The sequence below is a fragment of the Mangrovicoccus sp. HB161399 genome (assembly GCF_013184745.1).
Classification (GTDB): domain Bacteria; phylum Pseudomonadota; class Alphaproteobacteria; order Rhodobacterales; family Rhodobacteraceae; genus Mangrovicoccus.
In genome coordinates this window covers 1-49,812 of sequence record NZ_JAATVU010000042.1, presented here as the reverse complement: position 1 = coordinate 49,812, position 49,812 = coordinate 1, and the positions used below count along the sequence as shown (strand labels likewise).

The following is a 49,812-nucleotide window of genomic DNA, read 5'->3' as shown; positions in this document are numbered from 1 at the left end:
GCCGTCGCGGCCGGCGGGCGCGTTCGCCATGGGCCTCGGACCGACGGCGGCTCCATGGCCCGCTTCGCCGCCTGCCGGTTCGTCCGCAGCGGGTGCCGCGCCGGGATGCGCGCCTCCGGATCGGCATGGCTGGACGGCGATCCGCTCGTCTGGTCCGCCCCGCGCATGCCTGTCTCCGCCGCTGGTCCGCAGCGGGCGGACCATGTTCTGCAGCCGGCGTCGGGGCCCGGCTAGGCTGAGGACCCTGCCATGTCGGAAATGACCGGATCAGGCAAAAGAGAGACCGGATCAGGCGGGCAGGTTCAAGCCTGCGCCGCCATCTTCGCAAGTGACGGCGCGCCGCGGCGGGTCCAAGCGAAAGACAGTCGGGACGGCACCCCATGACCGCAACCCCGATGCGCACCGGAGTCATCGGCCTCAATCCCGGAAGACACTGGGCCGCCGCTGCCCTCCAGCCCGCGCTGGCCGTTGCCTGCGAGATCGTCGGCGTCGCCAACAGGACGCCGGAAAGCGCGCAGCGCACCGCCCAGGCGCCGGGGCTGTATCACGCCTTCGCTTCCCCTGCCGAGCTGGCCGCCAGTTCCGAGATCGGCCTCGTCGTGGTGGCCGTGAAGGTGCCGCGTCACCTGGAGCCGGTGGCGCTGGAAGCCGGAAAGCATGTCCATTGCGAATGGCCGCTGGGCAACCGGCTGGCCGAGGCACGGCAGCTGGCGCGGCTGGCGGAGGAGAATGGCGCTGTCGCCGTGTCCGGCACCCAGGCCCGCACCCCGCCGGAGATACTCCACCTGGAGAAGCTCGTGGCGGAGGACAATGTCGGCAGCGTTCTCTCGACCTCGCTGATCGGCTCGGGCGGCAACTGGGCTGGCACGACAAGCGCGGAGCTCTGCTACCTCTTCGACACGTCGAACGGAGAGACGATGCAGGACATCCCGACGGGCCATGCACGCGCCTCGGTGCAGAACGTGCTGGACGGGTTCGGCCCGGCCGGCGCGCGCAGTCTGTCCGATTTCGACACGGTCACGGTCATCGAAACCGGCGAGGACCGCCCCAAGACCGCAGCCGACCAGGTGCTCGTGCAGGGCGCGATGGACAGCGGCGCCGCCTTCTCGCTTCACTACCGCGGCGGCACCGGCCGCGGCACGAACTTCCTGTGGGAGATCGACGGCACCGGGGCCGACCTGCAGGCGACGGCCGGGCTCGGCCATGAGCAGCTGGCCCAGCTCTCGATCCGCGGCGCGCGCGGGGGCGAAAGCGAGATGACCCCGCAGATGCCGGAGGCTTCCGCGCATGGGGGCAGGCCGGACTTCGCCGGGGCGCGCAACATCGCAGGAATGTACGCACTGATGGCCGGGGACATCCGCACCGGCAGCCGCTCGGCACCGAGCTTCGCCGATGCGGTGAAGCTCCACGAGCTGCTCGACCGGATCGGGCGGTCACCGCCGCCAAGGGCCGTGCCCGCGCGCAGCGGCTCTCCGGGGCTTGAAACCCGCGACGCCCCGCGCGAGCATGGGGCGCCGCCCCGGCATGACACCAGAAGAGAGCCCTCATCCCCGTGACCAGACTCCTTGCCCTGCTTGCCGCCGGACTTGCCCTGTCCGCCCTTCCCGCTGCCGCCCAGGACATCCCCTCCGGCCTGCGGGTCCGGTCCCAGGGCGGCCTTCTGGTCATGCCCAAGGCGGATTTCGATCGCGGCGGGGAGATCTCGCTAACCCGATGGGATGCCGGCGCACAGGTCCTGAAGGCGACGCCGGGCGGGCTGAGCTTCGGGATCGGGCTGAGCATCGGCGGCAGCCACTACGATTTCGGCGGCCGCAACGACCTGACCAGCCCGATCGACGTGCGCGAGGTCACGCTCAGCGCGCCGATCCGGATGCGGGTCTCGGAGACGGCGACCGGCTATCTCATGCCGCAGTTCGGCTATGCCGGGGAATCCGGAGCCGATCTCGATGACGCCGCGACCGCGTCGCTGCTTGCCGGCGTCAGCTGGAGGCTGTCGCCGGGACTGTCCATCGGGCCCGGGCTCGGCATCTTCCAATCGCCGGACGACGATACCGACTACCTGCCGATCCTGGTCATCGACTGGCAGATCACCGAGCGGCTGACCCTGTCGAACGGGCCGGGCATCGGCGCGACCCGCGGTCCGGGCCTGTCCTTGAGCTACCAGGCGGCGCCGGCCTGGCGCATCGGACTCGGCGCGCGCACCGAGAAGGTCCAGTTCCGCATGGACGACGGCAGCGACGTGCCCGGCGGGATCGGAACCCACACGTCCACGCCCGTGGTCCTGTCGGCAAGCTGGCAGCCCTCGCCGGCCATGCGGGTCTCGGGCTTTGCCGGCGCCTCCTTCGACGGCAAGATGAAGTTCAAGGACGACAGCGGCCATGTCGTCGGCGAGAGCGGCTATGATACCGCGCCGCTCTTCGGCGTGACGGCCAGCATCGCATTCTAGCCGTCGGCCGCCCCCCATGAGGCGGGCTCATGACCGGCCCGCCCTTGCGGCATTCTGCGGCGCGGCGTCCCCCTGTGGGCTGCGGTCATTGCACGCCCGCAATGCGCCGTTCCTCCGGTGCGGCGGGATTTCTCCGTTCCGCGCACGGGCGTCTGGCCGGCCGCGCCGGCCCCAAGACATCCAGAGATGACTGCAATGACCGACGCACCGGGCGGAACCGCCCCTTCCACGCTGCCGCTTCCCGCCCTCGGGCTGGGTGCCTTCGGCGTCGGCACCGCCGAGCTAGCGCCGATGGGCCTCCTGCCCGCCATCGCCGGAAGTCTCGGCGTTCCGATCCCCGCCGCCGGGCAGATCGTCACCGCCTGTGCCGCCGGCGTCATGGCCGATGCGCCGGTGATGACGCTGCTGCTGCTGATGGCGCTCTTCGTGCTCGGCAACTTCGCCTCGGCGGCGGCCCGGGGCTACTGGACGCTGGTTCTGGCGCGGATCGCGACCAGCTTCGCGCAGGGCGCCTTCTTCGGCTTCGGTGCCGTGGTCGCAACCAGCCTGGTCGCGCCCGCGCGCCGCGCCAACGCCGTCGCGACCATGTTCATGGAGCTGAGCATCGCCAACATCCTCGGCGTGCCCGCCGCGACATGGGCCGGGGACGCGATCGGCTGGCGCGCCGCCTTCGCCGGAACCGCCGGTCTCGGGCTGATGGCGCTTGGCGGGATCGGTGCAACCCTGCCCGCGTCCGGCGGCGGCAGCCGTCCTGACGCGCGCGAGCTTGGCGCCCTGCTGCGCCCGCAGATGCTGCGCACCGTGGCGGCGACGATCCTCTTCGCGGCAGCTTCTTCGCGATCTATACCTATGCCGCGCCGATCCTGCAGGAGATCGCCGGCGCCGGCGCCGGGACGGTCACGCTGATGCTGGTACTGATCGGCATCGGGCTGACCGCGGACAACTGGATCGGCGGCAGGCTTGCCGGCCGGTCGCTCTGGGGCGGTGCGGCCATCGGGATGGGGGCGCTGGCGCTGGCCTCGCTCGCCGTGCCTTTCGCAGTGGCCACGCCCGCGGGCGCAGCGACCGGGCTGGCCGCCTGGGCGGCCGCGGCCTGCGTGGCACGCATCTGCAGCGCGGGAACACAGGTGGAGGCCGCCGCGGCCCAGCATGGAAGCGGCGATCAACATCTTGGACTTCAACCTGGGCAATGCCGCCGGCGCCAGCGCGGGCGTTGCAGCGCTGGGGCCGTGCTCTGGGCCGACCGCCGCGCCGGCCCCGCACCGCTGGCCGCGGAATGATGCAGGACGGCAGCATTGATGACTGGCTCTCATGACCGCCGGTGCCGCGCGCGGACCACTCCGCCGCGGCGGGATGGATAGATCTCCGTTCAGGCAGGGCATCCCATGGCGGGGTGCCCCGGCAGAAGGAGACAGCCGATGGACCGGAGCAGCGGGGAGCTGGCTCAGATCGCGGTCGCGGACGGACGGACGATTGCGCCTTTCCGCGCAGACGGAATCGCCCAAGGCGCGCCGACCTTCATCTGGTCAGCCGGTCTCAAGAGTGCCGTCCATGTGCGGCCCCGTAGCGGGGCGCGGTCCAGCTGGTACAGGGCAGCGCTGGCGCGTAAGGCCGGAAGGATCGTCGGCGGCGGCACGTCCTTCGAGGTGGCCTTCGAACCGGCCGATCCGGCCTTGGCCGGTGCAATCGACGGCGCCTTTCGCGGGAAATACGCCGCCAGCTCCAATCTCGCGCCGATGATTTCGGAGCGCTGCCGCAAGTGCCGCATCCTTCCGGGTGCCGCCTGAGCCGCGCGCAGCGGAAAGACCCCGGCCATGCAGGCTCCGGGCAGGGAAGACAGAAGAGGAAGACACGGAGCACAGGCTTCTCGAAGGAAATACCGCCGTCATCACCGGCGCCAGCAAGGGCATCGGAAAGGCCATCGCCGAGGTCTTCGCCGAGGAAGGCGCCATGTCGTGCTGACCGCGCGCGTCAAGGACGCGCCCGGCAAGGAGGGCGAAGGGCGGCAGGGCGGTCGGCGTGGTTGCCGACAGCGCCGATCCGGACGCCCCGCCGTGGGTCTTCAAGGAGGCGACCGCCGCCTTCGGCCAGGTCGGCATCATGGTCAGCAACGCGGGCGCCGACGAGATGTACGCGATCGAGAAGACCACCAGCGAGCAATCCGGCGAGATCATACAGATCAACCTCGCCGGGCCGTCCCGCTACCGCCGCGAGGCGAACAACCACATGATGCCGCGCAACGAGGGCCGGATCGTCAACGTCCCGTCGGTCAACGGCACCAAGCCGAACCGCAGCGTCGCCTGCACGACCGGCAAGGGCGGCATCAACGCGACGGCGCTGGACATCGCGATCCGGCTCTCGGGGACGAAGATGCGCGGCAACGCCATCGCGCCGGGGGTGACCGATACCGACGCGGCGCGGGGCCGGGCAGCGGGCGAGCAGGAAGGCGGCGGCGAGATGCTGGAAATCTCCGACAAGTGCACCGACACGACCGTGCCCTCGACCGAGCCGATCGACCAGGCCCATGCCGCGCTCTATTTCGCCTCTGACAAGGGCCGCGCGGTGACCGGGCAGGTGATCCAGGTCGACAACGGCCAGCTCCTCCGACACCGGCCCTCCAGCACGCGGAATGGCCCGGCTCTCCCGAGGGCAGCCGGGCCCTTTCCATGAGCAGGGCCCCGCACGGAAAACGCCCGGAGCATGTCTGCACCGGGCGTCCTTCGCTGGGCGCGGATGCCGGTCAGACTTTCTGGTAGACCGGGAAGACGCTGGCGTCGCCGTAGTCCCGGATCGTCTCGATCGCCTTCAGCGCCTCCATGTCGGCGTCGGAAATCTCGAAATCGACCTCGGCATTCGACTTCATGTGCGCCGGATTCGCCGTCTTCGGCAGCGCCGCCAGGCCCAGCTGCAGCACGTAGCGGATGCAGAGCTGCGGCACCGTCACGCCGTATTTCGCCGCCATCTCGCCGATGCCCGCATGGTCGAGGATCTTGCCGTGGGCGATCGGCGAATAGGCCTCGACCGCGATGCCGTTGGCCTTGCAATAGTCGATCAGCGCGAAGGGCGTGTTGGCGACATGCGCCAGAACCTGGTTGATCATCGGCTTCACGCGGGCGTTCGCGATCAGGTTCGCCAGGTCCTCCTCGTCGAAATTCGACACGCCGATGGCGCGGATCTTGCCGGCCTCCATGGCCTCCTCCAGCACGCTCCAGGCCGCGAGATTGCCCTCGAAGAAGCGCTCCCCGCCGGAGAATTCCATCCAGGGTTTCGGGCTGTGGATCACCATCAGGTCGATATGGCCGAGGCCGAGCGTCTCCAGCGAGCCGTCGATGGCGGCCCTGGCGCCGTCGAAGTCCTTGATCTCGGCGGCCAGCTTGGTCTGCACGAAGAGCTGCTCGCGCGCCACGCCGCAGCTGCGGATGCCGATCCCGACGCCGCGCTCGTTGCCATAGGCCTGGGCGGTGTCGATATGGCGGTAGCCGATCTCCACGGCAGCCTTCACGGCCTCGGCGGCCTTGCCGTCTTCGATCATCCAGGTGCCGAGCGCCAGCTTCGGCATCGCGACGCCGTTCGGGAGGGTGAGGGTTTCCTCGAGGATCATCTGGTCGTCCTTTCCGTCTGCGGCCCGGAGGGGCCGCGGTCTCCTGCGGCCCCTGCCCCCATGGCAGCGCCGCGCTGTGTGACCCTGATCTATTGCGGCACTGCCCCCCGGATAATCGCCGCAATATTCAAGCTACTCATGAAAGGGATGCATGAAATGGACGGCCGGCAGGGGGCGCCTGCCGCGTTCAGCCGGACTGCGCCGCCAACGCGGACGGTTCGGAAGCGCGGGCCAGCATGTCCGCAAAGGCGGCGACACGCGGCAGGCGGAACCGCCCCGGCGGATAGACGATGCGGATCCCGCCCTCCTTCAGGCGCCAGTCCGGCAGCAGCCGGACCAGCCGCCCCTCGCCGAGAAAGCCATCCACCAGGAAGCTCGGCAGCACCGCGCCACCCGGCCTGCACAGCGCCCCGGCCAGGACGGCCGGCGTCGTCGAGACCGTCGCGGCGATGTCGCCCCGCACTTTCGCCTGGCAGCCTGCGGCATCGGTGAAGACCCAGCCCGCGGGATCGGCCAGCGCGGCGTTGGCAACCAGCGGGAAGGCGGCAGGGTCGCCGGGCGAGCGCGGCGCGGCCCGCTCCTCCAGCAGCCGGGGCGCGGCGACGAGATACTGGCCGTAGCTGCCGACCCGGCGGGATTTCAGGCTCGGCTCCGCCAGCCGGCCCCACCGACAGGTCCCAGTCGCCGCTCTGCAGGTCGACGATCTCGTCGCGCAGGTCGAGCTCGACCCGGCAGCCGATCCGGAGATCTCGGCGGCGCTGATGGCCAACAGCCCGATGAAGCGCGCCGCGAAGCCCGGGGAGATCGCCGCGGCGGTGCTGTTCCTCGCCTCGCCGGGAGCAAGCTTCGTCAATGGCACGATCTTCGTCGCCGATGGCGGCCGGACCGCCCACTGACCCTTCAGGGTCCGGCGCGAGCCGGGCCCTCAGCCGCGCTCGCGCAGCGCGTCGAGCACGACCTGGAAGGCCGAGGAGGGGCGCTGGCGGCTGGGATAGTAGAGGTGGAAGCCCGGGAAGCGCGGGCAGAACGCGTCGAGGCAGGTCGCCAGCGCCCCGGAGGCCAGGTGCGACTCGGCCAGCCGCTCGGGGATCAGCGCCAGCCCGTGGCCGTCCACCGCCGCCCGCATCACCGGGTTGATCGTGTTGAAGCAGGCCTGGCCCTGCACCCGGACGCGGATCTCGTGGCCATCGGCATCTTCGAACTCCCAGGCATAGAGCGCCCCATGGGTCGAGAGCCGCAGGTTGATGCAGCGATGAGCGCCGAGTTCCTGCGGCGTGCCGGGGACGCCCGCCACCGCGAAATACTCCGGCGCGCCGACGCAGATCATCCGCTCGTCCGGGCCGATCCGCATCGAGATCATGCCCTCGCTGACCTGCTCGCCATAGCGCACCCCGGCATCGCATTGCGACGAGGCCAGGTCGGTATAGCCGTAATCCATCACCAGCTCGACATTGACCGCCGGATGCGCCTTCAGCACCGGCGACAGCTTCGGCCAGAGGATCGTCTCGATCGCGTATTCCACCGCCACGATCCGGACCGTGCCGGTCGGCTGGTCGCGCGCGTCGTTCAGCGCCTGCAGCCGCGCCTCGATCTTCTCGAAGCAGGGGTTCAGCGTCGCCAGCAGGTCCTCGCCCTCCAGCGTCGGCGCGACCGAGCGCGTCGTCCGAGTCAGCAGCCTCAGCCCCAGCCGCGCCTCCAGCCCCTTGATCGTGTGGCTCAGCGCCGATTGCGACACGTTCAGCCGCGCGGCGGCGCGGGTGAAGCTACGCTCTTCCGCGACGGCGGCCAGGGCGATGAGGTCGTTGATGTTCTCGCGCAGCATGAGGGAGGCCCTGATCTGATGGTCCAGGATCATAGTCAGTCTCCCTCAGGATATATGTGGAAGGTTCATCAGTGCCAATGACTATCCTGTCAGGCCGGAGGGCAGCACGGCCGCCCCTGCCCCGCAGCCGAGCGCCAGCCCGGCCGCAATGGCGGCTGCCGGCATCAGCAGCCGGGCAATCCGGCCGTCTTGCCTATTCGCCATGGTAGTCCGCGTCGGAGACATGGTCGCCCCAGTCGACCGCCGACCCATCGACCGCCGCCTGGATCGCGAGATGCGTGACCGGGGTGGTGTCGGTCGCGCCGTGCCAGTGCTCCACGCCCGGCGGGCACCAGACCACGTCGCCGGCCTGCATCACCTGCTTCGGCTGGCCGCGCTCCCGCACCCAGCCGGTGCCTGCGGTGACGATCAGCTTCTGCCCTGCCGGATGGGTGTGCCAGGCCGAGCGCGCGCCGGGCAGGAAGGTCACCTCGCCCGCGCTGACCCCGGCCATGTCCGGACCGAAGACCGGCGCGACATAGGCGGTGCCGGTGAAGGTCCCGGCGGCGCCGATCTGCCCGGCGCGGTCCTCCGCACGGGTGATCTCCATCGACTGCGCGATGGCAGCGGGGGCGGCGAGGGTCAGCGCGAGGATCGCGGCGATGCGTGTCATGGGGTCGTCTCCTTCGGGAAATGAGGCGGCCTCGTGGCCTGCTTCCCGATATGGCCCGGGACAGGCCCGGGATAATGGCCGCGCGCAGGGAGACGGTGATGAGGACAGCTCATGGATCGCGTCCAGCTTGCGGTGCGCCGGGATTGATGAACCCTGCTCATGGCTGGCAGCAATCTGCAGGCGATGATCCCGGTGCCCCGATGCCATAGATCGTCACGGACACCGGAGGGCGGCGCATGCGCACCAGGATGGCAAGGGCACTGGCGCTCGTGACCCTGCTTGCAGGGCCGGCCGCCGCAGACGAGGAAAGGGACCGGGACATGACCCGCATCACCGTGACCGTGGGCGACACGGTCCTTGCCGCCACGCTGGAGGACAGCGCGCCAGCCCGCGACTTCGCGTCGATGCTGCCGCTCGATCTGGTGCTGGAGGACTATCACGGCACCGAGAAGATCGCCGGCCTCGGCCGCCAGCTCGACAACCGCGGGGAGCCCCGCGCCTATGCGCCGAAGGCGGGCGACATCACGCAGTACCGCCCCTGGAGCAACCTGGCGATCTTCTACCGCGACTTCCCCTCCTCGCCCGGCCTGCTGAAGCTCGGCCGCTTCGACGGGCCGCTCGACGCCCTGCTCGGAGCCGGAAACACGCCGGTCCGCATCGAGCTGGCCGACTGACCTGACAAAAGACCGAAAGGACTGCCCCCATGCCCAGGAACGGATATATCTGCGATCTTCCCGCCGGCATCACCCGCACGCCGGTCTCGTATCAAACCCGCTTCGGCCTCCGCATCGCGGCCGATCTCTACGCGCCCGCAGGGCTGGATGCCGCCCGCCGCCACCCGGCGCTGATCGTCGGCGCGCCCTATGGCGGCGTCAAGGAGCAGGGCCCGGCGCTCCATGCCGGCGAACTGGCGAAGCAGGGCTTCGTCGTGCTGGCCTTCGACCCTGCCTGGAACGGCGCCTCCGAAGGTGGCCAGCGGCACCTGTCCTCGCCCGAACAGATGGTCGAGGATTTCATGGCCGCGGTCGATTTTCTCGGCACCCGGCCCTTCGTCGACCGCGCGCGGATCGGCGCCATCGGCATCTGCGGCTCGGGCGGCTTCGCCCTGTCGGCCGCCAAGATCGACCCGCGCATCCGCGCCGTGGCCACCGTGTCGATGTACGACATCAGCCGGATGATGCGGAACGGCTTCGGCGACAGCCTGTCCGATGCCGACCGGCTGGAGATGCTCCGGACATTGGCAGAACAGCGCTGGACCGACGCCGGGACCGGCGATGCGGCCATGACCGATCGCGGCGCGCCGCTTGACTGGGATGCGGAAGCCAACCCTGTCGGGGCCGAGTTCGGGGAGTTCTACTCGCGCCCGCGCGGCTACCACCCGCGCTCGACCACGCAGTTCACCATGACGTCCTCGCCGTCCTGGATGAACTTCGCCCTGCTCGACAATCTCGGCTGGCTGGCCGGGCGGCCGGTGCTTCTGGTAATCGGCGACGAGGCGCATTCGCGCTACTTCTCCGAGGATGTGTTCGAGAACCTGCCCGGCCCGCGCGAACTGCTGGTGATCGAGGACTGCAACCACGTCGATCTCTATGACCGTCCGGAGAAGATCCCCTTCGCCCGGCTCGCCGCCTTCTTCGGCGAGGCATTTGCCGGAGCCGGAGCGCTCGCGGCGGAATGACCAGATAGCCGCCGGCGCAGGCTCATGGCCTCGCAGCAGGCCCACGTGCGGCGCGCCATTCCACGGACCGGGTGCATGTCCGCCCGGTCCGCCATCTCATGAGCAGGATTCATTTCTGGCATGAGGGGACAGCGCATTCCCGTTCTGCCCTGCCGCGCCAGTTTTATCGGCAAAGCATCCCAGGCGAAAACGCCGAACGCAACTCCAGGAGACGCCAGTGCAACTCAAGGTCAACGGAACCCTCCGCGATGTCGATGTCGAGCCGGACACCCCGCTCCTGTGGGTGATCCGCGAGGAGCTGGGCCTGACCGGCACGAAATACGGCTGCGGGATCGCGCAATGCGGCGCCTGCACCGTGCTCGTCGACGGCCAGCCCACCCGCTCCTGCATCACCCCGGCCGAAATGGCCGAGGGCGCCGAGATCCGCACCATCGAGACGGTCGAAGACACGGAAACCGGGCGCAAGGTGGTCGAGGCCTGGGTCGAGCACCAGGTGCCGCAATGCGGCTACTGCCAGTCGGGCCAGGTGCTGGCGGCGACCGCGCTGCTGACCGGCACGTCCGCGCCTGACGACGCCGACATCGAGGCTGCCATGGCCAACCTTTGCCGCTGCGGGACCTACAACAAGATCCGCGCTGCCGTGCGCGCCGCGTCGGAGGCCTGATCCATGACAGAGATGAGCTTCCCGAAATCCCGTCCGCTGAACCTGTCGCGCCGCGGCTTCCTCTCGGGCACTGCCGGGCTGGTGCTGGCCACCGCCCTGCCGCTGCGCCCGGCCCGCGGGCAGGAGGCCGCCCCCGAGGCAGGTCCGCCGGTGCCGCTCTTCCTTCAGATCCGTCCCGACGGCACCGCGGTGCTGCAGAGCCCCTTCATCGAGGGCGGCCAGGGCATCTACACCGCCCTGACCCAGATCGTCGGCGAGGAGCTGGACCTCGACCCTGCCGTCTTCGAGGTCGTCCCCGCCCCGCCCGGCGCGCCCTTCGACGTGATGGGCGGCTTCCGCTTCACCGGCGGCAGCTCGTCGGTGCGCACCAGCTACGACCTGATGCGGCGTCTCGGTGCCACGGGCCGCGCGATGCTGGTCGAGGCCGCCGCCGAGCAGCTGGGCGTGCCGGTCTCCGAGCTGTCCACCCGTCCGGGCGTGGTCGTCCATGAGGCGTCCAGCCGCGAGATCGGCTACGGCGATCTGTCCGGGGCAGCGATGGAGCTTGCCGTTCCGGCCGAGGTCAGCTTGCGCGACCCGTCGGAGTTCCGCTGGATCCGTGCCGGGCTGAAGCGGCTCGACATCCGCGACAAGTCCACCGGCCAGGCGAAATACGCCATCGATGTCGAGGTCGAGGGCATGCTCTCGGCCGCCGTGCAGCACGCCCCGCGTCTGGGGCTGGGCCCGGCCTCCGTGACCAACCTCGCCGAGATCGAAGCGATGCGCGGCGTGCATTCGGTGCATCTTCTGGACGGGGCCGTGGCGGTGGTCGCCGACCGCTTCTGGCAGGCCCGCCGTGCCGTCGAGGCGGCAGAGGTCGAGTGGCAGGAAACCGAAGCCGAATGGCCGCTTCCGGCGGATTTCTCCAGCGCGGGCTATCGCGAGCAGCTTCTCGCCCTTGAAGGTCCGGGGCTGCAGGTCGAGGCCGAGGGCGATGCCGAGGCGGCGCTCGCGGGCGCGGAGACGGTGATCGAGGCGGTCTATGGTGCGCCCTTCCTGGCCCATGGCCAGCTGGAGCCGCCCTCCGCCACCGCGCGCTTCAACGCGGATGGCACGCTGGACCTGTGGCTGCCGAACCAGGCGCCGGAGATGTTCCTCGGCGCTGCCGCCGAGACTGCCGGGATCGCGCCGGACAAGGTGACGATCCATTCGCAGATGCTTGGCGGCTTCTTCGGGCGGCATTTCCTCTACCGCACCGCCAACCCGTTCCCGCAGGCGATCCGCCTGGCGAAGGCCACCGGACGCCCGGTGAAGCTGGTCTGGACCCGCGAGGAGGAATTCCTGCGCGACGCCGTGCGCCCGATGGGCACGGCGCGGTTCCGCGGCGCGGTGCTGGCGGACGGCACGCTGGCGCTCTCGGCCGAAGTGCTGGGCGAAGGGCCGACGGGACGCTGGTACAAGGCGCCGGCGGGCGAGGACAGCTCGGCGCATGAGGGGATCTCGGGCAAGCCCTACGCGATCCCGAACCGCCGGATCGGCCATGTCTATGCCGCCAACCCGGCGGTGATCGGCTACTGGCGCGCTGTCGGGCACTCGATGCACGACTATTTCTACGAGAGCTTCCTCGACGAGCTGGCCGAGGCTGCGGGGCGCGATCCCTACGAGCTGCGCAAGGAGCTGGTCGCGGGCTCGCCGCGCCATGCCACCCTGCTGGCCGAGGTGGAGACGCTCTCGGGCGGCTGGCAGCGCGGCCCCTATCAGGCGGAGGACGGCACCACCCTCGCCCGCGGCGTCGCGATGGCCTCGCCCTTCGGCTCGGAAGTCGCGACCATGGCCGAGGTGTCGGTCGAGGGCGGATCGATCCGCGTCCACCGCATCTGGGTGGCAATCGATCCGGGCAGCATCGTCAACCCGGCGATCATCGAGGCACAGGTGCAATCCGCCGTGGCGCTCGGCCTGTCGCAGACGCTGGTCGAGGAACATGTCTACGAGGATGGCGCGCCGGTGGCGCGGAACTTCGACAGCTACGACATCCTGCGCCCGGACCAGATGCCCGAGGTGAAGGTCGCGATCGTCGAGAGCGGCGCGAAGATGGGCGGGATCGGCGAGCCCGGCCTGCCCGGCGTCGGCCCGGCGGTGGTCAATGCCGCCGCCGCGCTGACCGGACGGCGGTTCCGCACCCTGCCGCTCTCGGGCCATGACCTGAGCGCGGGCTGACGGGAAATGCCCCCGCCGCCCGGAAAGGCAGCGGGGGCATCGCATCCCATCGGGTCAGGCGAACTTGGCCACCCAGCCAGCGAAGGTCTCGGCCGCGGTCTTCAGGAAGCCTTCGGTGGCCTCCGAAGCGATAGACCCGTCCTCGGCGAAGAGCGCCTTGACCCCGCCGACATAGACCTCGGGCTGCTGCATCACCGGCATGTCGAGGAACACCAGCGGCTGGCGCAGGTGGTGGTTCGCGCCGAAGCCGCCGACCCCGCCCAGAGAGCAGGTCGCGACCATGGCGGGCTTGCCCTTCCAGACGCTCGACCCCATCGGCCGCGAGCCGACATCGAGCGCGTTCTTGATCGCCGCCGGGACCGAGCGGTTGTATTCCGGCGAGGAGAACAGCACGCCGTCAGCGCCGCGGATCTCGTCGCGGAACTGCGCCCAGGCCCCGCCGGCTTCCCGGCCGTCGAGATCGGGGTTGTAGAGCGGCAGGTGGCCGATCTCCACCTTGCGGAACGTCATGTTCGCGGGCGACAGGCGGATCAGCGCGTCGGCCAGCATGCCGCTGTAGCTGCCCTTGCGGAGCGAACCCACCAGCACGGCGATATCATAGGTCTCTTTCATCTTCGGTCTTCCTGGGGAGGGGGCCAGGCAGCAGGGGGCCGCCCGGCGGGAAAGGGATGGGTGCGGCCTACCAGGGCAGCGGGCCCGCGTCGTTCGAGAAGGTCCCCGTCGGGCCGTCATCGCCGATGAGCGCCATCTGCACCACGATCACCGCGGCCTCGTCCGGCGTGCGGTCGGGCACGAACCCCGTAGCCTCGGTCGCAGTGAAGCCCGGGCAGATCGCGTTGACCTTGATCCCCTGCTCCGCCAGCGCGGCGGCATGGCTGACGGTCAGCGCGTTCACCGCGGCCTTGGTGGCCGCGTAGGTCGGCAGGATCTTGTCGGCATGTTCCCAGTCCGGATCGTGGCGCAGGCCGAAGCTGGCCAGCTCCGACGACACGTTGACGATGCGCGGATGCGGTGCGGCGGCGAGCAGCGGCACCATCGCCTCGGTCAGGCGCAGCCCGCCGGTGACGTTGATCGCCAGCGTCTGCTCCATCTTCTCCACCGGCGTGAGGCCGGGCACGAAGTCCAGCCCGACCCCGGCATTGTTGACGAGGATGTCGAGGCGGCCGAACCTGGCCCTGATCTCCTCCGCCAGCGCCGCGACGCTGGACGCGTCGGTGACGTCGAGCTGCACCGCCGCCGCCTCCAGCCCCGCGGCCACCAGCGGTGCCGTTGCCGCACGGCCCTTCTCCAGGTCGCGGCAGCCCATCAGCACATGCACGCCCTGCGCCGCCAGCGCCCGGGCCACCGCTTCGCCGATGCCGCGGTTCGCGCCGCTGACCAGCGCGATCTTCTTGGACTCTTCCATGACTTGCGTCACCTCCGTTCATGACGGAGCCGCGCGCCAGGGGGACGGGACGCACGGGCTCCGCAACAGCCCCGGTCCCGCCGGGGCGCCTGCGTCGGACAGGCCGGTGCCCTTGTCCGACCTCAACCTAAGTTCAGGTCAAGCGGATGCTGCATTGCAGAGCTGCGGCAAACCGCCCGCCGGATCAGATGGCCCGGCCCGCGCGGAACCGGGCCGGGGCAAGCCCGGCCCAGCTGCGGAAGGCGCGGGCGAAGGACGAGGTCTCGGCAAACCCGGTCAGGCAGGCGGCCTCGCTGGCCGAGACCGTGCGCGCGCTCAGGCTGTCCTTCGCCATGCGGCAGCGCAGCCCGTCCGCCAGCGCGGCGAAGCTGGTGCCGTCGGCCTTCAGCCGCCGTTAGCGCGTCTGGCGGCTCATCCCCAGAGGGGCCGCCGCCGCCTCGGCAGAGAACGCGCCCTTGTGCAGATCCGGCAGAAGCAGCGCCTCGATCCGGGCCGGCAGGCATTCGGCTGCCGACAGTTCCGCCATCAGCGCCTCGGCCCGCTCCGCGGGGAGCCCGAAGACATAGCCGTTGTGCTCGCCGAATTCCTGCCCCGGCCGGGCCGCGTCGATCAGCATCGCATTGCGCGGCGCGCCGAAGCGCACCGGGCAGCGCAGCACCTCGCCATAGGCTGCGGCCTGGTCCGGCGCCGCATGGGTCACCTCCAGCGCGCGGGCAAACGGCCGGTCCGGGAATTCGCGCCGGAACTCGGCGGCGAAACGGCCGAAGGCCGACTCCGTCAGTTCCGGGAAGGCATCCGGATCGGGGCGGTTGCCGATGATCCGGGCACCCTCGGGGCCGATCTCCGCCGAGAACCGCGCCGCCCCGTCCATCAGGTCGACCTCGACCATCAGCCTGCCGCAGCGGTTCAGCTGCGCCACCGCCTCGGCCATGCTGCGGCAGGCATGGATGATCAGCCCGGCGACGGAGTGATCCTCGATCCGCGTGGCCGCGGCATGGTGCAGGACGAAGGCCGGGTCGCCGGTCGCCGCCTTCGCCGCCAGGATCAGCGCCCGGAACCGGCCGAGCGGCACCCGCGCATCCTGGTCGGCCGGCAGCGCGGCGCGGTCGGCACCCAGCATGGCGGCATGGTCGGCATGGGAACGGGCCAGTCCGGCCGATGCGGACCGCAGTCTCATGGCCCTGCCCGGCCCGCGCCCTCCGGCCGGGGCAAGGATGCGCGGTGCCGCGCCTGCAACCTGCGGCCAAGACTCTGTCCCGGGCGGTCCTGTCGCGGAGGGCCCGGACGGGCTACTCCGCCGCTTTGCCGGACCTGGAAGGACAGTCACCATGACCCCTGTTGCCCTCTCCGCCCTCCTCGCCGCCGCCGCCGTTCCGGCGCTGGCCGATTCCGGCGCCTATGCCGCCCTCTCGCTCGGTGCCGTCGGCGCTGCGGATCACGATGCCGGCGCCACCAGTGCCGAGCCGCAGGCGGATCCCGGCCTGAGCCTCCATCTCGGCCACGATTTCGGACCCGTCGCCCGCTGGGGCGGCATCCGCGCCAAACTGCATTCTTCCGGCCAGGCCGCCGATGTGTCCGGTACCGGCGGCGGCGAATGCCTCGCCGCGGCGACCTGGGCCAATGCCTATGCCGGTTTCGATCCAACCGGCGCCGCCCGCTGGGTGCCCTATGCCGGTCTCGGGATCGGCCATGGCAGCTTCAAGCTCGACGGCTGCCGGACCGCGGCGGGACCACTGGACGATGACAGCGGAAGCGCCTGGGGCGTGCAGGCCGTGCTGGGCGTTTCGCGCCAGGCAGGCGAGCATCTGCGGCGCTTCGCGGATCTGAGCCGCGCCGCCTTCGGGGCGGTCTCGCTGAAGAAGGCGAATGGCCGCCGCCGCGAGGTCTCGCCGCGGGCCACCGCGCCGGGATCGGCCTGGCCTACGGGTTCTGAGCCCTTCAGCCCGCGCGCCCGGCCGCCAGCAGCACCGGGCCGCTGGTGCCCTTCCCCAGCCGGTCGCCGTCATTGCGCAGCGGGCAGTCCCGATGCGAGAGGCAGCCGCAGCCGATGCAGCCGTCGAGCTTGTCGCGAAGTTCGGTCAAGCCGTCGATCCGCGCCTGGATCGCCGCGCGCCAATCCGCAACCATGGCGCCGACTTCCGCGGCGCTGGCCGCGCGGCCCGGCGGAATCGGCCGCAGGAGCTTCGCGATCTCCGCCAGCGGGAATCCCAGATCCTGCGCCACCCGGATGATCGCGATCCGCCGCAGGATGTCGCGCGAATAGCGCCGCTGGTTGCCTTCGCTGCGATCGGCCGAGATCAGCCCCTTCCGCTCGTAGAAATGCAGGGCGGAGACGGCGACCCCGCTGCGCCGCGCGACCTGTCCGACCGTCAGCATCCCGGCCCGTTCCGCCCGCTGTTCCATGCATCTTCCAATCCTTAACCTTCGTCCAGGTTTTACGCGGCGGGTGTTGCGGCAGCAAGGCCGCCCTGGCCCGCCAGGCGCCACCCCGGGCGGCTGCGGTTTCCGGAGGGAGCCTCCGATTTCAAGATCTGGCCCGCCCTAAATAATGTGCTTTTTTGCACATCATTCTGGCCATTTTTTGATCTTTGCTGCGTGAGTTCACAAGTCTAAATCCTGTCTTGTCCAAGGCGGCACAGACACCCGCCACCAGGCGCCGGGTTCCGGCGCACTCAAGGAAAAGAAAAATGAACAGCAAATTTGCAGCCATCGCCGCCCTCGCCATCGCCGCCACGGGCTTCGCCGCAACCGCCAATGCCTCCGACCAGCTGGCCCGGTCGATCGGCGTCCAGCCCGGCCTCTACAGCACGTCCCAGCTGGTCCAGCTGCGCGAGGCAATCGAGGATGGCGACAGTGCCCGCGTGGCCTTCATCGTCGACGGACCGTCTGCCGCCGCCGACCCGAGCGCGCAGCTGGCAACCAGCCTCGGCGTTGCGCCGGGCAGCCTCTCTTCCGCCGATCTCGCAGCGCTGAAATCCGCCGTCGAGCAGAACAAGGCGAACCGGATCGCCGCCCTGACAGCCCCGCGCGAGATCGTCTCCCGCGACGCCGCCGCCGCTTCGGAGAACAGCCAGCTGGCCGCAGCCCTCGGCGTCGCGCCGGGGACCCATGACACGGCAACGCTCGCCGCGCTCTACCTCGAGGCAACCGGCGCAGGCGACGACTGATCCGGCACTATCCCGGCCCCGCACAGGCGCCCCTCGCTGCGCGTGCGCGCGGGCCGGAGGCGCCCGCCCGACAGGGCCGGGGCAGCGGATTTCCCCGAAGGAAGACGTTCCCGCCTCCGGCCGGAACCGGAAGACGGCCCCGCGAGCATCGCCGCGGGGCCGTTTCGTGCGCGTCGCCAGCAGCCGGACCCGCCCGTGACCACGATCGGCCCGGCGCTCTCCGGGACGGCGTGAGCCGGAGAACAGGCCCCGACACGGGATGACAAGAAACAGTCCAGCCGCGACCGCGGCCGGTGGCATGTACCCCGCCCCCGGGCAAGGTCCCCCAATGCAGGATCGCAGGACATCGCCGGAACGCGGACATCCGCACAATTCACGCCTCCGAAGGTGGTCCGGCAAGCCAAAGCCGCCGATCCGGCACGGCGCCTGCGGGACTGCGGCCGCCGCAACTTCCGCGGCGGCGGCTTGGCGGCCTGTCCGGGACTGCCAGCCGGACCGATGCCCGCCCGGCCGGAGACGCAGGCGGGCCGGACCCGCAGGACGCCAAGGCAGTCACCGCGATCCCAAGGGCGCGGCCTATCCGCGCAAGCCGCCTCGTGACGGCAAGCGCGCGGCAGGCCATCCCCTTTGCCGGCGCGGCGCGCGGGCCAGGCCCGATAGGGCGGAATGGCCCCTGCACCGCGATGCGTCCCGGTGGATCGCGCGCCGGCAGCCCGGCCCCGGTTGCCCTTGCAGGGCCCGCCCGGGGGCGGAGATCTCGGCCCGGAAACACGGTATTCGGGACGGAGCGCGGCGGCGACTCGGTCGCCGGCACCACGTCACGGAACGAAGAGAGACAGACATGAACACGCTGAAATTCCTGCGCGTCGCGGGCAACGACCTGCCGCTCCCGGCCTATGCGACCCCGGGCGCGGCAGGAATGGACCTGCGCGCCTGCCTGCCCGGCGGACCGGTCGAAATCCTGCCCGGCGAGGTCGCGCTGATCCCGACGGGCTTCGTCGTCGAGCTGCCGTCCGGAACGGAAATGCAGATCCGGCCGCGCTCGGGGCTGGCCACGCGCCACTCGGTCCTGATCCCGAACAGCCCCGGCACGCTGGACGAGGACTACAGGGGCGAGGCGAAAGTTGCGCTCCTCAACGCCGGCCGCGCTGCCTTCACGGTCAGCCATGGCGACCGGATCGCGCAGGCCGTCATTGCCGACGTGCGACGCCCGGAGATCGTCGAGGTCGACTCGGTTTCCGGTACCGAACGCGGCGCCGGAGGCTTCGGCTCGACCGGCGTGGCCTGAGGCCGGACCGGCAGCGGCCCAGAGCACCGGTCCCCGGGCGCGCTGCCCGCGATGAGCGGCGCGTTCCGGGGGACGGAAAACCCCGGCGCGAACGGACATGCCCGGGTGTCCTGCCCGACCGCAGGTTCCTCTGGCCCGGACCGGAGGCAGACCGGGCACCCCGTCAGCAGGGACCGCTCCCTGCCTGCCTACGCCTCCGGCGGGCCGCACCGCGCGCTTCCGGCCGTCGCGCCGGTGTCCTGAGCGGCAGCAGGGCAGCGCCGGGCCGCTTGCGGAGCGGAGACGCGCGCCTTGGCCCGGAGTCCGTCCATCCCGCAGTGGCGCGGCTTCCCCGGATCTGGCCGGGAGGTCCTGCGGCGCGCTCCCCCCATGCGCAAGCGCAGACAGCGCGCCGCGCGCGGATGCTGCAGCCATCGGACGCGCCGCCCGGGCGCAAGCCCCGCGGAGAATGACGGGCGACCGCGGATGCCCTCCGCAAGGCAAGGTCCGCCACGGCCGCGCCGAAAACCTTCCGCGGAAATGCCGCCGGACCGGCTGAACCCGCATGCCGCATAGCTCTGAGACGCTTCGGCCGCGGAAAGCAGCGCTGCCGCAGGCGCCGCCAGCCGGAAGGTGCGGCGGGCCGCATTGCGGGCAGACAGCCGCGAAGCTAGCCTGGCACCGAGCCATCGGCCGGCATCGGCGTCCACCGGCGGCAATCCATCACGACGCCCAATCCGGGGAAACTTGAAGCCCATGTCGAGCATCCTGGCAGGAGTTTGGCCCGAGATAGCGCCCTGGCTGCCCTTCGCAGCCGCCCTGGCCATCGGCTGGACCGGGCGGAAGCTGGCGGCTTTGCCGTTCCTGGCCGTCGCCGCGATCCTCGCCTGGCAGTCCGGCGCCCTCGGCCTGCCCTCCATCCTGATCTTCGCCGCATGCCTGGCCGCATCGGCGCAAATCCCGCGGTTGCCGCCGGGAGCCAGGCCCTTGGGCCATGGCCTGCTGATCCTGGCCTGCCTCGCCTTCGGATTGGGGCTGGTGCCCGGCGCGGACAGGCTGACCATCGCGGCCGATTTCCGGACGGGACCGGCCAGCCTCCCGTTCAGCTACGGCATCGGACTGGAGAAGCCGTTCGCGTTCTTCCTGCTGCTCTTCGGGCTGCCCGACCTGCTGGCCCGCACGCAGGGGCCCTATGGCAAGCTCATGGGCGCGGCCCTTGCCATTCTCGCGGGCCTGTTCCTGCTCGCCCTTTCGGCGGGCACGCTGCGCTGGGAAGCGTCGTTCCCCGGCTGGCTGCCGATCTTTGCCGTCGGCAACCTCCTGCTGACCTGCCTGCCGGAGGAGGCCTTCTTCCGGGGCTACATCCAGCGGCGGCTCTCCGCGCGCCTGGGCATCTGGCCCGGGCTGGCACTCTCCGGCCTCCTGTTCGGACTGGCCCATCTCGGCGGCGGAGCCGTGCTCGCCGTCTTTGCGGGCCTGGCAGGACTGGCCTACGGGCTGGCCTTCCAGTTCGGCGGCGGCCTGCGGGCTGCGGTGCTCTTCCACTTCGGGTTCAACATGGCGCATCTCCTGCTGTTCACCTACCCGGCGGCGATCGGCTGAGACAGCGCGCGGCCAGCGGCGGCGCAACTCCGGCGAGATCAGGATTTGCCTATCTCCCGCGGACCCGGCATCCTGGGCGGGCCGGCGGTCCCTTCGCTGCCGCCTTGTCGGCCGGAACGGGACCGCCCCGGCGCAGCCTGATCCATGGAGCCCTGCCATGACCGACACCCGCATTCCCATCCGCCGCCTCGGTGGCGCGCTGGCCCTCTTCCTCCTGGCGGCAGTCCAGACGATGGCAGAACCCGCCACCCTCACCGGCACGGTCACCTATCTCGAGCGCATCGTCCTGCCGCCGGACGCGACGGTCGAAGTCAAGCTGCAGGATGTCTCGCGCGCCGACGCGCCCGCGCTGACCATTGCGGAAACCAGCTTCGCACCGGAGACGCAGGTGCCGGTCGCCTTCGCCCTCGGCTATGACAGCAGCGCGATCGACGAGCGGCACCGCTACGCCCTGCGCGCGCGGATCCTGGCCGGAGACCGGGTGCTGTTCCTGACCAAGCGGCATTTCGGAGTCCTCACCGGGGGCGAGGACAGCACCGATATCCTGGTCGAACGGGCCGCGGCCCAGCCCGCCTCGCCTGCCGGGCTCTGGCTGGCGGAGGAAATCGGCGGGGACGGCGTGATCGACCAGCTCCGGACGGTCCTCGAGATCGCCGCCGACGGCACGGTGTCCGGATCGGGCGGCTGCAACAGCATCTCGGGCCAGGCGACGGTTTCGGGCAGCGGCATCGCCTTCGGCCCGGTCGCGGCGACGCGGAAGCTCTGCCCCCCCGCCATCATGGACCAGGAGGAGAAGTTCCTCCGCGCCCTAGGCCTGGCGGCGTCCTGGAGGATCGACCCCGAACTGCATCAGCTCATTTTGATGGACGGCACCGGCCAGCCGATCGCCGTGCTCTCGCGCCTCTGACAGAGGAGGGTCGCCGCGTGGCAGGCGCTGCCCGCGGCCCCGCCATGCGGGCGAAGGCGTCCCGGCCTTCGTCCCCGCGGACCTTGCGGCCCGCAGGCCGCATACCGGGCATGGTCCCCCGGCCCAACCTTCCGCAGCCAGCCTGGACTGGCGCGAGGAGCTTTCGGAACCGTTGCCACGGCCGACGCCGCCTTCCCAAAGGATACCCTGGCGGAATGAGCACGTTGCCGCTGCGGGAGCCGACGAGACCCGTGCCGGCGACGGTCCCCAGAACCTTCGGCGGGGCCGCCCCGGCATGGGCATCTCCGCTGAAACGCGGCGACTGCGCCTCCGCGGCAACCGGCACAGGACCGGTTGCAAGATCGGCAATGCGGGCTGCCTTCGGCATGGCAGGAGCGACATGGCTCGGGCCGCAGCGGCGGAGAACCGGCCCTTGGCCGATGTGCCGGGGCCGGGCGCGGCGGAATTGATGCCCGGCGATCCGCGGACGGCCCCGCCGCTATGGAAGCCGGGCGACAGAGGAACCGGGCTTGCCGTGATCGGGAAGGCAGGCGGTCTGCCGGACCTGCGCCGCGTTGGGTCGGGCACCGATGCAACCGCGGGGCACCGGCAACATCCGGCAACCGGCACCTGGTCCGCGCAGCCGCATGGGCACGAGGGCCGTTTCACCGGCCGCGGAACGGGCTGGTCCGGAAGGATGGACACTGGCGGCACCGTCCTGCCGGCCGCAAGCCCGCACCATCCATATGCATCCCATTCCCGCTGCCCTGCGGAACGGGTTTCGACAATGCCTCGCCCTGCGTAGTGCCGTCCCGCGCCCGGAGCGGGGGATGCAACCTGCGAGCCCGCCGCCGAAGCGCCGTTTGCGCCGGCACGCGGGCGCGCCAGCCAATCCGGACGGCCGCACATGTCGTTGGCCGTCGCCGCGATGGCGGCATTGCCTCGCCGCAACCCGGGTTGTCCCGAGGCAAAAGGCAGAGGTGATATGGCCGGGCTGCCGGTCACCCCGGCCGCCGGAGCCTGCACGGTTCCGGCGGCCGCGCATCCGCTCGATGCCCTGACCCATGCGCCGCGGCATCGGGGCCAATATCCCGGGCCGGGCGGAAGCCTGTCCGGGACGTCCCCATGGCGGGCGTTCCGCCGAAGCGCGCGAGCCCGACACCTTCTGCCAGACCCGTTCCGGCGGGCCGGACAGCGCCCGGCCCCCGCACGGCATTGCGGCACCGGAACGCCGCGGAAACGCGCCTCCGGGCCGACAGGGGGCCGCTGCGGGCACTTCCCGCCAAGGCCTCACGCGGCAGTGACCGTGACATCGCGGGCCCGCTCCGCCCGGAGTTCCTCCGCGTGCCGCTCTGCCGCCCTGAAAATCTGCGGCCCTGCAAGCCGCGCAGCCAGCACGGCCGCGCCTCCGATGACGGCGGCGCCCGCAAGCGCGAGAAGGCCCAGGCCGAGCCCCGCCGCCATCGCCAGCGCAACGAGAAGTCCTGCAATCGCGGTCCTGATCCTGTCCATGTCCGGTCTCCCTTGTTCCATGGTGACGTCGATGAATCCGATCTAGAGGCCGCACCTCACGGGCGCCTCTTGCCGAGTTTGCAAATGTGTAAGCTTTGTCGACCCCGCATCCGGCCCGCAGGGCGGCCGACCGCCGTCCGGCGCGCGCCTGCCGCACGGCACCGCAAGGGACGTCCGGGACAGGCCCGAATTGGAACGTCTCGCTGCCCCGGCTGGTTCCGGCCGTGCGCTGGGTCTGCCGGCCTGAGATGCGCGGGGCGGACGGAACATGTCATCGGCCTGCTGGCGGCAGGGGCCCCGGGGCCAAGCCGTCAGAACAGGTGCAGGCGCCGCATCAGCAGCAGGACCAGAATGCCCACCCCCGCCAGCAGGCCGCTGAAGACCCAGAAGCCGAACGGCCAGCCCGCGCCCGGCATGCCGCCGAGATTGATCCCCATCAGCCCGGTCAGGAAGCCGAGCGGCAGGAACACCGCGGAGATCACTGACAGGATGTAGAGGTTGCGGTTGGTGCGGTCCGCACGCGCCGCCTCCAGCTCGTCGCGCATCGTCTGGAACTGGTCGCGCAGCGCGTCGAGCGTTTCGATCACCCGGCTGAGCTGGTCATGCTGCTCGGCGATCAGCTGCCGGTCGCCGCCGTCGATCCAGTCCAGCCCGGCGCGCAGGATCGCCTGCACCGCGTCGCGCTGCGGCGACAGGAAGCGGCGCAGCTCGATCAGTTCCAGCCGCAGCCCGGACAGCTCGCTGCCGAGTTCGGGCCGCGGATCGGCCACGACCAGCGCCTCCAGCCGCTCGGCGCGGTCCTCGAGATCGGCGACCTGCGTCTCGATCCGGTCGGTCAGCTCCTCCACCAGCTGCGCCAGCAGGTCGCCCGACCGCTCCGGCCCCTGCCCGGAGGCGACGCGATCCGCCACCGCGCGCACGGAGCGCAGGGGCCGCCGCGACAGCGACACGATGCGGTGCGGGTCGATCCACATCCGCACGGAGACCATGTCGCCCGGATCGTCGCCTTCGTTGAAGTTGATGCCGCGCAGGTTCACGAGCAGCCCGCCGCCGATCCTGACGGCGCGCGGCCGGGTCAGCGGCTCGGTCAGCGCGTCGCGCACAGGCGCGTCGAGATAGGCCATGTGGCGGTCGATCCAGGCATCGCTGGCCGGATCCGACGCAGACAGGTGCAGCCAGGCCGGAGCCTCGGCGCCAAGCGCCGCGGCGATCTCCGCATCTGTCGCGATCGGATGGCCGCGTTCCGGACCGGAGAGGCTGTAGGCGAAGAGGATATGCGGGTCCAACGTATCATCCTGGCTGTGCGCGCGCGGCAGGACGGGCCCGGCCGCAGGGAACAATGCATGGCGGCCGCGGCTTGTTCCCGGGGAGGCAGCCAAGGAGGCAGAGCGCGCCATGTTCGACGTCATTGCCGGGATCATGGGGGCGTTGGGCTATGCGGGAACCGCTGTGCTGATGTTCCTGGAGAACCTGTTCCCGCCGATCCCCTCCGAGCTTGTCATGCCGCTGGCCGGGTTCGAGGCCGCGCCCTCCGCCCGCAGGCTCGCCGCCATGATCCTGGCCGGCACCGCAGGATCCCTGGCGGGCGCGGCCTTCTGGTACTGGGTCGGACGGAAGCTCGGCGCACAGCGGCTGAAGGCGCTGGCGGCGCGGCACGGCCGCTGGCTCACGATCGCACCCGGCGACGTCGACCGCGCCTCGGACTGGTTCGCGCGGCATGGCCGGGCAGCGGTGCTGATCGCCCGGCTCGTGCCCGGCGTCCGGACCTTCATCTCGGTGCCGGCCGGCCTCGCGCGGATGCCCTTCGGCGAATTCCTGGCCTGGTCGGCCATCGGCACGCTGGCCTGGACCGGCCTCCTGGCTGCCGCAGGCTGGTGGCTGCAATCCGGCTATTCCCGCGTCCAGGCCTGGCTCGACCCGGTCTCGACCGCCGTGGTGGCGGCGATCGCCGGGCTCTATCTCTACCGCGTCGCGACCTTCGGACGCCGGCTGCGCCGCAGGGAAGGCTGAGCGGCCGCCGCCGCTCCCTCCGGCGCCTGCAACCAGGCTCCGGACCGACCTGCGGCGTGCAGGCAACCGCCCGCAGGATTCCGGGAAAGACCGGCCAACGGAACTCGAGCCCGATCTCTGCGCTCGCGTCGGTCCGGCGAGGCAATGCACGCCGAGCACGCGTGCGCACATGCCTCGAGTCACGCTCTTCCGCCGTGGTGACGGACCATGCCGCGCCGGGCCTCCGCCGATAGCCGCCTTCGGGCGCAGTCTCCGGCACCAGAAATGCTGAGCTACGGCGCCCCTTCACCCCGGAGGCTGCACGCAAGCGTCGGGCAGGCGGGGATGGCGCAGGCAATCTTCACCGCCCGGCTCAGGAAAAGACCAGCAATCGGAACTCCGGACCGGGGCGGATCCTTCCGGTCCCCGCGGACTGGCGAGGGCCTTCACGGCGAGCACGCACGCAACTTCGCTCGATCCGGTCTCTTCCGCAGTGGTGACGGACCATGCCGCTCCCGATATCTGCCGTATTGCCGCCTTACGGTGCCAAGAGTGGGAGCTGCGGGCACTGCGCTCCCCGGCAGCTGCGCCCAGGCGTCGGGCGGGCCAGCGCTGCGGCGGCAAACACTGCCCGCCGGGGTCCGGGAACGCCCTCGCAGCAGCGCACTCGCCCAAGCCCGGCCTCCGGCCGAGCTGGGCAGGCGGAGCCATGCCCGCCGGGCCCATATCCAAGCTGGGTCGACCGGGCATCTTCCGTCGCAGCGACGGGGGCATGCCGCGACCGGTCTCCACCTTCGGGCGCCTGTTGCGTTGCCGGGAAGGCTGAGCCACCGCCGCCCCTGCGCACCGGCGGCTGCGCCTCGGCGTCGGGACGACCTGCGCCGCGCTGGCAAACGCCCTCCGCCGGGGTCCGGAAAGACCCTGCTGCCGACGCGCTGGCCCTGGCCGGTCTGCTCCGGCCGCGGCGGGCCGGTGGCTGGCGTCCGGATGTGTCCCCGCGCGGCTTCCCGCGCCACGGCAACCGGACAGACCGCAATCCGCGGCTGCTACATGGCGACCTTCGGACAGGGACGCCGTCGCGGCGGCTGCGGCCAGGCCTCGAGAAGGCCCGCGCCCAGCACCAGCGCCGCGCCGGCAATCTCCGCAGGCAGGAGCGGCTCGCCCGCGAACAGCGCGGCGCTGGCGGCGGCCACGAGGATTTCCGCCATCAGCAGGATGCCGGTGCGGGCCGGTTCCAGCCGTGCCGCGGCCCAGAGCAGCGCCGAGGCCGAAAGCCCCCACCACAGCCCCCCGGCGGCAAGAGCCCAGGCCAGCGGTTCCGCAAGCCCGCCCGCGCCCTGCGGCAGCGGACCCAGCACCGGCGCCAGCAGCGCCGCCGTGAGTGCCGCGCCCGCAGCCAGCGCGAAGGCAGAGACGGCAGGCGGCAGCGCGGGCCGGACATGCATCGCGGTCGTGGCAACCGACCAGAGCATCCCGGCGGCAAGTGCCATCCATTCCCCGGCACCGCGCGGCCAGGGCGCGCCGCCCCCGGCGCCCAGCATCGCGGCCAGGCCGCAGAACCCCGCCAGCATCGCCGCGATCCGCAGGGGCGGGGTCCGCCAGCCCATGGCCACCTGGCCGATCAGCGTGCTCCAGACCGGCGTCAGGAAATAGAGGAGCACGATGACGGCAACGCGCCCCTCGACCATGCCGACCGAATAGAGGGCGAAAGCCGCGCCGCCGAGCGCCGTGGCCGCCACGGCGGCCGCATCCGCCCGCGCCCCCCGCCGGAGGGCGTTCAATGCCAGGGGGCCGAGCAGCACGGCCGCCGCAGCGGTGATGGCGAGCGTGCCCCAGGCGCCCGGCAGCCCGGCGGCGGCCAGGGCCCGCACCGGGATCCAGTAGAGCCCCCAAAAGGCGCCCGTGACGATGACGACCATGCCCGCCAGGCGCGGTCCTGCCTCTTGTGCCATGCGGCCTCCTGCAGCTCCGTGACGTCGGATGATCTTCCCCCTCTCTCCCGGAACGGCCCTTTTCGCAAATGCTTTGATCTTCCGCCGGAAAACAGATTATCTTCCTTCCCATGTCGGACTGGCTGCCTTCCCTGAATGCCCTGCGCGCCTTCGAGGCGACCGCGCGCCACCTGAGCTTCCTGCACGCGGCCGAAGAGCTGAACGTCACGCCCTCGGCCGTGAAGCAGCTGGTGCGCCGGCTCGAGGCGGCGCTCGGCACGCCGCTGGTGGAGCGCGACGGCCGCGGGCTGCGGCTGACCGCAGCGGGATCGGAGGGGCTGGCGGAACTAGCACAGGGCTTCGGCCTGCTCGCCCGCGGCGTGGCGCGCATCCGTGCGCATGACGGGCGTCGGCGGCTGGTGGTCAGCGCCGAGCCGTCCTTCGCCGCCGCCTGGCTGGTGCCGCGGCTCGAGCGCTTCCGCCGGGACTTCCCGGGCACCGATGTCCTGATCGACACCTCCCTGGCCCTCGCCGACCTGCAGCGCGGAGATGCCGATGTCGCGATCCGCTTCGGCGCCCGGCCGGAGGAAGGGCTGGTAGCACAGCGGCTGTTCCGCGAGGAACTCTCGGCCTTCTGCAGCCCGGCGCTGGCCAGCGGTCCCGATGCGATCCGCGCGCCCGCGGATCTTGCCCGCGTGCCGCTGATACATTGGGACATGGCCGCTCTCGGCCGGGACTCGGCAACGCGGGAACTGATGGCATGGGCGCCCTGGCTGCGGCGGCTCGGCGTCCGCCTTCCGGAGACGGCCGCAGGGCTTGCCTTCCGCGACTACAACCTTGCGCTGCAGGCGGCGATCGCAGGCCAGGGCGTCGTGCTGGGCAGCCGTCCGGTGCTGCAGGATGCAATTGCCGCGGGGCTTCTGGTCGAGCCCTTCCCTGCAACGGTCGCGACCGATCTGGGCTACGACGCGGTCGCGACCCCGGCCGCGATGGCCCGGCCCGACGTTCGCGATTTCCTGTCCTGGATTGCCGCAAGCGCTGCAGCCGCCGCCTAGCCCCGCGCGCGCCTGCGGCAGGCCTGGACGGCGCGGTCCAGGCCCTCCGCCGTGCCTTGGTCCCGCCGCGGGACGCGCCCTCTTCCGGCGGGACCGCTGGACCGGGCTGGCAGGACAGACAGACGGAAGCAGCGTCGTCCGCTTCCTGCCGCCGGGAGCCCGCTGCAAGGGGCGCCGGCCGGTCCGCCGCATTGCGCGACAGGCGCAGCCACCACCCGGAAGGCCTGCGGCTCCATCCCGCCCCGGGTGCCGCTCCAGGGCACGGCGATGGAGGCGGCCCCGGCGAACCTGCCCAGCCGCATCACCGCGCTGGCGGCGAAATCATGCCGCTGGCTGCTGCCTCTGCGCACCGTCCGGCTGGCGGGACTGCGCCCAGGCGAGGCCTTGGGAGGTTCGGCCATGACCGGGGCCTCCCCGGACCGCGGCATGGACCCTGCCGTCCCTGTCGCCGGACGGGGACCGGGCAAGACGGGAAACCGCGCCGCCTCCAAGCCAACTCGTTCCGCGTGCAGGCCCTTGCCCGGCGGTCCGGGCCGGGCAACCTCCGGGAACCGAGGCCAAGGGCGATGCCGTCCCGGCCGAAGTGCCTGCACCGCATCGTTGAAGCCGCGCATCCGGCAGAGGAAATCCCGCGGCGGCCCGCCCGGGCGATGACCGGACGCTCAATGCGCCTTCACGACCTTGGGGGCCGTCCATTCGCCCTTCAGGGCGGCGTCATCGGGCCAGTAGAGCCGCAGCGCCATCCAGAACGGCCCCTCGGGCGCGGGCAGCCAGTTCGACTCCTTTCCGTCTCCGGGCGGCTGGTTCTGGACGTAGATCGTCAGCGACCCGTCATCGTCCATCGCCAGACCCGGCAGCATCGGCGAGTTGATCAGGTAGCGCTTGATCGGGTTCGCCACGAGCAGGCTCTGCGGCAGGTCGTACATCGTCACCGACCAGAAGGCCTTGACCGGGGGCAGCTGGCCCTTGGGAAAGGTCACCGTATAGGCATTGGCGCCCGACAGGCCCTGGCCGCCGGAATCGACCTGCAGCGCCGGATACAGCGCCTCCTCCGGCGAATTGCCGTAGATCCCCAGGATCACCGCGGCCATGCGGTACATCCAGTTCCCGCCGATCTTCGCCCGCGTTCCGAACAGATCGGCCGAAGTCACCTTGCCGGTCTCGATCTGCGTCTTCTTGAAAGTGCCGAAAGCGTCCCAGGCATCGGACATCCCTGCCTTCACTGCCGCGAGGATTTCCGGCGGCAGCTTGGCGGCATCGAAGCCCGCTTCCGTGCCGATGCCGAGCCTGGCCATCTCGGCGCGGATGTCCTTCTCGGCCTCCGGAACCGGCCCCAGCTTGAGCGTCAGGTCGAGGATCTCGAAGAATTTCGGATCGGTGCGCTCTTCCTTCTGGGCGACCGGCACCAATGCCTGCGTCACCGGGTGAGCGACCGTGACCCGGGTCGGCAGGACGTTCGGCTTCTCCAGCGGCGGCGCCTCCGCGCCCGCAGCGGACTGGCCGAGAAACGCCGCGAGCGGCTGGACCCCGTAGCCCGACTGGATCTTCTTCACGTTGTCCAGATCGTCCGGCCCCATCATCTGGGTCCGGTAGATCACGAGCGCGAACTCGGTCTCGGACCGCAGCACCTTGTCGATCCCTGCCGGAGCGTCGCCGGACCAGCCCGGCCCGGCCAGCAGATAGGTTCCGCCGCCGTTGCCGGTGGTCCGGCTGCCGACATAGTCGAAATTGAACGTGTAGGCGTCGATGAACTGCAGGGAATAGTAGCGGCCCTTTTCGATTTCGGGCACCCTCAGCACGAGCGGCCCCGCGCGCAGGTCGGCGCCGAGCATCGAATAGGGCGTGTCGGAATTCGGCGTCTGGATCGCGGTGTCCTCGGGCGTGTAGAGACGCGCGATATTGATCAGCGTGTTCCACGGGCCCTTGTATTCGGCGCCGCTGCCGTCGACGAAATAAGTGTACTGGATGCGGTAGTTCTCGACCAGCGGATAGCCGTAGACATAGGCGTCCCTGGCAATGGCGCGCGCCTCGCCGGGCGTGATGTCCGGGGCCTGGGCCCGGGCGGAAGACGCGGCCAGGGCCAGCCCGGCAGCGGCCGAAGCCAGGCTCCGCAAGAGAAAGGTTCGCTTGTCCATGTGATCCTCCCGTCAATTTTCACGGCATTTTATTTTCCGCACATGATCCGCGGCGCCGGGCCCCTGTCGTTGCGCTGGATCATATGCGGCACCGCCACGCAGATTCGTCCGCGGCCCCGCGCAGCCGCGCAGGGACCGCATGCGGGGCAGCGGCGGCCGGGACCGCCGTCAGGCGCTGCCTTCGCCGCCGTCGGCAGAACCGCCTCGGCGGAAGTCCAGCCGGACAGCCGCGCCGCCGCCCGGGGCATCGCCGATTTCGATCCGTCCGCGATGCGCGGCCATGATCGTCCGGGCGATCGCGAGGCCGAGGCCCGCCCCGCCGCCATCGCCCGGGGCGAGCCGCCGGTGGCGCTGCAGCACCTCGGCGCGCCGCTCCGGCGGAATGCCCGGGCCGGAATCGCGCACGCAGATCTGCGCGCCCGGACCGCAGGACACGGCGACCTCGCTGCCTGGAGGGCCATGCTGGAGCGCATTCTCCACGAGATTCCGCAGGGCGCGGCCGATGGCATCCGCATGGCCGCGGACAGGCAGCGGACCGGGCGCGGGCCGGAAGGCGATGCTGCGCCCGCGCGCGACCGCAAGCGGCGCCAGATCCGCCACCACCCCGGCCGCGATCGCCGCCAGGTCCGCCTCCGCCCCGGCCGGGATCTCCAGAGCGTCGGCATGCGACATGTCCAGCATCTGGCTGATCAGCCTCCGCATCGCCTGAAGATCGTACAGCAAGGCCTCGCGCGCGGGTCCGGGCGGCAGCGCCCCGGCATTGAGCATGGCGATCGACAGCGGCGTGCGCAGCTCGTGCGCCGCGTCGGCCGCGAAATCCTGCAGCGCGCGCACCGACTGCTCGATCCGCGCCAGCATGCGGTTGACCGAGGCGACCAGCGCCTCGACCTCGCGCACCGGCCGGGCGGGCGGCGCGATGCGCTGGCCGACCTGCGCCGGGTCGATGCGGTCGACCGTGGCCATGACCGCCTCCAACGGCTTCAGCGCGCTGCGCACCGCACCGAAATTGAACAGCAGGTAGAGCCCCGAGAGCAGCACCAGCGGAAAGATGACATGGACCCGTATCTCGTCGGCGATGACCGGAACGAAGGGGCGGAACCCCTCGCCGGAGATCGCCAGCCCGATCCAGAGCGGCTGGCCCGCCAGCGCGATCCGCCGCGTGCCCGACAGCAGGAACCGCGCGCCGTGCTGCTCCCGCTGGGTGCGGATCACCACGAAGGAGGCGGGCGGCTCGTCGGCGACGCGCAGCGTGCCGTCGTCATGGCGAAGGACGATGTTGCCGACCGAGTCATGGATCAGGAAGGCGCGGGTGGTGCCGCCGGCGAAGGGCTCCGGCACCGCCCGCGGATCGGCAAGCTCGGGCCCCTCCGGAGCGGCAACCAGCGCCGCCGCGATGCGCCCGGCCTCGGCCGTGACCAGCAGCTCGTCCAGCGCGTTCGGGTTGCGGACGTAGATCCACAGGACGCTGAGCAGCTGGATCGAGAAGAACAGCAGCGCCACCAGCCCCAGCCGGATGGTCATCCGCACCCGGAGCGGACGGGCCCGCCGTGCGGCCGCGCCGGTCACGGCCGCTCCGCCGCGGCCAGCATGTAGCCGATGCCGCGCACCGTGTGCAGCCCGGCAGCCGAACCGGCCTGCGCCAGGTGGCGGCGCAGGCGGGAGACGACGGCCTCCAGCGCGTTCGGCGTCACCTCGGACGCCAGGGCATAGAGCGCCTGCTCGATCGCGGGCTTGCCCACCACCTGGCCGCCCCGGCGCAGGAGCAGTTCCAGCAGGTCGGTCTCGCGCGGCGGCAGGTGCACCGGCTGCCCGGCCACCGCCACGCGGCGCGCCGCGCAGTCCAGCTCGATATCGCCGAAGCTCAGCACCGGACCGAGACAGGCGGCGGGACGGCGCAGCACCGCCCGGCAGCGCGCCAGCAGCTCGCGCAGCTCGAACGGCTTGACCAGGTAGTCGTCGGCACCCGCGTCCAGCCCCCGCACCTTGTCGTCGAGCCCCGACCGCGCGGTGACCATCAGCACCGGCGTGAGGCAGCCGCCCCGGCGGAGCCGCCGCATGAAGGCGGCCCCGTCGCCGTCTGGCAGGCCCAGATCGAGCAGGATCAGGTCATAGGGCACCGCCTCGGCGGCCGCCTCCGCCGCTGCCAGCGTCGCGGCAGGATCGGCGGCGAAGCCCGCCGCCGAAAGGCCGGCGACGATCAGTTCGGACAGCCTCGCGCTGTCCTCAACCAGCAGGACCCGCATGCCCGGCCTCCCCGGGCCGCTCCGCCCGCTTGCGGCCGTCGACCATCGACCAGATCAGGTTCTCGCGGTGGCGGAAGCTCTCCAGGACAGCCGCCGCCGCATGCAGCAGAGCCATCCAGACCAGCAGATCGGCCAGGATCGCGTGGAGATCCTCCACCCAGATCACCCCCCAGAACATGTCGAGCTTCTGCATCCATCCGGTCAGGCAGATCGCCGCCAGCAGCGCCATCAGCGCCAGCATCATCGCGCCGCCCGCCGGGTTGTGCCCGACATAGCGCGGATCGCGCCCGCGCAGCGCGGCCGCCAGGTGCCGCAGGACCCGGCCCGGCGGCGCGGCGAAATCGCGGAACCGCGCATGCCGCGTCCCGGCGAAGCCCCAGACCAGCCGCAGCGCCAGCAGGCCTGCAACGGCATAGCCGACATAGCGGTGCGCGGTCTTGCCGGGATCGAGCACCGCCTGGTTCAGGATGACGGCGGCCACGACGCTCCAGTGGAAGACCCGAACGAACGGGTCCCACACCCGGATCCGCCCGTTGCGGGCGGTACCCCAGCCGAGATCCGCCATCGTCAGTTCAGGTTCTCTTCGACAATCTCGCCGGTGACCGGGTTGAAATAGACTTCGGCCTTCACCCCGTCCTTGTTGTAGCCGTAGATCTCGTAGCAGCCGGTGGTCGAGGTCCGGAACACCTTGATCTCGCCATAGCCCATCTCGGCGATCTTCTGCTTCATCTGCGCCTCTGTCAGCCAGGCGGATTGCGGCTCGGCAGTGCAGGTCGGGCTGGCGGCGGCCGCCCCGGCGGCGAGGCACAGGCAGGGAACGAGGGCGGCCAGCGCGGCTTTCATGCGGGTCATGTCAGGATGTCCTTTCTCGGTCTGGAGGACGGCCCCGGAAGCAGGGCACGCCGCCACACTGGCGCAGCAGGCTGACAGCCACCTGACGGAGCCGCGGAAAAATTTCCGGGCGCCGTCAGGCAATTGTCAGCACCGCGTCCGAGGGTGGCCGTGCTGCCCCCAAAGGGCACCGTCCGCAACATGGAGCCTGACCTCATGAAACCTCTCCGCACCCTCCTGCTCGGCACCATCGCCGCAAGCCCGCTGGCCGGCTGCCCGGTCCTGGCCGGGAACGCGCTGGACCCGCAGACCGTCGAGAACCTGCAGACCGCCATGCATGGCGAGGCCTTCGCCAACCTGAAATACCTCGCCTATTCGGAATTCGCGCGCCGCAACGACAATCCCGAGCTGGCAGCGCTGTTCGCAGAGAACGCCAATGTCGAGGCCAACGAGCATTTCGACCGCGAAGCCGACGCGCTCGGCCTGGTCGCGGGCAACGAGGCCGACCTGCTCGACGCAATGGCCGGGGAGCATTACGAGAACACCGTCATGTACGTCCGGTTCGCGGATGAGGCAGCGGCCGCAGGCGACATGAAGGTCGCCGACATGTTCCGCCAGATCGCCGCCGACGAAGGCGACCACTACGCGTCCTACAAGGCCGCGCTCGACAAGCTGAAGGCCGCGGAATAGCGCGCCCTGCCCCGGCTTTCCCGTCGGGGCATCCCCGCCCGGCGGCGGGCTCCCGCGCCCGTCCCGCCGGACGGGCCGCCCCGGTATTGGGGGCGCCCCATCTGCCGGCGCAATGAAGGAGCGCCCGCCCTTTCAAGGCCCCTAAAAATGATTTGGATCAATGGATTGCCAGCAGTTTCCGCACAGTCCCGGTGCGGTGGCCGGTATTTATGCACCGGCAGAACCGGCCTAGAGTACCGCCACGACAACCAGCGATCTCACAGGAGACAGCAGAATGGCCGATATCTTCATTCCCCCGCGGGACCGCGCTCGTCATCCCGTTTCTCTCCCCGGTCTATTCGAAATTCGCCGAGCCCGTGGGCTGGCTCGGCTTCCGCCTGGCGGTCGGGCTCAGCCTCGTCGTCGCCGGCTGGCCCAAGATCGTCGCGCCGCTCGCCCAGTCGGGCTTCGTCGAGTCGCTCGGCATGTATCCGGGCTGGTTCTGGTCGCCGCTGCTGGCGGCAATGCAGTTCTTCGGCGGCATGCTGATCGCGGTGGGCTTCCTGACCCGTCCGATCGCCCTGGCAAATGCGGTGATGCTGCTGATCACGCTGTGGTTCCACATGATCCACCCCTATCCCGAGCCCTTCCTCACGGCCGAGGGCCTCGCCTACCTGACGGCCAATCCCGACCTCCTGACGCCGGGTGCGCAGGCCGCCCTTCTGGGCGACGGCGGCATGGCCTTCGGCGCCCGCATCCAGGAAAAGGCGATCTACGCGTCGCTCTTCTGGGCGGCCGGGGCAGCGCTGATCGCGGCCTTCGGCGGCGGCTACTTCTCGGTTGACCGGCACCTCGCCAAGGAGTTCTAGCCCGGCCCACATCCTGCCCCGGAACCGCGCAAGGCGGCTCCGGGGCCGCTTGCGTTCCGGCTCCGGCCCGGCACGCCGCGCGGTCAGCCGCCCTCCCCCGCCGCCATGTCCACCGGCAGCTGCAGCTCCGCGCGGAACCCGGTGCTGCTGCCCGGACAGGGCGAGCGGATGGACAGCGTGCCGCCGATCCGTTCGGCAATGGCGGCTACGATGGCCAGCCCGAGACCGCTGCCGTCGGTTCCGGCGTCCGCGCGCTCGAAGCGGGCCGTCAGGCGGTCCAGCGCGCCGCGCGGGACCGGCGGGCCGTCATTGGCGACGCTCAGCATGCCCTGCGGCGACAGCTCCACTTCCACCGGGGCGGTGGCGCTGCCGTGCCGCAAGGCATTCTCCACCAGGTTGCGGAACACGATCCCGAAGGCGTCCGGGTCCAGATCCGACATGACCGGCATCTCCGGCAGGCGCACCCGGAGCCGGTCCGGCGCCTCTCGGCGCGCGAACTCCTCCGCCATCACCCTGGCAACGGTGCGCAGATCGGCGCTGCGGTCCATCCGCAGCCGCCCGCCTTCGGCGCGCGCCAGCTGCATCAGCCGCTCCGAAAGCCGCGTCAGGCGCTTCAGCGTCGCCTCGATCTCGGCGGCCCGCCCTGCCGCAGCGGCGTCCCGGGTTTCCGAGCGCAGCCTCTGCGCCTGCGCGATCGCGCCGGCCAGCGGCGTCCGCAGCTCGTGCGCGGCATTGGCCGCGAAGCTCCGCTCCGCCTCGAACGCCTCCCGCAGCCTTGCCAGCAGGCTGTTCAGCGTTGCCGCCAGCGGCGCGATCTCGGCAGGCAGCCCGTCGGTGGGCACCGCGGAGAGATCGCGCGCATTGCGCGCCTCGAGGCTGGTCCGGAAGCGGCGCAGCGAGGCCAGGCTGCGCCGCACCGCCGCCATGATCGCCGCCAGCGCCACCGGCAGAACCACCAGCAGCGGCAGGCCGAGGCCCAGCTGGATCTCGCGCGCGACATCGGCGCGGTGCGACAGCGGCTCGGCGACGGTGATGCTGACCGTGCCCTGCAGCGCCGCGTCGCTGTAGAGCCGGTAGCGGTCCGTGCGGCTGAACCCCCTGCCTTCATAGGGCGGGAACACCGCCGGATCGGCCTTGTGCGACTGCAGCAGGATGCGGCCCTCGGCATCGCGCACGACATAGGTGAAGAACTCGTCATGGGCGCGGATCGGCGCGAGCCTCTGGGTGACCCCGACATCGTCGCGCGCCACGATCTCGGTGACCGCCAGCGGCAGGATGCGCTCGGCGGTTCCCCTCAGCGCGCTGTCGAACACCTCGTCCAGCTCGGCCCGCACGATCAGCGCCGTGCCCGTCGCCGCGAGCAGCCAGAGCACCGACAGCACCAGCCCGACCGACAGGCCCAGCCGCCCCTGGAGGCTGCGCGGCAGCCTCACGGCCGGCCCAGCCGGTAGCCCATGCCGCGCTCGGTCTCGATCACGGCGCTGCCGAGCTTCTTGCGCAGGCGGCTGACATGGACCTCGATCGTGTTGCTCTCCACCTCGGCATCGAAGGCATAGAGCTTCTGCTCCAGCTGCGCCTTCGACAGCAGCTGGCCGGGACGGGCCAGGAAGGCCTCGAACAGCGCCCATTCGCGCTGGGTCAGCTGCACCGGAACGCCGCCGCGGCAGATGCTGCGCGCAGCCAGGTCGATCTCGAGCGGTCCATGGGTGACGATCGGATTGGGGTTGCCCGAATAGCGCCGGGCAACGGACCCGATCCGCGCCGAAAGCTCGGCCAGGTCGAAGGGCTTCACCAGGTAGTCGTCGGCGCCGGCATTCAGCCCGTCGATCCGGTCCGACACCTGGTCGAGCGCGGTGAGGATGATCACCGGCGTCACGTCGCCCCGCGCGCGCAGGTCCCGCAGGAAGCCGATGCCGCGCCCGTCCGGCAGCATCAGGTCCAGCAGCACCAGGTCGTAGGCGGCGGCGCGCAGCGCATCGCCCGCCGTGTCGAGCCGCGCCACCCAATCCACCGTCTGGCCGTCGGCCGCGATCTGGTCGCGCACCGCGGCGCCCAGAACCGTGTCGTCCTCGATCAGCAGGATGCGCATTGTGTTTCCGTCCTTCTCCGCTGATCCTCCAATGGCCGGCCGGGCTGACGCGAGCCTGACGGCGGCCCGCCCCTTGCTTCAGGCTGCCGTCAGCTTCGCGACGCATGAATGGCATCGGCATGGCCGCAGCGGGGAGTTTGGCCCATGAAGAAGGCGTTGACAATTCTCGGGTTTATCGCGCTCCTTCCGGCCGGAGCCGCGCTGGCGGACGATGACTGCCTCGTGCCGATGGCCGAATGGCAGCCGCGCGAGGCCGTCGCCGGGCTGGCGCAGGACAACGGCTGGGCCGTGCGGCGCATCAAGATCGACGACGGCTGCTACGAAATCGACGGCACCGATGCCGCAGGACGCCGGATCGAGGTCACCGTCGATCCCGCGACGCTCCGGGTGATCGATCTCGAATACGAGGATGGCAGCCACCGCCAGCGCGACGGCGACGGCGACCATGACGGCGACGGGCACGACTGACCGGCCCTCCAGCTCCGCGCTCCGGACAGGCCCCGCCCCCCAAGGCGGGGCCTGTCGCTTCCTGACGGCAAGCTGAAGCGGGAAGCGCCGGGCCGTCAGGAAGCCCTCAGGTCGCCGCGCCAGATTGGCCCCAGCTGACACGGGAGAGACCCAGCCATGAGAAAGACCCTGACGCTTGCCGTCGCCGCCTCCGCCCTGGCGGCCGCCGCCGCCATCCCGGCCTGGAGCGCGGCGCAGTCCGCGGGCAGCCGCAGCCTGCCGCCCTCCGTGGCGCTTGCCGGGGACGGCGGCGAACAGGACCTGCTGCGCCTCGCAAGCGGCGAGGACGAGGATGACCGGCACGGCTACCCCATGGGCGGGCGGCACGGCGGCGGCGAGGATGACGAAGACGACGATGGGGACGGCCACGGCGGCAGCCGGGGCGCGCGCAGCCCGGCCCCTGCGGGCACCGTCGCCCCGCCGCCGAACGGGCTCTTCGGCAACGGCGCTCCGCCGCAGGTCCAGGTGAACTGATCGCCCTGCCCCGAACCAACCGAAGAGGACCCATCCGATGAAACCGCTTCTGACTGCGCTCGCGCTCACCACCGCGCTGACGCTTCCCGGGCTTGCCATGGCGCGGCAGGTGACGCTGACCACCAAGCTCGACAGCTACGGCGGCGACGGCGCGTATCTCGCCTTCTACGTCACCGATCCCTCCGGCGCCTATGCCGGCAGCCTCTGGATGGCCGGCGGCAAGTCGAAATACTACCAGCACCTGACCGGCTGGGAGCGCGCCACCGGCGGAGACACCCGCCAGATCAACGGGATCACCGGCGCCAGCGTCGGCGCGGGCCGCACGCTGCAGATCACCTTCGACCTTGCCGACGCGCTGTTCGACGCGGGCTACACTCTGCATGTCGATGCCGCCGTCGAGGACATGCGCGACAGCCCCGGCGAGCTGGCCGTTCCGCTGACCGCCCAGGGCGCCGGAACGCCTGTGCGCGGGCGCCGCTACATCGCCAGCTTCGCCTACGACATGTAGGGAGACCGGGCCATGATCCGTGCACTCCACCGCTGGCCGGGTCTTCTGGCCCTCGCGCTGGTAACCGTCCTGAGCCTGAGCGGCGCAGCGCTCTCGGTCTTCCCCGCTACCGAACGGCTTGCCGCGCCGCAGGCCTGGGCGGAACTGACGGTCGCGGCCCTCGCGGGCCGCATCGAGGCGGCCCATCCGGGGCTCGAGCAGATCCGGCGCGCCCCTTCGGGGCGGATTACGGCCTACTGGACCGGCCCGGACGGGCCGGGCTCCGCCGTGATCGACCCGGCCACCGGACAGGGCGCGGGCCCCGCCGATCCGGGCGGGGCCGAGCGCTGGCTCTCCAACCTGCACCGCTCGCTGTTCCTCGGCGATGGCGGCCGGATCGCCATGGCGGCCGGGGCAGCGGCGATGCTGCTGCTGGCGATGTCGGGCGCGGCGCTGGCGGCGCGGCGCGCAGGCGGCTGGCGGCGGTGGTTCGCCCCGCTGCGCGGCCCGCTCGCCGGGCGCCTCCATGCCGAAATCGCCCGGCTTGCCGTGGCGGGGCTCGTCCTGTCCTCCGCGACCGCGTTGTGGATGACCGCCTCCACCTTCGGCCTCCTGCCCGACGGCGGCACCCTGCCGGCCTTTCCGGCCGAGGTCAGCGGCGGCACCGGCATCGATCCCGCACGCATCGGCCTGCTGGCGGAGACGCCGGTTTCCAGGCTGCGCGAGCTGACCTTCCCCTATCCGGACGACGCCGCGGATGTCTTCACGCTGAAGACCGACCGCGGCACCGGCTATGTCGACCAGGGCAGCGGCAGGCTGCTTGCCTGGGCCGGTCCGACCGGATGGCAGCGCGCCTCGGAGACGGTCTACATGCTCCATACCGGACAGGGCGCGGCGGTGCTCGGCGCGGTGCTGGGCCTGACGGCGCTGGCCGTGCCTGCGATGGCGCTGACCGGCGTGCTGGTCTGGCGCGGCGGGCGGCGCGGACGTCCCCGCATCCGCGGCAACCGCCCGGCGGACCGCGCCGCGACGATCCTGCTGGTCGGCAGCGAGGGCGGCAGCACCTGGGGCTTCGCCGCCACCCTGCACGCCGCATTGACCGACGCCGGACAGAGCGTGCATGCCGCGCCGATGTCGGCCTTCGCGCCCGGCCGCTATGCCCGTGCCGAGCGGATCATCGTGCTGGCCGCGACCTATGGCGACGGCGCGGCCCCGGCGTCGGCCCGCGGCTTCCTCGGCAAGCTGGAGGCCGCCGGTGCGGCGCCCGCCGCACCGCTGGCGGTGCTCGGCTTTGGCGACCGCAGCTTCCCCGGCTACTGCGCCTTCGCAAGGACCGTCTCCGCGGCCGCCGGGGCCAAGGGATGGCGCAGCTTCCTGGCGCCGGACACGGTCGACCGGCAGTCGCCGCAGGATTTCGCCCGCTGGGGCCGGGCGCTGGGACAGGAGATGGGGATTGCGCTGGAGCTGTCGCACCGGCCGGCGCAGCCGGAGACGCAGGCGCTGGCGCTGGTCTCGCGCCGCGACTACGGCGCCGAGGTGCAGGCGCCGACCTCGATCCTGCGCTTCGCCCTGCCCCCCGTTTCCCCGCGCCGGCGGCTCGCCGGGACGGGATTCGCCCGGTTCCGCGCAGGCGACCTGATCGGCATCCTGCCCGAGGGCGGCAGCGTGCCCCGGTTCTATTCTCTGGCCTCCTCGCGCCGCGACGGGTTCATCGAGATCGTGGTGAAGCGCCATCCCGGCGGGCTGGCCTCCGGGCAGCTGACCGCGCTGCAGCCCGGCGGCACCGTGGCCGCCTTCCTGCGCCGCAACCCGGGCTTCCGGCCCGGCCGCGGCCGGGCGCCGCTAATCCTGATCGGCGCCGGGACGGGCATCGGGCCGCTGGCGGGGATCGTGCGCGACAACCGGCGGCGGCGGCCGGTCCACCTGTTCTTCGGCATGCGCCATCCCGGCAGCGACTTCCTCTACGGCGAGGAGCTGCCGGGCTGGCAGGAGGACGGCCGCATGGCGCGGCTGGCGACGGCGGTCTCGCGCGGACCGCGGCCACATTACGTGCAGGACGCGCTGCGCGCAGATGCGGCGCAGGTCGCGGATCTGTTGCGCAGCGGCGCGCGGGTGATGGTCTGCGGCGGGCGCGGCATGGCCGCGGGCGTGGCCGAGGCGCTGGCCGAGATACTCGCGCCCGCCGGGCTTTCGCCCGCGGTGCTGAAGGCGGAGGGACGCTATGTCGAGGACATCTACTGAGCAGGAGCGCATCGCGCTGAACGGTCCGACCATGGGCACGCGCTGGTCCGCGCTGTTCTTCGCGCCGCCCGGCTTCGATCCGGCGGCGCTCCGCGCGGCGCTGCAGGCCGCGGTCGACGAGGTGGACGGGCAGATGTCCGCCTGGAAGCCCGGCAGCGACCTGATGCGCCTCAATGCGGCGCCTGCGGGCGCATGGCTGCCCGTGCCGGAACGCCTGGCCGAGGTGCTGCGCCTTGGTCTCGCCATCGGCCGCGCCTCGGGCGGGGCCTTCGACATCGCGATGGGCGACGCGGTGGCCGCCTGGGGCTTCGGTCCCGCGGCGGCCTCGCCGGAGCGCATCCGTGCCGCGCTGGCGGCCGCGCGCGTGCCCGCCCACGAGGCACTGGAGCTCGACGGAAGGCGCGTCCGCAAATCCGTGCCGCTGACGCTCGACCTGAACGGCATCGCCAAGGGATACGGCGTGGACCGGCTGGCAGAGACGCTTGCCGCGCACGGGATCGACGGCGCGCTTGCCGGGATCGACGGCGAGATGCGGGCGCTCGGCCTGCGGCCGGACGGCCAGGCCTGGACCATCGCGGTGGAGGCGCCCGACCATGAGCGCCGCGCGCCGCATTCGATCCTAGCGCTCCAGGATGCTGCCGTGGCCACCTCGGGCGACTACCGGCACTGGGTCGAGGTGCGGGGGCGGCAGCTGTCGCATACCATGGATCCGGGCCGCGGAGCGCCGCTGGCCGCGCCGCCGGCGTCGGTCACCGTGCTGGCCCGCAGCTGCGCCGAGGCGGACGCCTGGGCAACGGCGCTGATGGTGCTCGGCGCCCGGAAGGGGGCGGCCCTGGCCAGCGCACGCGGCCTGGATGCCCTGTTCCTGCACCGCGGCAAAGACGGCGGCATCGGCTGCGCGGCCTCCGGCCGATTGTTCCCCGGTCCGGCCGACGGCATGGACGCGCCGCGCCTGCACTGACCCGGGCTCCGTGCCCTCCGCAGGAGTCCCTGCCGCGGGCCTCCGGCCCGACCTGCTGCGTTGACTGGAAGGGCTCGCGACCCGGCGGAATTTTCCTCCGCTGTGGTGCAGCCCTCCATTCCTGCGCCGGCGCGCTTTCATCCGCGGCCACCCCGGGGCCGTCCCGCTTGCCGAGCGGGAGCCCGGCTGCGCGCGCGGCCCCTAGAACCGGGCAAGCGGAAGACGGCCCCCAGGCCGAGGCCAAGGTGGATCCCCGCAAAACACCGGTTTTCGATCCGCGCGGCATTGATGCTGCAACCGCCCCCGACGGCATCGACGTGCCATGGTCGGCAGCCCGCCTTCGATCAGATGCGCAGGCGCCGGAGCCTAGACGACGCCGTCCGTGCAGATCCGGCAGGCATAGCGGGGCGGATCGTGACGATGACGCGGAACTGCGCGGAGACGATGTCGAGCCGTTCGGTCCGGTCCTCGCCGATCTGGTGGAGCTGCCCGCAGCCGCAGGGGCAGTCGAGACTGGCGGGCTCGATGGTTCCGCGATCCGGCTCAGCGCCGCTGTCGAAGCTTGCGATCGCTGTATTGCAGCTCGGATGGCGTGCGTGGTCGTGGCGCAGCCGTGACGAACTTGTCCCATAGTGCTTCCTTCCATGCCGACGAATGGATCGCACCATCAAACCGTAGGATCAAACACCTAGCAGACGCCGCCGGGATGGTGCTCTACGCTTGGGCGGCCCTCAGACGGTCCGCCTTCCGGGCGACCCTTCCGGAGCGGAGGACCGGCCTCGCGGCGGGCGCGATGTCGCTCGCGTCCTGCTGGATTGCGGTCCGGACCTTCGCCCCGGGCCCAGGTCGCCCTCGTCGCGGCCGTGCGCGGGTCGGGCATCCTCATCGCGATCCTGATCGCCACGGTCCTGCCCGGGGAACCGGCGGGCCGCTGGCAATCGCCGCCGGGCTCGGCCTCATGAAGATCTGGGGCCAGCCCCGCGTCAGGCCAGCCCCCGGGCGAGGGCTCCGTCCGGTGCCGGCGCCCCGGCATGGGGCAGGCCGCCGGACGGGAAAAGCAGCCGGGCCTGCGCCGAAAGCGCCGCGCCGACATGCTCCGCCGCCTCGTCCGAGCTCCTGGTGCGCCGCAGCTTGCGGGACAGCCCGGATTTCGGGTTCGCGGCGTCCCCCGCGAGCGAGAGCAGCGTGATCTCGGAAAGCCGGTGGAGGATATGGTCGGCCTCGTCCGGCGGCAGATGGGCCGGCAGGGCCTCCGGGCGGCCGCAGCCGCCCAGCAGCTCCCAGATGATCCGGCCGCGGCGGGACGTCCGTGCCATCGCCAGGCAGCGGTCCGTGGCCTCCTCCAGTTCGGCATGCAGGTCGTGGAAGGGCGCGGCGACGGTGCCGGCCGACTGGCGCCCCATGCGGAGGATATGCAGCATGCCGGGTGTCCCGGGCACCCAGCGCAGCGCCAGGGCATCGAGATCGAGGCCGAGCGGCAGGGTCCGCGCAGGCTGGAGATCGCAGATCTCGCAGAACGCGGCCAGCCGGGCGAGCCCGGCGGCGGCCAGGTCGCAGGACAGGCGCGAGATCCCCGTCTGGCGGGGGGTCCGGTAGATGAACGACAGGCGGGCGGTTCCGTCGTCGCGCAGGGAAATCGAGAAGCTTTTCGTTGCCATGCCGCGGGTATACGCGACGCAGCACCGCCTTCAAGCGGCTCCGGTGCCGGTGTCCGCCTTCGGGCCCGTCTACAGGGCACCCCTGCGGCAACGGGCCCTGCGCCAGGGGCAAGGCTTGTTGCGGGAGCCCGGCCGGCGCGCATTGAGTGCTGGCCGGAGCTGCCTGCGCTGCACTGGACGCCGGAGCCCGATGGCGGCAACAGGCGGGGCCGCCTGGCTGGATGCGCCTGATGGCGCGGTGTGGCTGGATCCGGGATCCGGCGCCGGAAAACCTGCGGGCTGGGACGCCGAGCCCGGTGTTCGCCACCGATGCGCCGCAGGAACCCAACATCCACGCGCGGCTTGCAATCGCTGGCCCGAGGGCCGGCTGGCCCGCGCCGACCCACTGGCCTTCCGGCGACGGATGGCAGCGGGGAAGCCCTGACCTCCGGCCTCGTCCTGATTGCCATCCCCGACCGCATGCTGCGCGCCTTCCGGCATTCGCAGGGCGATGCGGCCCGCAGTTCTTCTGCATCCGGGATTGTTCCGGCGGAAGAAGCGGCTTCATCTCAGCTTCCGGTTGGCGGCGGCGCGGCGCGGCACAGCGGCACCCTAGCGAGATGCGCGAGCGGCTGCCCCGCTGTATCGGGGGCGGCTCAGCCGGGCTCTCCACCGGGCGGAAATCCCCGATTTCAAAGTCTTCCGATGTCCCTCGCGGGGCGCCGCTCCCATCCCGGGCGATTGCGCGCACATGACGGAGAGCCGGCACGCGCGCCTCATCAAAAGCCTGGCCAGAACGGGCCGGTGCGGCTCGCGGCGCGGTCCAGACAGATGGCAGCGCATCGCCGCGATCCCGGTGGCCGCGGAACCGTTCCCGCGGATTGTCCGGCCTTCCCGCACAGCGATTGATCAGGCGCTTTCGAATGCGGGAAGCCTTGTTGCGGCGGAAGCACCCGCCCCGGTATCGGGTTCCAGAGAGGACAAGGGCGCCCGTTTGGTCCGAGCGCTTCCGGCGCAAGGCCGCGCGGCCATGGGCGACGCCGAAACTTGCATCCAGGCCGCCGCCGGATCCGTCGGCCGCCTGGACGCCAGCACCACTTGCCTGCCCGCCGGGGCGCGGACAATGGGATGGCGGCGGCGGGCCCGGCGCAACCGGGATCGCCTTGAAGCCGGAACACGAGGCCGGAGAAACGCCGGGCAGATGCAGGTCCGGCACCGGCATGGGACGGCTGGGCCGAACCACCGGCCCAGCGGCCCCGCTCAGCCCGCGGCCGGGCGGACCGAAAGGGTGCTGCGGACACGCTGCCGGTCGCGCAGCGCCATGTACCAGGGGTCCATCTCGAGGGCGCGGTCCACCAGCGCCTCGATCCGGTCGCTGTCCTCGGCGCTGTCGATGGCAATCGCAACGCGGGTTTCCAGCGGCGCGGCAGGACCGTCGCCCAGACCGAAAAGCGCGGCATCGTCGAAATCGGTCTCCACCGTGACCAGAACCCGGTCGAAGGCCAGCCCCTCGCGGGCGGCGAGCATCTTGACCTGGATGGCGACGCAGCCGCAGATCGCGGCGCGGGCATGGAAGCCCGGCGACGGGCCCGCAGCGGTGCCGCCCATGCCGGGACCGAGATCGAGCACGGCCGAAAACCTGCCCTGCTGCACCTGGCAGGCCAGCCCCTCGCCGATCTCGCCGGTGGTAACGATGGTGCTGCGCGCTGCGGAAAGATCCGCCTCCATGCGCGCGATGACCCGGGACTGGGCCTCGCGGATGCGGGCATCGGCCTCCTGCTGGGCGGTGCGTGCGGGAATGTCCTTCATGGTCTCTCTCCAGTCATGCAGCCAGGCGGCCGCGGGTTTCCAGGATATGGGCGGCGACATGGGCGGCATCGGCGCCGACCCCGTCGATCAGGGCCGAGTTGCGCCGCCGCAGGAAGGGCAGCCCCAGCACGTAGAGCCCGGGCAGCACATGGCCGCCCTCGTGGCGCAGCGCGCCCTTGGCATCGAAGACCGGCAGGTCCAGCCAGCCGAAATCTGGCCGGAAGCCGGTTGCCCAGATCACCGTGCGGAACCGGCCGCCGGCCAGATCGTGGACCAGCCGGGGCCGCTCCGGCACCGCGGTGGGCGCGAAGCGCTCGGGCGGCGGCAGCGGACCGGGTTCGTTGGCCCCGATCCAGGCGTCGATGGTGCCGAGCAGCCGGTTCATCTTCAGATCCGCCAGCGCGCAGTCATTCGCCAGCCCGCCGGAGAACAGCGCCTGCCCGTCTCGGATCGCGGCCAGCCGCCCGGCGATCTCGACTCCCGCAGCGCGCAGCGCGCTGAGGTCGAGGAAGCGCCGCCGGCCATCGCCCGCGAGCTGCAGCGAAGGCAGGCGGCGGACGCGGGCGAGGTCGTCGACCTCCGCTGCCGGCGTGTCATGGAGGCCCGTGCAGTCCATCCACCGCTGGATGTCGCGGCCGCGGTACCAGCGCGGCACGCGGACATGCGCGCCCGCGGCCAAGGTGACTTCGTGCCCGGCGGCGCGGATCTCGGCGGCCAGCTGCACGCCGGTGGCCGAGGCGCCGACGACCAGCACCCCGCCGGGGGCAAGCTGCGCCGGATTTCGGTAGCCCAGCGGCGTCAGCTGCGCGATGCCGGAGGGCAACGCGGCGGCGCAGGCGGGGATCTTCGCTGCATTGCAGGCACCGGTCGCCAGGATCAGGTTGCGGCAGGCCCAGCCGCCGCGGTCGGTCTCCACGCTGTAGCCGCCGCCGATGCGGCGGACGCGGGTGACGCGGGTCCGCTCCTCGACCGGGGCGCGGCCGAGGGCGGCATAGCCTTCGAGGAAGCGGACCACCTCGGGCATGGCCATGAACCCGTCCGGATCGGGGCCGCCATGGGCATGGCCGGGCAGGCGGCTCTGCCAGTTCGGGGTCAGCAGGCGCAGGCTGTCCCAGCGCTCGTGCCGCCAGGAATTGGCGATCTCGCCGCGTTCCAGCACGACATGCTCGATGCCGCGCTCGGACAGGCAGCGGCTGGCGGCGAGTCCGGCCTGGCCGGCGCCGATGACGAGGGTATGGATCGATTTCACGGGGCGTCCCCTTCGCGGGTCAGGGGTCCGGAGCCGGCCGGGAGGTGCCGGGCTCCGGGCGGGGCTCAGGCGACCGAGACGGACACCTGGCTGGGGTTGCACAGCATGTCGAAGACGGCGGAGCGCTTCTGCGACTGGGCGGCCAGCGCGGCAATGTCCTCGGGCGACGCGTCGGCATCGATCTCGAACCGGACGCGGATGGCGGAGAAGCCGTTGCGGATCTCGGGGTCCATGCCGAGGATGCCGCGCACGTCCATGTCGCCTTCGACCAGCGACCGGACCGAATGCAGCTGGATGCCGCGGTGCTGGGCGACGGCGGCAACGCCGCCGGTCAGGCAGGAGGCCAGCGCGGCCAGGACGATCTCCGGCGGGGTTGCAGCGGTGTCCTCGGCGGCGAAGACTTCCGGATGGTCGGAGTCGATGGTGAAGGTCCGCTTGCGCGCATGTTCCTGCCCGAGCCCGGCATAGCCGTTGATCGTGTTGCGGCTCTGCGTGCCGGTGTTCCAGGCGCAGCTGCTGCGGAAGGTGAACTGCGCCGCTGCGGGCATCTGCTCGAAGGCGCCGCGCGCGCCGATCAGGGCTTCGGTGTTGACGCCGTTGTCGGCGGCGGCGGGACGGATCGGGGTCTCGATGGTCATGGGTCTTTCCTTTCTGCGAGGGGTGGGTCGTGGAACCGGGTCAGGCCGAGGGCGCGCGCGCCGTGATCAGCCAGGAGGAACTGTCCATCCACAGGCCTTCGGCCGTGGTCTCGGAGGCCGCGAAGAGCACGGCCAGCGCGGCCTCGATCTCGGCGCGCCGGTCTTCGGCAAGGCTGCCCGCCTCGCGGAAGGTCTCGCCCGCCGGGCCGAGCGCCAGCTGGAAGGCGATGGCATCGGCGATGCCCCGTCCCACCAGCACCTTGGCGTCAAAGCGGCGGAAGGCGATGTCCTCGAAGCCTGCAGCCTCCATCTGGGCGCGGGTCCGGGCCTCGTCCGCCATGGAGAACGGTCCCGGGCCGCAGGTGCGGGCATCCGCGCCGGGGGCCGGCAGGAACTGCCGCACCACGCGGTGGGGAGCGTCGAGCCAAGGATTGTCCCCACGGCAGCGCCAGACGATATGGGCCATCCGCCCGCCCGGCTTCAGCGCCCGGCGCATGGAGCGCAGCCCCGCGACCGGATTGGCGAAGAACATCGTCCCGAAGCGGGAGAAGACGAAATCATGGGCGCCCGGCGCCAGGCCCTTCTCGGCATCGCCGCGGACGAATTCCAGGTTGGCGATCCCCTGCTCCGCCGCATCGGCGGCAGCGAGTCCGAGGAACGCATCGCAGCAATCCACGCCGGTGACATGTCCGGCCGGGCCGACGCGCCGGGCCAGGGCGATGGCGGTGTCGCCGAAGCCGCAGCCGACATCGAGCACGCGCTCGCCGGGACGGACGCCAAGGGCGGGCATCACCTCGGCGCTGTGGCGCGACAGGCCGCCGACCAGGACATGGCGGTAGCGGATGAATTTCGGGGCGAGCACCTCGTTCCAGAAGCTCACGAGGGCGGTATCGTCTTGCGGGACTTGGATCGGGTCCTGGCGCGTCATTTCTGGGTCCTCCGTGCCGGTCCGTCCGGCTCTGAAGGAGGTCTACGCGACGCCGCGCTTGCCAGCTTGAGCGATGTCTGAGACGATCCTGGGGATTTCCTGAGTTTTTCCCGGACACGCCCGTGCAATACCTTTTCGACGGCTTCACGCTCGATCTCGGCCGCGGGGAACTGCTCCGCGACGGCGAAAGGCTGGCCGTCGAGCCGCGCGCCTTCGCGCTGATCGCCCATCTGGTCGAGAATGCCGACCGGCTGGTCGGCAAGGACGAGCTGGCCGACCGGATCTGGGAAGGCCGGATCGTCACGGACGCGGCGATCTCCACGCTGGTGAAATCCGCGCGCAAGGCCCTGGGCGACAGCGGCGCGCTGCAGAAATACATCCGCACCCTGCATGGCCGCGGATTCCGATTCGTCGCCGAGGCGCGGCTGGGCAATGCGCTGCCGGCGCGGGCAGCAGAGGCACTGCCGGGTCCCGGCGCCGCGGGGGACGCGCCCGCCGAAACCGGCCGGCAGCCCTCGCTCGCCGTGCTGCCCTTCGCCCTTGTCGGCGCGCCCGAGCGCTATGGGGCCATCGCCGATGCCGTGCCGGGCGAGCTGATCGCGTCGCTGTCGCGGCTGCGCTGGCTGAAGGTGATCGCCCGCGGCTCGAGCTTCCGCTTCCGCGGCAGCAGCCAGTCCGCCGAGGAAATCGGTGCGATCCTCGGGGCGACCTATCTTCTGACAGGAACGGTGGAACTGATCGGCGACCGGCTGGCGATTGCAGTGGAGCTGGCCGACTGCCGCAGCGGCCAGGCGATCTGGGCCGAGCGCCGCAGCGGCGACATCGGCGACGTCCACCTGATGCGCGACGAGATCGCCGCTCTCGTGGTCTCCGCCACCGAGCTGCACGTTCCGCTGCAGGAGGCCGAGCTCGCGCGGCTGAAGAGCCCGGAGTCGCTCGATGCCTGGGGCTGCTACCACCTCGGCATCCAGCACATGTACCGCTTCAACCGCGCCGACAATGCCCGCGCCGCCGCGCATTTCGCCCGCGCCACGGCGCTCGACCCGCATTTCGCCCGCGCCCATGCAGCGCTGTCCTTCACCAGCTTCCAATCGGCCTTCCTGCGCTACGGCGGCGACCGGCAGGCGGATGTCGAGGATGCCCGCCGCCATGCCGAGCGCGCGGTCGAGCTGGACCCGATGGATCCGTTCGGCAATTTCACCTACGGGCGTGCGCACTGGCTGCGCGGCGATCCCGAGGCGGGGCAGGCCTGGCTGGAGCGGGCGATGAGCCTCAGCCCGAGCTTCGCGCAGGGCCATTACGCGCATGGCTGGGCCAGCGTCATGGCAGGCCAGGGCGAGCAGGCGCTCGGCGCGGTCCGCAAGGCGGTCGATCTCAGCCCGCTCGATCCGTTCCTCTACGCGATGGAATCGGCGCGGGGCATCGCACATCTGCATATCGGCAATCTCGACCGGGCGGCGCATTGGTCGGCGCAGGGCGCGAGGAAGCCCGGCGCGCACCACCTGATCAGCGCGATCGCCGCCGCAATCTGCGACATCGCGGGCAAGCCCGAGGAGGCCGCATACTGGAAGCTGCGCACCTTCGAGCGCAGGCCGGACACCACGGCCGAGCAGTTCTTCACGGCCTTTCCGTTCCGCGACCCCGCCATCCGCGGCGAGCTGGAGCGGTCGCTGGACAGGCTCGGATTCCGGGCCAGGTGACGGCGTTGCCCGCTGCCCCCTTTCCTTCGGCCCGCAGGATGGCCCCTCCCGGCGCGGCGGCACGCCTGCGGGGCATTTCACGCAGCTGAGCGGCTCCCGGGAACGGGCATTGCCGTCAGGCCGGGCCCGTCTGCCGTCGGACGTCGCCGGGGCGCAATGAACCCGTCAATAATGCCTTGCACTTCGGGCATGGCGAAGCTGCCGAGCCTGCCAGCGCCGCGCCGGACGGCCGCCTTGGGGGCCACTCTGCCTCTTGAAGTTGCCCACAAGTGCCCGCCTGCGGCGTTGCAAGGCGTCACCTTCTGCGAGGTCTGCGAGGCGGGGGAAGCCCCGCCATGGGACCGCGGTCCCCGGCGGCGCGGCGGACGCGCGGCCGGGATGGCCTCCGGGGCGTGCGGCCGACCCGGTGCAGGATCCGGGATCGCGAGGTGCCTGCCGCTTCCTCGCCGGC

General features: G+C 71.6%; 48 protein-coding genes and 3 pseudogenes. 26 read left to right on the top strand and 25 right to left on the bottom strand.

Annotated features, from left to right (window positions below; all coding sequences use genetic code 11):
• Positions 1-380 precede the first annotated feature (380 nt).
• From HCC78_RS20665 to HCC78_RS20640, 6 genes and pseudogenes are all read left to right on the top strand, one after another.
• Positions 381-1,556, top strand: coding sequence for a Gfo/Idh/MocA family protein (locus tag HCC78_RS20665; protein WP_172330690.1), 1,176 nt, complete (start codon positions 381-383; stop codon positions 1,554-1,556).
• Entirely contained in the window at positions 1,553-2,446 is an 894-nt protein-coding gene (locus HCC78_RS20660) for a hypothetical protein (RefSeq protein ID WP_172330689.1), read from the top strand. Before HCC78_RS20665 ends, HCC78_RS20660 begins: the two co-directional genes overlap by 4 nt.
• A 195-nt stretch (positions 2,447-2,641) precedes the next feature.
• Positions 2,642-3,352 carry an MFS transporter gene (locus HCC78_RS20655; RefSeq protein WP_172330688.1) on the top strand — a complete coding sequence of 237 codons (711 nt, stop codon included), beginning with the start codon at positions 2,642-2,644 and terminating at the stop codon, positions 3,350-3,352.
• Positions 3,352-3,726, top strand: coding sequence for a hypothetical protein (locus HCC78_RS20650; RefSeq protein WP_172330687.1), 375 nt, complete (start codon positions 3,352-3,354; stop codon positions 3,724-3,726). Before HCC78_RS20655 ends, HCC78_RS20650 begins: the two co-directional genes overlap by 1 nt.
• 138 nt (positions 3,727-3,864) lie before the next feature.
• Positions 3,865-4,233, top strand: a complete 369-nt coding sequence (locus HCC78_RS20645) for a DUF2255 family protein (protein ID WP_172330686.1) — start codon at positions 3,865-3,867, stop codon at positions 4,231-4,233.
• A gap of 217 nt (positions 4,234-4,450) precedes the next feature.
• Positions 4,451-5,116: pseudogene (locus tag HCC78_RS20640) on the top strand (SDR family NAD(P)-dependent oxidoreductase); the annotation flags it as partial.
• 70 nt (positions 5,117-5,186) lie between these two features.
• Here the strand turns inward: HCC78_RS20640 and HCC78_RS20635 are convergent.
• Together HCC78_RS20635 and HCC78_RS20630 are read right to left on the bottom strand one after the other, a co-directional pair.
• Positions 5,187-6,047, bottom strand: a complete 861-nt coding sequence (locus HCC78_RS20635; RefSeq protein WP_172330684.1) for an aldo/keto reductase — start codon at positions 6,045-6,047, stop codon at positions 5,187-5,189.
• 187 nt (positions 6,048-6,234) lie between these two features.
• On the bottom strand, positions 6,235-6,816 hold the full coding sequence (locus tag HCC78_RS20630) for a LysR substrate-binding domain-containing protein (RefSeq protein ID WP_172330683.1): 582 nt from the start codon (positions 6,814-6,816) through the stop codon (positions 6,235-6,237).
• Between HCC78_RS20630 and HCC78_RS20625 the strand changes: the two genes are divergently transcribed.
• On the top strand, positions 6,809-6,943 hold the full coding sequence (locus tag HCC78_RS20625; protein WP_172330682.1) for an SDR family oxidoreductase: 135 nt from the start codon (positions 6,809-6,811) through the stop codon (positions 6,941-6,943). The two genes, HCC78_RS20630 and HCC78_RS20625, sit on opposite strands and share 8 nt — an antisense overlap.
• A 29-nt stretch (positions 6,944-6,972) precedes the next feature.
• On the opposite strand, the gene HCC78_RS20620 is transcribed toward HCC78_RS20625, so the two are convergent.
• The gene (locus tag HCC78_RS20620) at positions 6,973-7,902 is read right to left on the bottom strand and encodes a LysR family transcriptional regulator (RefSeq protein WP_371743874.1); all 930 of its coding nucleotides are present in this window, start codon (positions 7,900-7,902) and stop codon (positions 6,973-6,975) included.
• 160 nt (positions 7,903-8,062) lie between these two features.
• Positions 8,063-8,521: a cupin domain-containing protein gene (locus HCC78_RS20615; protein ID WP_172330681.1), complete on the bottom strand. Its 459-nt coding sequence runs from the start codon at positions 8,519-8,521 to the stop codon at positions 8,063-8,065.
• 320 nt (positions 8,522-8,841) lie between these two features.
• Here HCC78_RS20615 and HCC78_RS20610 point away from each other — a divergent pair, with 320 nt between their 5' ends.
• The 4 genes from HCC78_RS20610 (at position 8,842) to HCC78_RS20595 (ending at position 13,059) form a co-directional block, all read left to right on the top strand.
• Positions 8,842-9,195, top strand: a complete 354-nt coding sequence (locus tag HCC78_RS20610) for a cyclophilin-like fold protein (protein WP_172330680.1) — start codon at positions 8,842-8,844, stop codon at positions 9,193-9,195.
• Between the two features lie 29 nt (positions 9,196-9,224).
• Positions 9,225-10,199: an alpha/beta hydrolase gene (locus HCC78_RS20605; RefSeq protein WP_172330679.1), complete on the top strand. Its 975-nt coding sequence runs from the start codon at positions 9,225-9,227 to the stop codon at positions 10,197-10,199.
• 217 nt (positions 10,200-10,416) lie between these two features.
• Positions 10,417-10,863, top strand: a complete 447-nt coding sequence (locus HCC78_RS20600) for a 2Fe-2S iron-sulfur cluster-binding protein (RefSeq protein ID WP_172330678.1) — start codon at positions 10,417-10,419, stop codon at positions 10,861-10,863.
• Between the two features lie 3 nt (positions 10,864-10,866).
• Complete coding sequence (locus HCC78_RS20595; protein ID WP_172330677.1) at positions 10,867-13,059, top strand: xanthine dehydrogenase family protein molybdopterin-binding subunit; 2,193 nt, start codon at positions 10,867-10,869, stop codon at positions 13,057-13,059.
• A 54-nt stretch (positions 13,060-13,113) separates the two neighbouring features.
• On the opposite strand, the gene HCC78_RS20590 is transcribed toward HCC78_RS20595, so the two are convergent.
• From HCC78_RS20590 to HCC78_RS20575, 4 genes are all read right to left on the bottom strand, one after another.
• Entirely contained in the window at positions 13,114-13,671 is a 558-nt protein-coding gene (locus HCC78_RS20590) for an NADPH-dependent FMN reductase (protein WP_172330676.1), read from the bottom strand.
• Between the two features lie 67 nt (positions 13,672-13,738).
• Positions 13,739-14,464: an SDR family oxidoreductase gene (locus HCC78_RS20585; RefSeq protein ID WP_172330675.1), complete on the bottom strand. Its 726-nt coding sequence runs from the start codon at positions 14,462-14,464 to the stop codon at positions 13,739-13,741.
• 184 nt (positions 14,465-14,648) lie between these two features.
• Entirely contained in the window at positions 14,649-14,852 is a 204-nt protein-coding gene (locus HCC78_RS20580) for an AraC family transcriptional regulator (RefSeq protein ID WP_256368310.1), read from the bottom strand.
• Between the two features lie 6 nt (positions 14,853-14,858).
• Positions 14,859-15,641 (bottom strand): AraC family transcriptional regulator ligand-binding domain-containing protein, encoded by a 783-nt coding sequence (locus HCC78_RS20575; RefSeq protein WP_172330674.1) that lies wholly within the window; start codon positions 15,639-15,641, stop codon positions 14,859-14,861.
• Here HCC78_RS20575 and HCC78_RS34915 point away from each other — a divergent pair.
• A pseudogene (locus tag HCC78_RS34915) lies at positions 15,583-16,191 on the top strand (outer membrane beta-barrel protein); the annotation flags it as partial. The gene HCC78_RS20575 and the pseudogene HCC78_RS34915 sit on opposite strands and share 59 nt — an antisense overlap.
• 211 nt (positions 16,192-16,402) lie before the next feature.
• Here HCC78_RS34915 and soxR read toward each other — a convergent pair.
• A complete protein-coding gene (soxR, locus tag HCC78_RS20565) occupies positions 16,403-16,867 on the bottom strand; it encodes a redox-sensitive transcriptional activator SoxR (RefSeq protein WP_172330673.1) in 465 nt (154 codons plus the stop codon).
• 284 nt (positions 16,868-17,151) lie between these two features.
• Between soxR and HCC78_RS20560 the strand changes: the two genes are divergently transcribed.
• The 4 genes from HCC78_RS20560 to HCC78_RS20545 all read left to right on the top strand — a co-directional run bounded on the left by HCC78_RS20560 (position 17,152) and on the right by HCC78_RS20545 (position 21,407).
• Positions 17,152-17,631 carry a hypothetical protein gene (locus tag HCC78_RS20560; protein WP_172330672.1) on the top strand — a complete coding sequence of 160 codons (480 nt, stop codon included), beginning with the start codon at positions 17,152-17,154 and terminating at the stop codon, positions 17,629-17,631.
• 841 nt (positions 17,632-18,472) lie between these two features.
• Positions 18,473-18,919 (top strand): dUTP diphosphatase, encoded by a 447-nt coding sequence (gene dut, locus HCC78_RS20555; protein WP_172330671.1) that lies wholly within the window; start codon positions 18,473-18,475, stop codon positions 18,917-18,919.
• Between the two features lie 735 nt (positions 18,920-19,654).
• Positions 19,655-20,500, top strand: coding sequence for a CPBP family intramembrane glutamic endopeptidase (locus HCC78_RS20550; protein ID WP_172330670.1), 846 nt, complete (start codon positions 19,655-19,657; stop codon positions 20,498-20,500).
• A 157-nt stretch (positions 20,501-20,657) separates the two neighbouring features.
• Positions 20,658-21,407 carry a YbaY family lipoprotein gene (locus HCC78_RS20545; protein WP_172330669.1) on the top strand — a complete coding sequence of 250 codons (750 nt, stop codon included), beginning with the start codon at positions 20,658-20,660 and terminating at the stop codon, positions 21,405-21,407.
• Positions 21,408-22,697: 1,290 nt separating this feature from the next.
• Here the strand turns inward: HCC78_RS20545 and HCC78_RS20540 are convergent.
• Both HCC78_RS20540 and HCC78_RS20535 read right to left on the bottom strand, forming a co-directional pair.
• Complete coding sequence (locus tag HCC78_RS20540) at positions 22,698-22,919, bottom strand: hypothetical protein (RefSeq protein WP_172330668.1); 222 nt, start codon at positions 22,917-22,919, stop codon at positions 22,698-22,700.
• A gap of 311 nt (positions 22,920-23,230) precedes the next feature.
• Entirely contained in the window at positions 23,231-24,205 is a 975-nt protein-coding gene (locus tag HCC78_RS20535) for a zinc transporter ZntB (protein WP_172330667.1), read from the bottom strand.
• A gap of 109 nt (positions 24,206-24,314) precedes the next feature.
• On the opposite strand from HCC78_RS20535, the gene HCC78_RS20530 reads away from it, so the two are divergent.
• Positions 24,315-24,929: a DedA family protein gene (locus HCC78_RS20530; protein ID WP_172330666.1), complete on the top strand. Its 615-nt coding sequence runs from the start codon at positions 24,315-24,317 to the stop codon at positions 24,927-24,929.
• Positions 24,930-25,954: 1,025 nt separating this feature from the next.
• Here HCC78_RS20530 and HCC78_RS20525 read toward each other — a convergent pair.
• Entirely contained in the window at positions 25,955-26,860 is a 906-nt protein-coding gene (locus tag HCC78_RS20525; RefSeq protein WP_172330665.1) for a DMT family transporter, read from the bottom strand.
• Positions 26,861-26,970: 110 nt separating this feature from the next.
• Between HCC78_RS20525 and HCC78_RS20520 the strand changes: the two genes are divergently transcribed.
• On the top strand, positions 26,971-27,894 hold the full coding sequence (locus tag HCC78_RS20520; RefSeq protein ID WP_172330664.1) for a LysR substrate-binding domain-containing protein: 924 nt from the start codon (positions 26,971-26,973) through the stop codon (positions 27,892-27,894).
• A 662-nt stretch (positions 27,895-28,556) separates the two neighbouring features.
• On the opposite strand, the gene HCC78_RS20515 is transcribed toward HCC78_RS20520, so the two are convergent.
• The 5 genes from HCC78_RS20515 to HCC78_RS20495 all read right to left on the bottom strand — a co-directional run bounded on the left by HCC78_RS20515 (position 28,557) and on the right by HCC78_RS20495 (position 33,124).
• Complete coding sequence (locus HCC78_RS20515; protein ID WP_172330663.1) at positions 28,557-30,029, bottom strand: DUF1254 domain-containing protein; 1,473 nt, start codon at positions 30,027-30,029, stop codon at positions 28,557-28,559.
• A 168-nt stretch (positions 30,030-30,197) separates the two neighbouring features.
• Positions 30,198-31,595 carry a HAMP domain-containing sensor histidine kinase gene (locus HCC78_RS34485; RefSeq protein WP_216671240.1) on the bottom strand — a complete coding sequence of 466 codons (1,398 nt, stop codon included), beginning with the start codon at positions 31,593-31,595 and terminating at the stop codon, positions 30,198-30,200.
• On the bottom strand, positions 31,592-32,272 hold the full coding sequence (locus HCC78_RS20505) for a response regulator transcription factor (protein WP_172330662.1): 681 nt from the start codon (positions 32,270-32,272) through the stop codon (positions 31,592-31,594). The genes HCC78_RS34485 and HCC78_RS20505 overlap by 4 nt, the downstream gene beginning before the upstream one ends.
• Positions 32,253-32,837, bottom strand: a complete 585-nt coding sequence (locus HCC78_RS20500; RefSeq protein ID WP_172330661.1) for a cytochrome b/b6 domain-containing protein — start codon at positions 32,835-32,837, stop codon at positions 32,253-32,255. The genes HCC78_RS20505 and HCC78_RS20500 overlap by 20 nt, the downstream gene beginning before the upstream one ends.
• A 2-nt stretch (positions 32,838-32,839) precedes the next feature.
• Complete coding sequence (locus HCC78_RS20495) at positions 32,840-33,124, bottom strand: PepSY domain-containing protein (protein ID WP_216671239.1); 285 nt, start codon at positions 33,122-33,124, stop codon at positions 32,840-32,842.
• Positions 33,125-33,319: 195 nt separating this feature from the next.
• On the opposite strand from HCC78_RS20495, the gene HCC78_RS20490 reads away from it, so the two are divergent.
• On the top strand, positions 33,320-33,793 hold the full coding sequence (locus HCC78_RS20490) for a ferritin family protein (protein ID WP_172330660.1): 474 nt from the start codon (positions 33,320-33,322) through the stop codon (positions 33,791-33,793).
• A 356-nt stretch (positions 33,794-34,149) separates the two neighbouring features.
• Positions 34,150-34,641: a DoxX family protein gene (locus HCC78_RS20485; RefSeq protein WP_371743873.1), complete on the top strand. Its 492-nt coding sequence runs from the start codon at positions 34,150-34,152 to the stop codon at positions 34,639-34,641.
• An 83-nt stretch (positions 34,642-34,724) separates the two neighbouring features.
• On the opposite strand, the gene HCC78_RS20480 is transcribed toward HCC78_RS20485, so the two are convergent.
• On the bottom strand, positions 34,725-36,074 hold the full coding sequence (locus HCC78_RS20480; RefSeq protein WP_172330658.1) for an ATP-binding protein: 1,350 nt from the start codon (positions 36,072-36,074) through the stop codon (positions 34,725-34,727).
• Complete coding sequence (locus tag HCC78_RS20475; protein ID WP_172330657.1) at positions 36,071-36,730, bottom strand: response regulator transcription factor; 660 nt, start codon at positions 36,728-36,730, stop codon at positions 36,071-36,073. Before HCC78_RS20475 ends, HCC78_RS20480 begins: the two co-directional genes overlap by 4 nt.
• A gap of 144 nt (positions 36,731-36,874) precedes the next feature.
• Here HCC78_RS20475 and HCC78_RS20470 point away from each other — a divergent pair, with 144 nt between their 5' ends.
• The 5 genes from HCC78_RS20470 to HCC78_RS20450 all read left to right on the top strand — a co-directional run bounded on the left by HCC78_RS20470 (position 36,875) and on the right by HCC78_RS20450 (position 41,400).
• The gene (locus tag HCC78_RS20470; protein WP_172330656.1) at positions 36,875-37,198 is read left to right on the top strand and encodes a PepSY domain-containing protein; all 324 of its coding nucleotides are present in this window, start codon (positions 36,875-36,877) and stop codon (positions 37,196-37,198) included.
• 156 nt (positions 37,199-37,354) lie between these two features.
• Positions 37,355-37,711: a hypothetical protein gene (locus HCC78_RS20465; RefSeq protein ID WP_172330655.1), complete on the top strand. Its 357-nt coding sequence runs from the start codon at positions 37,355-37,357 to the stop codon at positions 37,709-37,711.
• A 37-nt stretch (positions 37,712-37,748) separates the two neighbouring features.
• A complete protein-coding gene (locus HCC78_RS20460; protein ID WP_172330654.1) occupies positions 37,749-38,219 on the top strand; it encodes a DUF2271 domain-containing protein in 471 nt (156 codons plus the stop codon).
• A gap of 12 nt (positions 38,220-38,231) precedes the next feature.
• Positions 38,232-40,439, top strand: a complete 2,208-nt coding sequence (locus tag HCC78_RS20455; RefSeq protein WP_172330653.1) for a PepSY domain-containing protein — start codon at positions 38,232-38,234, stop codon at positions 40,437-40,439.
• Positions 40,420-41,400 (top strand): FAD:protein FMN transferase, encoded by a 981-nt coding sequence (locus HCC78_RS20450; RefSeq protein ID WP_172330652.1) that lies wholly within the window; start codon positions 40,420-40,422, stop codon positions 41,398-41,400. The genes HCC78_RS20455 and HCC78_RS20450 overlap by 20 nt, the downstream gene beginning before the upstream one ends.
• A 369-nt stretch (positions 41,401-41,769) precedes the next feature.
• On the opposite strand, the pseudogene HCC78_RS20445 reads toward HCC78_RS20450, so the two are convergent.
• The 6 genes and pseudogenes from HCC78_RS20445 to HCC78_RS20415 all read right to left on the bottom strand — a co-directional run.
• Positions 41,770-41,927 (bottom strand): annotated as a pseudogene (locus HCC78_RS20445) (IS66 family transposase zinc-finger binding domain-containing protein); the annotation flags it as partial.
• Between the two features lie 456 nt (positions 41,928-42,383).
• Positions 42,384-43,058, bottom strand: a complete 675-nt coding sequence (locus tag HCC78_RS20435; RefSeq protein WP_172330651.1) for a hypothetical protein — start codon at positions 43,056-43,058, stop codon at positions 42,384-42,386.
• Between the two features lie 1,239 nt (positions 43,059-44,297).
• A complete protein-coding gene (locus tag HCC78_RS20430; protein WP_172330650.1) occupies positions 44,298-44,846 on the bottom strand; it encodes an OsmC family protein in 549 nt (182 codons plus the stop codon).
• A 13-nt stretch (positions 44,847-44,859) separates the two neighbouring features.
• Positions 44,860-46,095: an NAD(P)-binding domain-containing protein gene (locus tag HCC78_RS20425; protein WP_172330649.1), complete on the bottom strand. Its 1,236-nt coding sequence runs from the start codon at positions 46,093-46,095 to the stop codon at positions 44,860-44,862.
• A gap of 65 nt (positions 46,096-46,160) precedes the next feature.
• On the bottom strand, positions 46,161-46,733 hold the full coding sequence (locus HCC78_RS20420) for an OsmC family protein (RefSeq protein ID WP_172330648.1): 573 nt from the start codon (positions 46,731-46,733) through the stop codon (positions 46,161-46,163).
• A gap of 40 nt (positions 46,734-46,773) precedes the next feature.
• Positions 46,774-47,661, bottom strand: a complete 888-nt coding sequence (locus tag HCC78_RS20415; protein WP_172330647.1) for a class I SAM-dependent methyltransferase — start codon at positions 47,659-47,661, stop codon at positions 46,774-46,776.
• Positions 47,662-47,783: 122 nt separating this feature from the next.
• On the opposite strand from HCC78_RS20415, the gene HCC78_RS20410 reads away from it, so the two are divergent.
• Complete coding sequence (locus HCC78_RS20410; RefSeq protein ID WP_172330646.1) at positions 47,784-49,361, top strand: winged helix-turn-helix domain-containing protein; 1,578 nt, start codon at positions 47,784-47,786, stop codon at positions 49,359-49,361.
• Positions 49,362-49,812 lie beyond the last annotated feature (451 nt).

Coding starts and splice junctions, on each gene's coding strand:
- HCC78_RS20665 (WP_172330690.1), top strand. CDS start 381: ATGACCGCAACCCCGATGCGCACCGGAGTCATCGGCCTCAATCCCGGA.
- HCC78_RS20655 (WP_172330688.1), top strand. CDS start 2,642: ATGACCGACGCACCGGGCGGAACCGCCCCTTCCACGCTGCCGCTTCCC.
- HCC78_RS20650 (WP_172330687.1), top strand. CDS start 3,352: ATGCTGGTACTGATCGGCATCGGGCTGACCGCGGACAACTGGATCGGC.
- HCC78_RS20645 (WP_172330686.1), top strand. CDS start 3,865: ATGGACCGGAGCAGCGGGGAGCTGGCTCAGATCGCGGTCGCGGACGGA.
- HCC78_RS20635 (WP_172330684.1), bottom strand. CDS start 6,047: ATGATCCTCGAGGAAACCCTCACCCTCCCGAACGGCGTCGCGATGCCG.
- HCC78_RS20625 (WP_172330682.1), top strand. CDS start 6,809: ATGGCCAACAGCCCGATGAAGCGCGCCGCGAAGCCCGGGGAGATCGCC.
- HCC78_RS20620 (WP_371743874.1), bottom strand. CDS start 7,902: ATGATCCTGGACCATCAGATCAGGGCCTCCCTCATGCTGCGCGAGAAC.
- HCC78_RS20615 (WP_172330681.1), bottom strand. CDS start 8,521: ATGACACGCATCGCCGCGATCCTCGCGCTGACCCTCGCCGCCCCCGCT.
- HCC78_RS20610 (WP_172330680.1), top strand. CDS start 8,842: ATGACCCGCATCACCGTGACCGTGGGCGACACGGTCCTTGCCGCCACG.
- HCC78_RS20605 (WP_172330679.1), top strand. CDS start 9,225: ATGCCCAGGAACGGATATATCTGCGATCTTCCCGCCGGCATCACCCGC.
- HCC78_RS20595 (WP_172330677.1), top strand. CDS start 10,867: ATGACAGAGATGAGCTTCCCGAAATCCCGTCCGCTGAACCTGTCGCGC.
- HCC78_RS20590 (WP_172330676.1), bottom strand. CDS start 13,671: ATGAAAGAGACCTATGATATCGCCGTGCTGGTGGGTTCGCTCCGCAAG.
- HCC78_RS20585 (WP_172330675.1), bottom strand. CDS start 14,464: ATGGAAGAGTCCAAGAAGATCGCGCTGGTCAGCGGCGCGAACCGCGGC.
- HCC78_RS20575 (WP_172330674.1), bottom strand. CDS start 15,641: ATGAGACTGCGGTCCGCATCGGCCGGACTGGCCCGTTCCCATGCCGAC.
- soxR (WP_172330673.1), bottom strand. CDS start 16,867: ATGGAACAGCGGGCGGAACGGGCCGGGATGCTGACGGTCGGACAGGTC.
- HCC78_RS20560 (WP_172330672.1), top strand. CDS start 17,152: ATGAACAGCAAATTTGCAGCCATCGCCGCCCTCGCCATCGCCGCCACG.
- dut (WP_172330671.1), top strand. CDS start 18,473: ATGAACACGCTGAAATTCCTGCGCGTCGCGGGCAACGACCTGCCGCTC.
- HCC78_RS20550 (WP_172330670.1), top strand. CDS start 19,655: ATGTCGAGCATCCTGGCAGGAGTTTGGCCCGAGATAGCGCCCTGGCTG.
- HCC78_RS20545 (WP_172330669.1), top strand. CDS start 20,658: ATGACCGACACCCGCATTCCCATCCGCCGCCTCGGTGGCGCGCTGGCC.
- HCC78_RS20540 (WP_172330668.1), bottom strand. CDS start 22,919: ATGGACAGGATCAGGACCGCGATTGCAGGACTTCTCGTTGCGCTGGCG.
- HCC78_RS20530 (WP_172330666.1), top strand. CDS start 24,315: ATGTTCGACGTCATTGCCGGGATCATGGGGGCGTTGGGCTATGCGGGA.
- HCC78_RS20525 (WP_172330665.1), bottom strand. CDS start 26,860: ATGGCACAAGAGGCAGGACCGCGCCTGGCGGGCATGGTCGTCATCGTC.
- HCC78_RS20520 (WP_172330664.1), top strand. CDS start 26,971: ATGTCGGACTGGCTGCCTTCCCTGAATGCCCTGCGCGCCTTCGAGGCG.
- HCC78_RS20515 (WP_172330663.1), bottom strand. CDS start 30,029: ATGGACAAGCGAACCTTTCTCTTGCGGAGCCTGGCTTCGGCCGCTGCC.
- HCC78_RS20505 (WP_172330662.1), bottom strand. CDS start 32,272: ATGCGGGTCCTGCTGGTTGAGGACAGCGCGAGGCTGTCCGAACTGATC.
- HCC78_RS20500 (WP_172330661.1), bottom strand. CDS start 32,837: ATGGCGGATCTCGGCTGGGGTACCGCCCGCAACGGGCGGATCCGGGTG.
- HCC78_RS20495 (WP_216671239.1), bottom strand. CDS start 33,124: ATGACCCGCATGAAAGCCGCGCTGGCCGCCCTCGTTCCCTGCCTGTGC.
- HCC78_RS20490 (WP_172330660.1), top strand. CDS start 33,320: ATGAAACCTCTCCGCACCCTCCTGCTCGGCACCATCGCCGCAAGCCCG.
- HCC78_RS20475 (WP_172330657.1), bottom strand. CDS start 36,730: ATGCGCATCCTGCTGATCGAGGACGACACGGTTCTGGGCGCCGCGGTG.
- HCC78_RS20470 (WP_172330656.1), top strand. CDS start 36,875: ATGAAGAAGGCGTTGACAATTCTCGGGTTTATCGCGCTCCTTCCGGCC.
- HCC78_RS20465 (WP_172330655.1), top strand. CDS start 37,355: ATGAGAAAGACCCTGACGCTTGCCGTCGCCGCCTCCGCCCTGGCGGCC.
- HCC78_RS20460 (WP_172330654.1), top strand. CDS start 37,749: ATGAAACCGCTTCTGACTGCGCTCGCGCTCACCACCGCGCTGACGCTT.
- HCC78_RS20455 (WP_172330653.1), top strand. CDS start 38,232: ATGATCCGTGCACTCCACCGCTGGCCGGGTCTTCTGGCCCTCGCGCTG.
- HCC78_RS20450 (WP_172330652.1), top strand. CDS start 40,420: ATGTCGAGGACATCTACTGAGCAGGAGCGCATCGCGCTGAACGGTCCG.
- HCC78_RS20435 (WP_172330651.1), bottom strand. CDS start 43,058: ATGGCAACGAAAAGCTTCTCGATTTCCCTGCGCGACGACGGAACCGCC.
- HCC78_RS20430 (WP_172330650.1), bottom strand. CDS start 44,846: ATGAAGGACATTCCCGCACGCACCGCCCAGCAGGAGGCCGATGCCCGC.
- HCC78_RS20420 (WP_172330648.1), bottom strand. CDS start 46,733: ATGACCATCGAGACCCCGATCCGTCCCGCCGCCGCCGACAACGGCGTC.
- HCC78_RS20415 (WP_172330647.1), bottom strand. CDS start 47,661: ATGACGCGCCAGGACCCGATCCAAGTCCCGCAAGACGATACCGCCCTC.